Annotated in this window: 35 protein-coding genes (1 of these 35 only partly in view); 21 read left to right on the forward strand and 14 right to left on the reverse strand. The window is 57.3% G+C overall.

The genetic code is table 11. The annotated features are described in order from the left end of the window. Window positions 1-16: 16 nt before the first annotated feature. Both ACTJJA_RS06225 and ACTJJA_RS06230 read right to left on the reverse strand, forming a co-directional pair. Window positions 17-1,084 carry an oxidoreductase gene (locus tag ACTJJA_RS06225; protein ID WP_440666829.1) on the reverse strand — a complete coding sequence of 356 codons (1,068 nt, stop codon included), beginning with the start codon at window positions 1,082-1,084 and terminating at the stop codon, window positions 17-19. Between the two features lie 13 nt (window positions 1,085-1,097). Then, a complete protein-coding gene (locus tag ACTJJA_RS06230; RefSeq protein WP_440666831.1) occupies window positions 1,098-1,841 on the reverse strand; it encodes a DeoR/GlpR family DNA-binding transcription regulator in 744 nt (247 codons plus the stop codon). A 737-nt stretch (window positions 1,842-2,578) separates the two neighbouring features. Between ACTJJA_RS06230 and ACTJJA_RS06235 the strand changes: the two genes are divergently transcribed. The 4 genes from ACTJJA_RS06235 to ACTJJA_RS06250 all read left to right on the forward strand — a co-directional run bounded on the left by ACTJJA_RS06235 (window position 2,579) and on the right by ACTJJA_RS06250 (window position 25,557). Next, window positions 2,579-3,916 carry a TolC family outer membrane protein gene (locus ACTJJA_RS06235; RefSeq protein ID WP_440666833.1) on the forward strand — a complete coding sequence of 446 codons (1,338 nt, stop codon included), beginning with the start codon at window positions 2,579-2,581 and terminating at the stop codon, window positions 3,914-3,916. A gap of 121 nt (window positions 3,917-4,037) precedes the next feature. Next, a complete protein-coding gene (locus ACTJJA_RS06240; RefSeq protein WP_440666835.1) occupies window positions 4,038-22,043 on the forward strand; it encodes an Ig-like domain-containing protein in 18,006 nt (6,001 codons plus the stop codon). Window positions 22,044-22,219: 176 nt separating this feature from the next. After that, the gene (locus ACTJJA_RS06245) at window positions 22,220-24,385 is read left to right on the forward strand and encodes a type I secretion system permease/ATPase (protein WP_440666838.1); all 2,166 of its coding nucleotides are present in this window, start codon (window positions 22,220-22,222) and stop codon (window positions 24,383-24,385) included. Continuing rightward, entirely contained in the window at window positions 24,382-25,557 is a 1,176-nt protein-coding gene (locus ACTJJA_RS06250) for an HlyD family type I secretion periplasmic adaptor subunit (RefSeq protein ID WP_421512248.1), read from the forward strand. Before ACTJJA_RS06245 ends, ACTJJA_RS06250 begins: the two co-directional genes overlap by 4 nt. Window positions 25,558-25,592: 35 nt before the next feature. Here the strand turns inward: ACTJJA_RS06250 and ACTJJA_RS06255 are convergent, their stop codons facing one another. Continuing rightward, the gene (locus tag ACTJJA_RS06255; protein ID WP_440666842.1) at window positions 25,593-26,477 is read right to left on the reverse strand and encodes a MarR family transcriptional regulator; all 885 of its coding nucleotides are present in this window, start codon (window positions 26,475-26,477) and stop codon (window positions 25,593-25,595) included. Between the two features lie 288 nt (window positions 26,478-26,765). Between ACTJJA_RS06255 and ACTJJA_RS06260 the strand changes: the two genes are divergently transcribed. After that, window positions 26,766-28,229 (forward strand): EAL domain-containing protein, encoded by a 1,464-nt coding sequence (locus ACTJJA_RS06260; protein ID WP_440666843.1) that lies wholly within the window; start codon window positions 26,766-26,768, stop codon window positions 28,227-28,229. 25 nt (window positions 28,230-28,254) lie between these two features. Here ACTJJA_RS06260 and ACTJJA_RS06265 read toward each other — a convergent pair whose 3' ends face one another. Further along, window positions 28,255-28,527: a DUF883 family protein gene (locus ACTJJA_RS06265; protein ID WP_089601338.1), complete on the reverse strand. Its 273-nt coding sequence runs from the start codon at window positions 28,525-28,527 to the stop codon at window positions 28,255-28,257. A gap of 134 nt (window positions 28,528-28,661) precedes the next feature. Continuing rightward, window positions 28,662-29,138 carry an N-acetyltransferase family protein gene (locus tag ACTJJA_RS06270; RefSeq protein ID WP_440666846.1) on the reverse strand — a complete coding sequence of 159 codons (477 nt, stop codon included), beginning with the start codon at window positions 29,136-29,138 and terminating at the stop codon, window positions 28,662-28,664. A gap of 91 nt (window positions 29,139-29,229) precedes the next feature. Here ACTJJA_RS06270 and ACTJJA_RS06275 point away from each other — a divergent pair, with 91 nt between their 5' ends. Continuing rightward, window positions 29,230-30,153, forward strand: a complete 924-nt coding sequence (locus ACTJJA_RS06275) for a LysR family transcriptional regulator (RefSeq protein ID WP_440666848.1) — start codon at window positions 29,230-29,232, stop codon at window positions 30,151-30,153. A 28-nt stretch (window positions 30,154-30,181) separates the two neighbouring features. Here the strand turns inward: ACTJJA_RS06275 and ACTJJA_RS06280 are convergent, their stop codons facing one another. Both ACTJJA_RS06280 and ACTJJA_RS06285 read right to left on the reverse strand, forming a co-directional pair. Continuing rightward, complete coding sequence (locus ACTJJA_RS06280) at window positions 30,182-30,685, reverse strand: YbjP/YqhG family protein (RefSeq protein ID WP_126816472.1); 504 nt, start codon at window positions 30,683-30,685, stop codon at window positions 30,182-30,184. Beyond that, window positions 30,685-31,053: a hypothetical protein gene (locus ACTJJA_RS06285; protein ID WP_410974788.1), complete on the reverse strand. Its 369-nt coding sequence runs from the start codon at window positions 31,051-31,053 to the stop codon at window positions 30,685-30,687. Before ACTJJA_RS06285 ends, ACTJJA_RS06280 begins: the two co-directional genes overlap by 1 nt. Window positions 31,054-31,287: 234 nt before the next feature. Between ACTJJA_RS06285 and ACTJJA_RS06290 the strand changes: the two genes are divergently transcribed. The 3 genes from ACTJJA_RS06290 to ACTJJA_RS06300 all read left to right on the forward strand — a co-directional run bounded on the left by ACTJJA_RS06290 (window position 31,288) and on the right by ACTJJA_RS06300 (window position 34,689). After that, window positions 31,288-31,563, forward strand: a complete 276-nt coding sequence (locus tag ACTJJA_RS06290) for a metal/formaldehyde-sensitive transcriptional repressor (protein WP_003857256.1) — start codon at window positions 31,288-31,290, stop codon at window positions 31,561-31,563. Between the two features lie 30 nt (window positions 31,564-31,593). Next, window positions 31,594-32,712, forward strand: coding sequence for an S-(hydroxymethyl)glutathione dehydrogenase/class III alcohol dehydrogenase (locus ACTJJA_RS06295; protein ID WP_010430994.1), 1,119 nt, complete (start codon window positions 31,594-31,596; stop codon window positions 32,710-32,712). A gap of 285 nt (window positions 32,713-32,997) precedes the next feature. Then, window positions 32,998-34,689, forward strand: coding sequence for a methyl-accepting chemotaxis protein (locus ACTJJA_RS06300; protein WP_440666853.1), 1,692 nt, complete (start codon window positions 32,998-33,000; stop codon window positions 34,687-34,689). 120 nt (window positions 34,690-34,809) lie between these two features. Here ACTJJA_RS06300 and ACTJJA_RS06305 read toward each other — a convergent pair whose 3' ends face one another. Together ACTJJA_RS06305 and ACTJJA_RS06310 are read right to left on the reverse strand one after the other, a co-directional pair. Then, window positions 34,810-37,194: a glucose/quinate/shikimate family membrane-bound PQQ-dependent dehydrogenase gene (locus ACTJJA_RS06305; RefSeq protein WP_440666855.1), complete on the reverse strand. Its 2,385-nt coding sequence runs from the start codon at window positions 37,192-37,194 to the stop codon at window positions 34,810-34,812. Between the two features lie 261 nt (window positions 37,195-37,455). Continuing rightward, a complete protein-coding gene (locus tag ACTJJA_RS06310; protein ID WP_440666857.1) occupies window positions 37,456-38,379 on the reverse strand; it encodes a LysR substrate-binding domain-containing protein in 924 nt (307 codons plus the stop codon). Window positions 38,380-38,606: 227 nt separating this feature from the next. Between ACTJJA_RS06310 and hglS the strand changes: the two genes are divergently transcribed. Both hglS and ACTJJA_RS06320 read left to right on the forward strand, forming a co-directional pair. Then, the gene (hglS, locus tag ACTJJA_RS06315) at window positions 38,607-39,950 is read left to right on the forward strand and encodes a 2-oxoadipate dioxygenase/decarboxylase HglS (RefSeq protein WP_440666859.1); all 1,344 of its coding nucleotides are present in this window, start codon (window positions 38,607-38,609) and stop codon (window positions 39,948-39,950) included. 42 nt (window positions 39,951-39,992) lie between these two features. Next, complete coding sequence (locus tag ACTJJA_RS06320) at window positions 39,993-41,498, forward strand: carboxylesterase/lipase family protein (protein WP_440666861.1); 1,506 nt, start codon at window positions 39,993-39,995, stop codon at window positions 41,496-41,498. On the opposite strand, the gene ACTJJA_RS06325 is transcribed toward ACTJJA_RS06320, so the two are convergent. Next, on the reverse strand, window positions 41,485-42,327 hold the full coding sequence (locus tag ACTJJA_RS06325) for a LysR family transcriptional regulator (RefSeq protein ID WP_010431009.1): 843 nt from the start codon (window positions 42,325-42,327) through the stop codon (window positions 41,485-41,487). The genes ACTJJA_RS06320 and ACTJJA_RS06325 overlap by 14 nt on opposite strands. Window positions 42,328-42,440: 113 nt before the next feature. On the opposite strand from ACTJJA_RS06325, the gene ACTJJA_RS06330 reads away from it, so the two are divergent. The 4 genes from ACTJJA_RS06330 to rimL all read left to right on the forward strand — a co-directional run bounded on the left by ACTJJA_RS06330 (window position 42,441) and on the right by rimL (window position 46,949). Beyond that, a complete protein-coding gene (locus ACTJJA_RS06330) occupies window positions 42,441-43,610 on the forward strand; it encodes a pyridoxal phosphate-dependent aminotransferase (RefSeq protein WP_440666863.1) in 1,170 nt (389 codons plus the stop codon). 22 nt (window positions 43,611-43,632) lie between these two features. Then, complete coding sequence (locus ACTJJA_RS06335; RefSeq protein ID WP_440666865.1) at window positions 43,633-44,406, forward strand: transporter substrate-binding domain-containing protein; 774 nt, start codon at window positions 43,633-43,635, stop codon at window positions 44,404-44,406. Window positions 44,407-44,648: 242 nt separating this feature from the next. Then, entirely contained in the window at window positions 44,649-46,304 is a 1,656-nt protein-coding gene (locus ACTJJA_RS06340) for a glucan biosynthesis protein D (protein WP_440666867.1), read from the forward strand. 105 nt (window positions 46,305-46,409) lie between these two features. After that, window positions 46,410-46,949, forward strand: a complete 540-nt coding sequence (gene rimL / locus ACTJJA_RS06345) for a 50S ribosomal protein L7/L12-serine acetyltransferase (protein ID WP_440666869.1) — start codon at window positions 46,410-46,412, stop codon at window positions 46,947-46,949. On the opposite strand, the gene ydcK is transcribed toward rimL, so the two are convergent. Further along, window positions 46,944-47,924 (reverse strand): YdcK family protein, encoded by a 981-nt coding sequence (ydcK, locus tag ACTJJA_RS06350; protein ID WP_440666871.1) that lies wholly within the window; start codon window positions 47,922-47,924, stop codon window positions 46,944-46,946. The genes rimL and ydcK overlap by 6 nt on opposite strands. A 133-nt stretch (window positions 47,925-48,057) precedes the next feature. On the opposite strand from ydcK, the gene tehB reads away from it, so the two are divergent. Next, a complete protein-coding gene (gene tehB, locus ACTJJA_RS06355) occupies window positions 48,058-48,651 on the forward strand; it encodes a tellurite resistance methyltransferase TehB (protein WP_440666873.1) in 594 nt (197 codons plus the stop codon). On the opposite strand, the gene pepT is transcribed toward tehB, so the two are convergent. Beyond that, the gene (gene pepT, locus ACTJJA_RS06360; RefSeq protein ID WP_440666875.1) at window positions 48,648-49,877 is read right to left on the reverse strand and encodes a peptidase T; all 1,230 of its coding nucleotides are present in this window, start codon (window positions 49,875-49,877) and stop codon (window positions 48,648-48,650) included. The two genes, tehB and pepT, sit on opposite strands and share 4 nt — an antisense overlap. A gap of 111 nt (window positions 49,878-49,988) precedes the next feature. On the opposite strand from pepT, the gene ACTJJA_RS06365 reads away from it, so the two are divergent. Both ACTJJA_RS06365 and ACTJJA_RS06370 read left to right on the forward strand, forming a co-directional pair. Then, window positions 49,989-51,584: an ABC transporter substrate-binding protein gene (locus tag ACTJJA_RS06365; protein ID WP_440666877.1), complete on the forward strand. Its 1,596-nt coding sequence runs from the start codon at window positions 49,989-49,991 to the stop codon at window positions 51,582-51,584. A gap of 135 nt (window positions 51,585-51,719) precedes the next feature. Further along, a complete protein-coding gene (locus ACTJJA_RS06370) occupies window positions 51,720-52,394 on the forward strand; it encodes a DUF3313 domain-containing protein (RefSeq protein ID WP_010431033.1) in 675 nt (224 codons plus the stop codon). 33 nt (window positions 52,395-52,427) lie between these two features. Here ACTJJA_RS06370 and ACTJJA_RS06375 read toward each other — a convergent pair whose 3' ends face one another. Further along, on the reverse strand, window positions 52,428-53,324 hold the full coding sequence (locus ACTJJA_RS06375) for a DMT family transporter (protein ID WP_440666879.1): 897 nt from the start codon (window positions 53,322-53,324) through the stop codon (window positions 52,428-52,430). A gap of 173 nt (window positions 53,325-53,497) precedes the next feature. Here ACTJJA_RS06375 and ACTJJA_RS06380 point away from each other — a divergent pair, with 173 nt between their 5' ends. Next, complete coding sequence (locus ACTJJA_RS06380) at window positions 53,498-54,370, forward strand: AraC family transcriptional regulator (protein WP_010431040.1); 873 nt, start codon at window positions 53,498-53,500, stop codon at window positions 54,368-54,370. On the opposite strand, the gene ACTJJA_RS06385 is transcribed toward ACTJJA_RS06380, so the two are convergent. Next, on the reverse strand, window positions 54,350-55,516 hold the full coding sequence (locus ACTJJA_RS06385) for a benzoate/H(+) symporter BenE family transporter (RefSeq protein WP_440666881.1): 1,167 nt from the start codon (window positions 55,514-55,516) through the stop codon (window positions 54,350-54,352). The genes ACTJJA_RS06380 and ACTJJA_RS06385 overlap by 21 nt on opposite strands. Before the next feature lie 94 nt (window positions 55,517-55,610). On the opposite strand from ACTJJA_RS06385, the gene ACTJJA_RS06390 reads away from it, so the two are divergent. Then, window positions 55,611-56,138 carry a helix-turn-helix domain-containing protein gene (locus tag ACTJJA_RS06390; protein WP_100166686.1) on the forward strand — a complete coding sequence of 176 codons (528 nt, stop codon included), beginning with the start codon at window positions 55,611-55,613 and terminating at the stop codon, window positions 56,136-56,138. Window positions 56,139-56,218: 80 nt separating this feature from the next. Next, window positions 56,219-57,671: the 5' portion of a peptidase U32 family protein gene (locus ACTJJA_RS06395; protein WP_421512263.1), read on the forward strand. Its footprint extends 512 nt past the window's final position; only the first 1,453 of its 1,965 coding nucleotides appear in the window; its start codon is at window positions 56,219-56,221; its stop codon lies beyond the right edge, outside the window.

Consider the following 57,671-nt stretch of genomic DNA (forward strand, 5'->3'; position numbering starts at 1 on the left):
CCACCCGGCTTGTTTTTTAACGCAGCAGAGCACGCTCTTCAGCTGTTAAATCCAGCGTCTGGGTTGTCCCTGTTTCCGATGACTTCACCGCCGCTTCCAGCACCGCCATTACCGCCAGCGCTTCAACCGGATGAACCGGGTTCCCGATTGTGCCCGTCAGCGCATCACGCACGTTAATGTAATACTGACGCTGATCGCCTTTCGGCGTTTTCAGGCGCGTCGCGTCTCCGGCGGCATTAAACAGCACCATATCGTCGCTGTCTTCGCCCCAGCTTTCGCTGCCCGGAATAATCCCCGTCAGCAGCTGTGCTTCCTGCTGATCGATACGTGCCTTCACCACGCTGGCTTTATCGCCGTGAACGGTAAAGCGTGACGTACCGCCAGCCACCAGCATGCTGGCGTGCAGAATCACCTTATGTTCAGGGTAATTCAGGACCACGTGCGCCCAGTCGTTAATCTCAGCGCCGTCGCGCAGGGTGGCGATATTGCCCTGAACCGACTGTGGCAGCCCGAAAAGCTGCAGCGTCTGGTCGATCAGATGCGGTCCAAGGTCAAACCACAAGCCGCTGCCTGGAACGTTTTGCTCTCTCCAGCGCACGCGCACTTCCGGGCGGAAGCGGTCAATATGTGACTCAAACAGTTTCACCTTGCCGAGGCGGCCTTCCTCAATCACCTGCTTAATGCCGAGGAAATCGCTGTCCCAGCGGCGGTTATGGAAGACGGAGAGCAGACGCTGTTTCTCATCCGCCAGGGCAATAAGCTCGCGGGCTTCCTGCATGTCGAGAGTGAATGGCTTATCCACCACCACGTGCTTGCCAGCGTTGAGGGCAAGCGCTGCCAGCGGCGCGTGGGTGGCATTAGGGGAGGCAATCACCACCAGATCGACATCCGGGTGTTGAATGGCTTCTTCCGGGGTAGCGACCACCAGTACGTTCGGCAGATCGCGTTTCACTTTCTCTTCATCACGGGAAGAGACGACCGCCAGCGTTAACCCTTCGATGGACTGGATCAGCGGGGCGTGGAATGTTTTACCCACAAATCCGTACCCGATCAGCGCAATATTAATTGTCTTAGCTTTATTCATGACCTTCTCCACGTTATTCCGCGCAAACCGTGACGTGCAATGCGCCGGTATCCCCAAGCTCAGCCCAGGGCCTGTCTATAAACAGTTGATGAATTTCGCTTACCCCGGCGACCAGCCAGGGTTCACAGTGGTTTAATTTCATATGGTCCGCGACGATCCAGTGCTCATGGCTTGCCGCGAGCATCGCCCGCTTCACGTCCGCATCCGCTTCTTTGCTCGCGCTTAAGCCAAGCTGCGCGTGGATGGCACACGCCCCGAGAATGGCGATATCCGCGCGATAGCGGGACAGCAGGGACAGGGTGGCGCTTCCGGCGAACAGGCGCTGCTTTTGGTCCCACTGTCCGCCGAGCAGGATCAGCTCGATATCGTCCCGGTCACTGAAATGTTGGGCGATATCCAGTGAGGTGGTGATCACTTTCAGGGGGCCCTGAAGGAAAGTGGCGACGGCCATCACCGTGCTTCCGGCATCGAGAAACAGCGTGGAACCGGTCGGCACGCGCTGCGCCACCGCTTTACCGAGCCGCTGTTTTGTTTCAGGCAGTAAGGTATTTCTGCCCTGGCGATTCATGCCGGAGAGATCGAGCGCAATCGCACCGCCGTGGTTCTTTTGTGCCAGACCCTGTTTTTCCAGCTCGGTCAGGTCGCGACGGATGGTATCTGCGGAAACCTGCAGTTTCTCAGCAAGCTCGGTGATGCTGGCCTGGCCTTGCTCGATGATGAGATCGAGCACGTATTTCTGTCGGGCGGTTTTATGCATGGCGGGGTAATCCTGCAAAATGTCGCAATAAATCGCATAATACAGCAATTCTGAGCGGAGGGAAGAGAACGATCAGCCGAAAACAGGAATAAAACCTGATAGTTTAGATGCGTAACTATTGAAATTTTATTAAGCGAATATAATCAAGCCGTATGGAATGGTGACTACGATGTTATCGTTCTGTTTTATTTACCAATTTGGGTGATGTAACCAATGCATAACCATTAATTGGCGTTAAGTTCTGATTTAATAGAATTAAGTGGTATTTTAATTTATAAATTATTCTTTTTATGGTTTTTAATACCAAGGTGGCTCGACTGATTACCTAAATTGACACTTCTTTGAAAATCTTTGTGTCTGAGTCATAAGGAAATTAACGCAAAAATGTACACAAACGAAATTAGGAATTTTCTTTAAATAACAGTAGGTTTTTATGTTTCATTTGAAAGGCCACTTTTCGGATTTTGTCCAGAACCCGCATGTTTTTTCTTATTTGTAACACCACATTAACATTGAGGGTGTAGTTGCCTATAACACATTTTGTTATGCTCCCAACCAGTAAATAAATAAGTAAATTCTTATACGAAATAAGAAGAAACACTCTCATCTCCAATGGAATGGATGCGGGGGAGTTTTGCCTGAAATTCAGTGAGGAAGTTAAAGAAGATATTTGTCTAATTATCTATACCTCCTTTTGGGTAATTGCTTAAGTATCACTCAGAGTCAGGGAGATAAAAATGACGGCATTGCGAAAGAACGTTTCACTCAAATTTACACCGACAATCGTATTAATTACGCTCGCGATGAATATGGCGTACGCCAATAGTGGTCAAATGCAGATGGCCCCGGTGGCGACGATAACCTTAAAAGAAAGCATTTTATTTGCTATCGATCGCGATCCGTCTATTAGCCAGCAGGCCGCACAATTAGGTATTGGTCAGGCACAAATAGATGAGGCACGCAGCGGCTGGATGCCGCAAATATCGCTGAACGGCAGTACGGGGCATAGCCAGACCACAGACTCAAGCGGATCGCTGAAGAATTCTGCGGCCTGGGGAGTGAGCCTGACGCAGCTGTTGTACGATTTTGGCAAGACGAATAACAGCATCAGCCAGTCCTCAGCCCAGCGCGATAGCTACCGCTACCAGCTGATGAGCACGCTCTCTGACGTGGCGGAAAAGACGGCGCTCGGCTACGTGGAGGTTAAACGCTATTCCGATCTCTTACAGGCTGCCAAAGACAACGTCCAGGCGCTCAAAAACGTTGAGCAGTTGGCGAAACTGCGCGCGGATGCAGGCGTAAGTTCCACCTCCGATGAACTCCAGACCCGCACGCGCATTGCCGGTATGCAGGCGACCGTGGCGCAGTATAACGCCGCCTTAAACAGCGCCCGCGCAAGGCTCGCGGTGCTCACAGGTCTGCAGGCTGAGACCTATTCGCCTGTCCCTGCGAACCTTGCCGTTGAGCCAGATTCCCTCAACCGCATTGATTATTCGTTGATACCGACGGTGTTGGCCGCACAGAACATGGAGCGCTCGGCCCAGTATGGCGTTGAAACAGCAAAATCACAGCACTGGCCAACCCTGAGCCTGAAGGGAGGGCGTACGCGCTATGAGTCGGACAACCGTTCTTACTGGGACGACCAAATCCAGCTCAATATAGACGCACCGCTTTATCAGGGCGGCGCGGTTTCCGCACGCGTGCGTCAGGCTGAAGGGGCGCGTGCTATGGCCTCCTCTCAGGTCGACCAGGCGCGCTTTGATGTCCTGCAAAAAGCCTCCGTTGCGCAGGCTGACTGGACCGGCGCCCGGGGAAGAATGGAAGCCGGAAAACAGCAGCTGGAAAATGCCCTGCGCGCCCGCGATGTCTATAAAAATGAATATACCCTGAGCAAGCGGAGCATTAACGATTTACTCAGCGTTGAACAGGATGTCTGGGCCGCCACCTCCGCAAAAATAATGGCTGAATATGACGGCTGGAGTTCGGCGATTAACTACGCTTCTGCGGTTGATAATTTGATGTCGCTCATCGGAATAGAGAAAAACGCTGCCGCAAAATTACCCGATTTGAGTTAAAAAAAGACGCGCCTTTCTGCGCGAAATAAGTCTGACAATAATGGGTGTTTTTTCCCAGGGATAGCTACATCCGTCTGGTGGACATATCCACAGGAATCCGTACACCTGCAAGGAGAAGAATATGAGTAACGTAAAAGTTGTTGATGTCAACATTCGCAAAACGGCGGAGAAAACGAAATTAACCGGCGAAGGAAATCTGTCGGTATCCATTTCATCGCCGAGCGTGATTGAAATCCAGGGCTCTGCTCAGGACGTGGTGCGTTATGTCCGCCAGGGGAAAGACCTCCTGATTTATATGAAAGACGGCAGCGTGATCCGCTGCAATAACTATTTTGTCGAAGATCCAGAAACGCATAATCAGTCAGAGCTGGTGTTCAACGATAATCAGGAACTGACTCATATTTCTTTTGCCGATGCCGGGGAAGCGTCAGGCATGGCCGCGACGGAATTAACCGCGCAGGCCGCACCCATTAGCAGCATTGAGCCTTTCCTGGAGCAGGAAAGCGTATTAAGCGATGCGCCGTGGGGCTGGATTGCGGGCGCGGCGTTAGGCGGCGGTGCCATTGGGGCGCTGCTGGCTCACGGCGGTGACGGCGAAACAAAAACGAAAGTTATTGATAACACCAAAGAGGTTGAGAGCGCCACGCCGACCTTTTTGCTGACGGATAACGCGGGTGACAAGCAGGGCGTGCTGAGTGCAAAAGAGATCACGGACGACAACACCCCAACCTTCAGCGGTACCGGGCAGCCGGGTGCGACCATTCAGATCAAAGACAGCGGCGGCAGCACCATCGCCAGCACCATGGTCGGTAAAGACGGCACCTGGACGGTAATATTACCGACCCAGACGGACGGGGAGCACACCTGGTCGGTCGTACAGATCGACGGCAGCAAAACCACCTCTGCGGGCAGCATCACCGTAACCGTCTCAACGGCCGATGCCGCGGTGACGCTCGCCACCACGGCGGGCGATAACGTGATCAACGCCAGCGAGCAGTCCGCGGGCTTCACGCTTTCCGGGGCCAGCAAAAACCTGGCGCAGGGAACGTCGCTGACCGTCACGCTGAACGGAAAAACCTATACCGCAGAAGTGGGCGCAAACGGCGCATGGAGCGTGAAGGTGCCTGCCGCAGACGCGCAGGCGCTGGGCGACGGCACCTGGACGGTCAATGTGAGCGGCAAAGACGCGGCAGGTAATATCGTGAGCGGCAGTCAGACGATTGGCGTCGATACCGTTGCGCCTGCGCTCTCCGTGAACGCAATCGCGCAGGACAATATCATTAACGCCGCTGAACATAATCAGCCGCTGACGATTACCGGTAAAACCGATGCGGAAGCGGGCCAGATTGTGACGGTCACGCTGAACGGTAAAAATCACACGGCGACCGTGGGCAGCGACGGCTCCTGGTCCATCACGCTTCCTGCCAGTGAAGTGCAGGCGATGGCTAACGGCGGGCACACCCTGACGGTCAACGTCAGCGACAAAGCGGGTAACGGTTCTTCCACCACCGCCGATTTCACGGTTGATACCGCCGCTCCGGTTGTGACGATCAACACCGTCGCGGGTGACGACATTCTGAACACCAGCGAGCAGGGCCAGGCGCAGATCGTTTCCGGGAAGGCGAGCGGCGCGGCGGCAGGCGACGTGGTGACCGTGACCGTTGGCGGACAGACCTTCACCGGTGTGGTGCTTGCCGACGGCAGCTGGAGCGTCGGCGTGCCTGCCTCCGTCATCGGCGCGCTCGGTGAGGGCAGCCACACGATTTCTGTCTCCGTCACTGATGCCGCGGGCAACACCGGCAGCGCGACGCACGGCGTGACGCTGAGCGGCAACCCGCCGGAATTCACGATTGACGCCATCAGCCAGGATAACGTCCTGAACGCGCAGGAGGCCATGCAGCCCCTGAGCCTGAGCGGCACCAGCAACCTGCCGAACGGCAGCGCCATCACCGTGACGTTAAACAACGTTAACTACCAGGCCACGGTTGAAAACGGTATCTGGACGGTTCAGGTGCCGGTTTCTGACGTGCTGAATCTGGCGAACACCCTCTATACCGTGAGCGTCAGCGGCACCGACAGCGTGGGTAACAGCGGCTCTGCCGAGGCGAATCTGCTGGTGGACACCGTGTTGCCGCAGGTCATTATCAATACGTTTGCGGGCGACAACCTGGTCAATAACGCCGAAGCGGGCGTCGATCAAACCCTCAGCGGACGTGTTACCGGCGCGGCGGCGGGCGATACCGTCTCCGTCACCGTCGGCGGCAAGAGCTACACCGCAACGGTTGGCAGCGATCTGACCTGGAGCGTGAAAATCCCGTCAGCGGATCTTCACGCGTTCGGCGACGGCGATTTGACCTTCAGCGCCTCCGTCACCAACGCGCACGGCAATACCGGCACCGGCGAGCGTGATATCAATATCAACGCGGAGCTGCCGGGCCTGCGCGTGAACACCATTTCCGGCGATGACGTGATCAACGCCATTGAACAGCAGCAGGATCTGAGCGTCACCGGCTCCAGTACCCATCTGGCCGCGGGGACGCAGATTGTCGTTACCATTAACAACGTTGAGTACGTTACCGCGGTTAACGCCAGCGGCAACTGGCAGATCGGCGTTCCGGCGGCGGACCTGCAGGCCTGGACGGCGGGCGGCATGACGGTTAGCGTCAGCGCGGTAGATGCCTGGGGCAATACCGTTGCCGCTGAACACCCGATTGAACTCGATCTGAACGCCGTGGCGGTCACCATTGATACCGTCTCGGGCGACGACCTGCTGAACGCGGCGGAAAAAGGCGCGGACTTAACCCTCTCCGGTCAGACGCAGGGGGTGGAAGCGGGGCAGACCGTGGTGGTGAAATTCGCCGACCAGACCTTTACCGCACAGGTGCAGCAGGACGGTTCCTGGAGCCTGAGCGTTCCGGCCAGCGCCATGGAAACCCTGATCGACGGGCGTGCGCAGGTGAGCGTCAGCGTCACTAACGTCAGCGGCAACAGCGCGGACGCCGCGCGCGTGGTGACGGTGGATACGCAGCCACCGGCAATTACGCTCGATAACCTGACCGACGACAACATCATCAATGCGGCTGAAGCGCAGCAGGATTTAGCCTTAAGCGGTACCAGCACTGCGGAAGCGGGACAGACGGTCACCGTGACGCTGAACGGCAAAACGTATCAGACCACGGTTCAGGCGGACGGTACGTGGCAGCTGAGCGTGCCTGCGGCTGACGTGGGTGCCCTGACGGATGGCATCGTTACCGTGACCGCAACCGTGAGCGACGTGGCGGGCAACAGCAGCAGCGCCGATCGCGTGGGGCTGGTGGACGCCACCGTACCGCAGGTGACCATTAACGACTTTGTCACCGACACCAACACCGTTAACCAGCTCGCCCATTCACAGGCGCAGATCCTGAGCGGCTCCGTCACCGGTGCGGCAGCGGGCGATCGGGTGACCGTCACCATTAACAGCGTCGATTACACCACGGTGGTGGATGCGGCGGGGAACTGGAGTCTTGGCCTGCCCGCGTCTGTCGTGCAGGGTCTGGCGGACGGCACCTGGACAATCGACGTCTCCGTGACCGACCGATCCGGCAACACCGGAAGCAGTTCACTGGATGTGGTGGTGAATACCGTGACGCCTGTTATCGGTATCAGCACGCTGGCGGCGGACGACGTGATTAACGCGACCGAGAAGGGCGAAGATCTGCTGCTCTCCGGCACCAGTAACCAGCCGGAAGGGACCAGCATCACCGTTAACCTGAACGGCATCAATTACACCGCCACTACCGACGCCAGCGGCAACTGGAGCGTGACCGTACCGGCCTCGGCCGTAAGCGCCCTGGGAGAAGCCCATTACACCGTGACGGCGAGCGTCACGGATAACGTCGGCAACAGCGCCTCAACCTCACACGATGTGCTGGTGGACAGCTCGCTGCCGGAGGTGACGATCAACACCCTGGCGGGCGACAATATCGTTAACGCAGCGGAAGTGGCGGCAGGGCAAAACCTGACCGGTAAGGTGACGAACGCGGCGTCAGGTGACACTGTCACTATTATCCTTGGCGGCCAGACGTACACCGCTACCGTGCAGGACGATCTCACCTGGAGCCTGCCGTTAAGCGAGAGCCAGCTTACCGCGCTCGGCAACGGCGACCTCACCGTCTCCGCCAGCGTGACCAACGCGCACGGCAATACCGGCTCCTCTTCTCTCGACTTCAACATCGACGCCCAGCTCCCGGGACTGCGGATTGATACCGTCGCAGGTGACGACGTGATTAACGTGATTGAACACGCGCAGAACCTGATTGTGTCTGGTACCAGCAGCGATCTGGCGGCGGGCAGCACAGTGACCCTGACCATCAACGGCAAAGCCTATTCGGCAACGGTACTGGCGGACGGCACCTGGCAGGCGGCGGTACCGGCGGCCGATGTGTCCCAGTGGGCGGACGGTTCGCTGGAAATCAAGGCAAGCGCGCAGGATGCCTCCGGCAACCCGGTGGCTATCGGGACCGTCGTGGACGTCGATCTCGCTCCTGTCGCCATCACCATCAGCAGCGTGACCGACGATAACGTGCTCAACGCGGCGGAAAAAGGCCAGGACCTGGTGCTTTCCGGCACCACGTCCAACGTTGAAGCGGGTCAGACCGTGACCATCACCTTCGCGGGTAAAACCTATACCACGACGGTGGATGCCAACGGCGACTGGACCTACTCCGTACCGTCAGCTGATTTGAGCGGCCTGAAAGACGGTGACGCCAGCGTGCAGGTCAGCGTCACCAACGTGAACGGCAACGCGGCGTCTTCGGCGCAGGAATTCAGCGTCGATACCACCGCGCCGACGGTGACCATCAACACCATCAGCAATGACAATATGCTGAACGCGGCAGAGGCGGCGCAGGATCTGACCCTGAGCGGCACCTCTACTGCCGAAGCAGGCCAGACGGTCACCGTGACCTTCAACGGCAATCAGTACACCGCGCAGGTGCAGGCGGACGGCAGCTGGACGCTCGACGTTCCGGCGGCGGATATGGCAGGCATCACCGACGGCAGCGCGGCGGTCACGGCGACCGTGTCCGATAAGGCAGGCAACCCGGCCAGCGCGGGCTCCTCGGTGCTGGTCGACACCACCGTACCGCAGATTTCGTTCAACATCGTTGCGGGCGACGACGTCGTGAATATTGCCGAGCACGGCCAGGCGCTGATCGTCTCCGGCAAGGTGACGGGTGCGCAGGCGGGCGACGTGATTACCCTGAGCCTGAACGGCAAAGACTACACCGCCATGCTGGATGCGTCCGGCAGCTGGAGCGTGGGCGTTCCGGCGACCGACGTGGGCGCGCTGGCAAACGGCGAGCAGACGATCTCTGCGACCCTCACCGATAAAGCCGGTAACAGCACTACCGCGACGCACGCGTTTGACGTCTCCCTGACCGCGCCGGTGGTTGCCATCAATACCCTGGCGGTTGACGACGTGATCAACGCGACCGAGAAAGGCCAGGATCTGCTGGTGTCCGGCACCAGCAACCAGCCGGACGGAACCACCATAACGGTGACCCTGAACGGTATCAGCTATACGGCCACCACCGACGCCAGCGGCAGCTGGAGCGTCACCGTTCCGGCGGCAAACGTCTCTGCGCTGGGTGAAGCGAGCTATGTGGTGACGGCGAGCGTAACCGACACTGCAGGCAACAGCGCGAGCACCGGCCACAGCGTGCTGGTCGACAGCGCGCTGCCGCAGGTCACCATCAACCCTGTCGCCACGGACGATGTCATTAACGCCGCGGAAGTGGCTGCCGGGCAGACCCTGAGCGGCAAAGTGAGCGGTGCGGCGAGCGGTGACTCTGTCACTGTTTCGGTCGGCGGCAATACCTATACCGCGACGGTTCAGGACGATCTGAGCTGGTCGGTGAACGTGCCGTCCACGGTGTTAACCGCCATCGGTAACGGCGAACTGACGGTGTCAGCCAGCGTCACCAACGGCCACGGCAACACCGGAACCGGCGAGCGCGAAATCGTTATAGACGCCAACCTGCCGGGCCTGCGCGTCGATACCGTGGCGGGCGACGATGTGATCAACAGCATTGAGCATGCACAAAACCTGATTATTACCGGCTCCAGCGACGGGCTGGCGAGCGGCTCTGCGCTGACGGTCACCGTTAACGGCAAAACCTACGCGGCTACCGTGCTGGCGGACGGCACCTGGACGGCGGCCATTCCGGCGGCAGACGTCAGCGCGCTGAATGCGGGCACGATCGCCGTGACCGTAGAAGGCCAGAGCGCGGCGGGTAATCCGGTTTCCATCAGCCACGACGTGAAGGTGGATCTGGCGACCGTTGCCATCAGCATCAACGCCATCGCCACCGACGACGTGATCAACGCGGCAGAGAAAGGCGCGGACCTGGTGCTGTCCGGCTCGACCACCAACGTGGAAGAAAACCAGACCGTTACCATCACTTTCGGCGGCAAGTCGTACACCGCGACGGTCGATGCCAGCGGCAACTGGACGGCGACCGTACCGTCCGCCGATTTGGGCAGCCTGAAGGACGGCGATGCCAGCGTGCAGGTGAGCGTCACCAACGTGAACGGCAACAGCGCGTCGGCAGGCCGCGAGTACAGCGTGGACGCCACCGCGCCGACGGTATCTATTGAAATTGTCAGCGACAACAACATCATCAATGCGGCCGAAGCGCAGCAGGATCTGGTCGTTAACGGCGTGACCAACGCCGAAGCGGGCCAGACCGTCACCGTGACGCTGAACGGCGTGGATTACACCACTACCGTCCAGGCGAACGGCAGCTGGAGCGTGACCGTACCGTCCGCGGATCTGAGCGGTATTACCGACGGCAACTACACCATCAGCGCCGCCGTGTCTGATAAGGCGGGCAACCCGGCCTCTGCGGATCGCGACGTGCTGGTCGATACCACCGTCCCGCAGCTGACCATTAACACCGTTTCCGACGACGACGTGATCAACAGCGCAGAGCATGCGCAGGCTCTGATTGTTACGGGCGCCGTGACCGGCGCGGCGGCGGGCGACGTGGTCACCGTTACCCTCAACGGCAAATCCTACACCGCCACCCTGGATGCCTCCGGCAACTGGAGCGTGGGCGTGCCTGCGGCGGACGTCACCGCGCTGGCCGCCGGGGATTACACCATTACCGCGGCGCTGACCGATAAAGCGGGCAACAGCAACAGCGCCACGCACGGCGTGGAGGTGAACCTGACCGCGCCGGTGCTGACCATTGACACCGTTTCCGGTGACGATGTGATCAACAACACCGAGAAAACCCAGGATCTGACGATCTCCGGTACGGCTTCCGGCCTGGCGACAGGCGCGGTGGTGACCGTGATGCTGAACGGCAAAGCGTACAGCGCGATGGTCGACAGCGACGGGAAATGGACCACCACCGTTCCGGCGGATCAGGTCGGCGCGCTGGGTGAAGCGTTGTACACCGTTACCGCATCGGCAACGGACAGCGTCGGCAACACTACCAGCACGTCACACACCGTGAACGTGGAATCCGTTCTGCCGGGCGTGATTATCAACACCATTGCAGGTGACGATGTCATTAACGCGGCGGAGCTGGCAGCCGGGCAGACCATCAGCGGTAAGGTGGTGAATGCCGAAGCGGGCAACACCGTGACCGTAACCATTGGCGGTAACAGCTACACCGCAACGGTGCAGAGCGATCTGACCTGGTCCGTGAACGTGCCGGAATCCGTTCTGACCGCGCTGGGCAACGGCGATTTAACCGTGTCAGCCAGCGTCACCAACGGCGTGGGCAATAGCGGAACGGGCGAGCGCGAAATCGTGATAGACGCCAACCTGCCGGGCCTGCGCGTGGATACCGTGGCGGGTGACGACGTGATCAACAGCATCGAACACGGACAGAACCTGATTATCACCGGCTCCAGCGACGGGCTGGCGGCGGGCGCGGCGCTGACCGTGACCGTAAACGGCAAAACCTATCCGGCGACCGTGCTGGCGGACGGCACCTGGAGCGCCGCGATCCCGGCGGCGGACGTGGGTGCGCTGGCCGCAGGCACGGTTACCGTGACCGTTGCGGGCCAGAGCAGCGCCGGTAACCCGGTTTCCATCAGCCACGATGTGACGGTGGATCTGGCGAGCGTTGCCATCAGCATCGACGCCGTTGCCAGCGATGACGTGATTAACGCCGCCGAGAAGGGCGCGGATCTGGTGCTCTCCGGCACCACTTCGAACGTGGAAGAAAATCAGACCGTCACCATCACCTTCGGCGGCAAGAATTACACCGCCACGGTCGATGCCGACGGCAAATGGGCCGCCACGGTGCCAGCGGCCGATCTGGCGGGCCTGAAAGACGGCGATGCCAGCGTGCAGGTGAGCGTCACCAACGTCAACGGTAACAGCGCGTCCGCGGGCCGCGAGTACAGCGTGGATGCGACCGCACCGTCCGTGACCATCAATACCCTGGCGAACGACGACATTCTGAATGCCGCCGAAGCACAGTCCGATCTGACCGTGTCCGGTACCAGCACCGCCGAAGCGGGCCAGACGGTGACCGTATCGCTGAACGGTAAAGACTACACAACGACCGTTGGCGCAGACGGCAACTGGACGCTGAACGTTCCGGCGGCGGATCTGGCTGGATTAACCGACGGCAGCGTGACCGTCACCGCATCGGTTAGCGATAAAGCGGATAACCCGGCGTCCGTGGACCACAACCTGGCGGTAGATCTCACCGCGCCTGCGGTGACCATCAACACCGTGGCGGGCGACGATGTGATTAACATCGCAGAACACGGCCAGGCGCAGATCATCAGCGGCAACGCCACCGGTGCGGCAGCGGGCGATAAGGTCACCGTCACCATCGGCGGCCAGACTTACACCACCGTGCTGGACGCGGCGGGCAACTGGAGCGTGGGCGTACCTGCGAGCGTGATTTCGGGCCTCAGCGACGGCACCGTGACCGTCACGGCGTCAGTCACCGACGCGGCGGGCAACACCGGCACCGGCACGCATAACGTGACCGTCGATACCGGTCTGCCATCGGTCAACTTCAACGCCATCAGCGATGACAACGTCCTGAACGCCGTTGAAAAGGGTCAGGATCTGAGCGTCAGCGGCACCAGCGCCAACCTCGCGGAAGGCACCGTGGTGACCGTGACCCTGAACGGTAAAAACTACACGGCCACCACGGCGGCAGACGGCACCTGGAGCCTGACGGTTCCGGCAGCGGATCTGGCCGGTCTCGGTCAGGCTAATTACACCCTGAACGCGACCGCCACCAACGGCGTGGGCAACACCGTGAGCAACACCGCGAACCTGCTGGTCGACACCGCGCTGCCTAACGTCACCATCAATACCGTGGCGGGCGACAACGTCATCAACGCGGCGGAAGTGGCGGCAGGCCAGACCCTGAGCGGCACCGTGGCGAATGCCGAAGCGGGCAATACCGTTACCGTCACCATAGGCGGCAACAGCTACACCGCAACGGTGCAGAGCGATCTGACCTGGTCCGTGAACGTGCCGTCTGACGTGCTGACCGCGCTGGGCAACGGCAGCCTGAGCGTGACGGCGACCGTCACCAACGGCCACGGCAATACCGGTACCGGAGAGCGCGATATTACTATCGACGCTAACCTGCCGGGACTGCGCGTGGATACCGTGGCGGGCGACAATGTCGTCAACAGCATCGAGCACGCGCAGAACCTGATTGTCACCGGCTCCAGCGACGGGCTGGCACCGGGCACGACGCTGACCGTCACCGTCAACGGTAAAGACTATGCGGCGACGGTGCTGGCGGACGGCACCTGGAGCGCGGCGATCCCGTCCATCGACGTGAGCGCGTGGCCGGAAGGCACCGTCAAAATCAGCGTTACCGGCGACAGTTCAGCGGGTAACCCGATTACCATCAGCCACGATGTGACGGTGGATCTGGCGACCGTTGCCATCAGCGTCGATGCGCTTGCCACCGACGACGTGATTAACGCGGCGGAGAAGGGCGCGGATCTGGTGCTGTCCGGTGCGACCACCAACGTGGAAGCCGGGCAGACCGTGACCATCAGCCTGAACGGCAAAATCTACACCACCACCGTGGACGACAGCGGCAACTGGACCTATACCGTGCCGTCAGCGGATCTGGCTGGCCTGAAGGACGGCGATGCCAGCGTGCAGGTGAGCGTCACCAACGTGAACGGCAACAGCGCCTCGGCGGGCCGCGAGTACAGCGTGGATGCGACCGCGCCGTCCGTGACCATCAACACCCTGGCGGCCGACGACATTCTGAACGCCACTGAAGCGCAGTCCGATCTGACCGTGTCCGGCACCACCACTGCAGAAGCGGGGCAGACGGTGACCGTGACGCTGAACGGCAAAGATTACACCACAACCGCAGGCGCGGACGGCAGCTGGACGCTGAGCGTTCCGGCGGCGGATCTGGCGGCACTCGGCGACGGCAGCGTCACCGTCACAGCGAGCGTCAGCGACAAGGCGGGCAACCCGGCATCGGCCGATCGCAACCTGACGGTGGACGTGACCGTTCCTGCGGTAACCATCAACACCGTAGCGGGCGACGATGTGATTAACATCACCGAGCACGCTCAGGCGCACATCATCAGCGGCAACGCTACCGGCGCGGCAGCGGGCGATAAGGTCACCGTCACCATTGGCGGCCAGACTTACACCACCGTGCTGGACGCGGCGGGTAACTGGAGCGTGGGCGTACCGGCCAGCGTCATATCTGCTCTGCAGGACGGCACCGTGACCGTCACGGCGTCAGTCACCGACGCGGCGGGCAATACCGGCACCGGCACGCATAACGTGACCGTCGATACCGGTCTGCCGTCCGTGGCGTTCAACGCCATCAGCGGCGATAACGTGCTGAACGCGGTGGAGAAAGGTCAGGATCTGAGCGTCAGCGGCACCAGCGCCAACCTGGCGGAAGGCACCGTGGTGACCGTGACCCTTAACGGTAAAAACTACGCGGCCACCACGGCGGCGGACGGCACCTGGAGCCTGACCGTTCCGGCAGCGGATCTCGCGGGACTTGGCGAAGCCAACTACACCCTGAACGCCGCCGCGACCAACGGCGTGGGCAATAGCGTCAGCAATACGGCGACCCTGCTGGTCGACACCGCGCTGCCGACCGTCACCATCAATGCCGTGGCAGGTGATAACGTCATCAACGCGGCGGAAGTGGCCGCAGGCCAGACCATCAGCGGCAACGTGGCGAATGCGGAAGCGGGCAATACCGTCACCGTCACCATTGGTGGTAACACTTACACCACAACGGTGCAGAGCGATTTCACCTGGTCCGTTAGCGTGCCGGAAACGGTCCTCACCGCGCTGGGCAACGGCGAGTTGACCGTGTCGGCGACCGTCACCAACGGCCACGGCAACACCGGCGCGGGCGAGCGCGAAATCGTTATAGACGCCAGCCTGCCGGGTCTGCGCATTGATACCGTGGCGGGCGACGATGTGATTAACAGCATCGAGCATGGGCAGAACCTGATTGTCACCGGCTCCAGCGACGGGCTGGCGACAGGCACCACGCTTACCGTGACCGTCAATGGCAAAACCTATGCGGCCTCCGTGCTGGCAGACGGCACCTGGAGCGCGGCGATCCCGGCGGCAGACGTGGGTGCGCTGACCGCAGGCACGGTTACCGTGACCGTTGCGGGCCAGAGCGCGGCGGGCAACCCGGTGACCATCAGCCACGATGTCACCGTCGATCTGTCTGCCGTTGCCGTCAGCATCGATGCGATTGCCACCGACGACGTGATTAACGCGGCGGAGAAAGGCGCGGATCTGGTGCTGTCCGGCAGCACCTCGAACGTGGAGGAAAACCAGACCGTCACCATCACCTTTGGCGGCAAGACGTACACCGCGAAAGTGGACGCTGACGGTAACTGGACGGCCACCGTGCCTTCCGCCGATCTCGCGGGCCTGAAAGACGGCGATGCCAGCGTGCAGGTGAGCGTCACCAACGCGCACGGCAACAGCGCCTCGGCGGGCCGCGAGTACAGCGTGGATGCGACCGCGCCAATCGTGAGCATTGATACGGTCGCTGGCGATAACGTGATTAACGGCAGCGAAGCGGCTGCGGGCGTGGCCATTTCCGGCACCACCACGGCGGAAGTCGGGCAGACCGTCACCGTGACGCTGGGCGGGAAGAGCTATACCGCGCAGGTGCAGCAGGGTGGCCTCTGGAGCGTGAACGTACCGGGCACCGACCTGTCCGCACTGGCGGATAACGGCTACACCGTGCAGGTCAGCGTGAGCGACGCCGCGGGTAACCCGGGCAGCGCGGGCAAAGCGATTACGCTTGATACCACGCCGCCGACCGTCAGCTTTAACGCTGTCGCGGGCGATGACGTCATTAACAGCGTGGAGCACGGGCAGGCGCAGATCGTCAGCGGCACCGCAACCGGCGCGAGCGTCGGCGATAAGCTGGTCATCACCATCGGTTCGAACCAGTACACCACTACCGTTGACGCCAGCGGCAGCTGGAGCGTGGGTGTTCCGGCCAGCGTGATTTCCGCGCTGAACGACGGCACCGTGACCCTCAGCGCGACCATTACCGACAGCGCGGGCAACAGCAGCACCCAGACCCACGATGTGGTGGTGAATACGGCCTCCGTGGCGCTGACGGTGAACACCGTTAGCGGTGACGATGTCATCAACGCGGCGGAAGCCGGTTCGTCACTGGTAATTAACGGCTCCAGCGCCCAGTTCGCCAGCGGCACGCAGGTTACCGTGACGCTGAACGGCAAGAGCTATACGGCCACCATCCAGAGCGACGGCAGCTGGACGACCACCGTTCCGGCCGCAGACGTGGGCGCCCTGGCCGATGGCGCGAGCTATCAGGTGTCCGTGTCTGCCCAGGACAGCGCGGGCAACAGCGCGTCGGCGACGCACGGCATCAGCGTGGATACCACCTCGCCGGTGGTAAGCATTGCCACGCTGTCCGGCGACGACGTTCTTAACGCGGCGGAGGCGCAGCAGCCGCTCACGGTACACGGCTCTTCCAGCGCGGTAGCGGGCCAGACGGTGACCGTGACGCTGGGCGGCAAAACCTACACGGCCACCGTGGCAAACGACGGTACCTGGACGCTGGACGTTCCGGCGGCCGATCTTGCCAGCCTGAGCGAAGGTGCGCTGACGATCACCGCGTCGGTGAACGACAAAGCGGGTAATAACGGTCAAACCACGCACACCTTAACGGTCGATACCGTCGCGCCAACCGTCACCATCAGCACCGTGGCCGATGACGATATCGTCAACAACGCGGAGCAGCTGGCGGGCCAGACCATCAGCGGCACGACCACGGCGGAACAGGGCCAGACGGTGACCGTCTCCTTCAACGGGCACAGCTATCAGGCGACCGTCGGAGCGGACGGATCCTGGTCGGTCTTCGTGCCGGGCCGTGATTTCCTCGGCCTGAGCGACGGGCAGTACGCGATCACCGCCACGGTGAACGACAAGGCGGGCAACCCGGGCAGCGCAACGCACGACGTGACGCTGAACGGCGATGTCCCAACCATCACCATTAACACCTTTGCGCAGGACGATATCGTCAACGCCGCCGAGCACGGTACGCCGCTGGCTGTCAGCGGCATCACCGACGCCCCGGCGGGCCAGACGGTGACCATTACGCTGAACGGTAAAACCTATACGGCTACCGTCCAGAATGACGGCACCTGGAGCTACACCCTGGGCAGCGCGGACGTGACCACGCTGGCGGACGGCGGTTCGTACGTGATTAACGCGCAGGTGAGCAACACCATCGGCAACAGCGCCAGCGAGAACCACACCGTCACCGTGGATCTCACCGCGCCGTCGATGGGAATTACGATTGATTCCCTGCAAAACGACACCGGCCTGAGCGCGAGCGATTTCATCACCAACGACAGCAACGTTGTGGTCAACGGCTCCCTGACCGCGCAGCTCGGCAATAACGAGAAGGCGCAGATCAGCCTCGACGGCGGCGGCACCTGGATTGACCTGACCGTGACCGGCACCACCTGGCGTTACACCGATGGCCGCACCCTGACAGACGGTACCTACCAGTACCAGGTGCGCGTGATCGATAACGCCGGGAACGTGGGGGCAACGGACAGCCAGGACGTGGTGATTGACCTGACGAAGCCTGCGGCGACGACGATTACGGTCGATTCCATCACCCAGGATACCGGCCTGTCCGGCAGTGATTTTATCACCAGCGACAACCAGATCAGCCTGAAAGGGACGCTCGGCGCGGCGCTGGGCAGCGGCGACCACGCGCAGATCAGCCTTGACGGTGGCGTGACCTGGATCGACGTCAGCGTCAGCGGCCTGAGCTGGACGTATGTTGATGGCCGCACGCTGGCCGACGGGGATTACAACTACCAGCTGCGCGTGATTGACGACGCGGGCAATATCAGCGCCACCGCCAGCCAGGTGGTGACCATTGATACGGTTGCACCTGACGCCAGCAAAACGATCGCCATCGACAGCATCAGTGACGATACCGGCCTGAGCAGCAGCGACTTTATCACCAACGATACGTCCCTGACGCTGCACGGCTCGCTCGGCGCAACGCTGGCCGACGGGGAATACGCACAGATCAGCATCGACGGCGGCGTGACCTGGCAGAACGTCATCGTCACCGGCAACAGCTGGTACTACGTGGACGGCCGCACGCTGGGTAACCAGACCTATGACTACTACGTTCGCGTGGTGGATGCCGCCGGTAACGTAGGCGCCAGCGCCCATCAGCAGGTGACCGTCGATACGGTCGCCCCGGATGCGGCGATTACGGTGACCGTGGATAACATCACCGTGGATACTGGCTTCGACAATAACGACTTCCTGACCAGTTCGACTTCGTACACGCTGCACGGAACGCTCGGCGCAGAACTCGGCGCGGGTGAATTCGTACAGGTGAGCATGGACGGCGGCAGCACCTGGGTTTACGCCACCGTAAGCGGTACGCAGTGGAGCTACAGCGACACGCGTACCCTGACCGACGGCAGCCATAACTATCAGGTGCGGGTCGTTGACCAGGCGGGGAACGTCGGGGCCACCACCGCGCAGGCGGTGACGGTGGATACCCAGTCGCCGCAGTACGGCGTCACCATCGACAGCATCAGCGACGATACCGGCCAGTCCGGCAGTGATTTCATCACCATGGACACCACGCTGACCATCAACGGTTCGCTGGGCAGCGCGCTGGCAAGCGACGAGCGCGTACAGATCAGCCTGGACGGCGGAAACACCTGGCTTGATACCACGGTCACCAACCAGCGCTGGAGCTACACCGATACCCGCGATCTGCCTGACGGAGACTACACCTACCAGGTGCGGATTATCGACCAGGCGGGCAACGTCGGCTCCACCGCCTCTCAGGTGGTGACGGTGGATACTACGCCGCCAGCCACGGTGGGCACGGTAGTGAGCTACACCGACGGCGAAGGCGAGCGTCAGGGTACCTTTGGCAGTGCGGTGGCAACGGACGATAACTCGCCGCTGATCAACGGCACGCTTAACCGCGCACCGGACGACGGTGAAATTGTGCAGCTCTATCGTGACGGCGTCCTGCTCGGACAGGTGACCATGAACGGCAGCGCAAGCTGGTCCTTCCAGGACAACGGCCTGAGCGACGGCAATCACACCTACATTGTGCGCGTCACCGATAAGGCCGGTAACTACACGGAATCCGACGGCTTTGTGCTGAACGTTGATACCAGCATCCCGACCACCACGGCGGCGATTACCGCGCAGACCACGTCGGACACCACGCCGATTGTCAGCGGTACCGTCTCCGCTGACCTGGTGAACGGTGAATACCTGGTGGTAACGGTGAACGGTAAAACCTACACCTCCCAGACCGGCGGCGCGGTGGTGGTTGACCCGGATCACAACACCTGGTATCTGCAGATCCCGGACGGCGATGCGCTGGGCGTGTCGAGCTACAGCGTGACGGCGCAGGTGAAGAGCAGCGCAGGGAACGGCAACACCACCGGTACGGCGACAGGCAGCCTGGTGATTGATACCACCTCGGTGAATACCGACTGGGCGACCACGGCAGGGAACAGCAACAACTCCACCATGACCCTCGGCATGAACAGCAGCGGTCTGTGGAATATCATTGCTAACGGCCAGTCTTACTCCAGCAGCGATAGCTCGGCCTATGCCGGAAATACGCTGACCAACACCCGCGGCTACTACGTGGTGAGCCAGACCGCCGCCGACTTTGACCGTAACGGCACGCAGGATATCTTCGCGACGGAGACCACCTACGCCGGGTCAACGCAGGTGATGTGGACCTACGATGGCAGCACCTATAACGCCAGCCAGCTGGCGATGGGGACCACCATCTGGTACGGCGGCGTGATGGCGTACGATAAAACCGGCGATGGCTATCTGGATCTGGCGTACGGTGATGCCGGCATGGACTCACTGACCTATCTGGTGAACAACAACGGCGTTCTGTCGCCGGACGGCACCGGTGGCGAAGGCGGTTTCTACGGTCAGTTCGATTCCGGGCGCGAAATCTCCGGCGTCGATCTGAACAACGACGGTACGGTAGACATTGTCCAGCACACCAACCGCAGCGGCGCGTACTCGTTAACCGTGATCAACAACAACGGCAACGGCACGCTCTCTATCGGCCAGAACCTGACGAACGTGTTTGTGGCCAATGCCTCGAATACCACCACGGCGGCATCCATGACGTGGGCGGACTTCAACGGCGATGGCTACATGGATCTGTACCTGGGCAGCAGCTACAACAACAACGGCGGGGTGATTTACTACAACGACGGTGCCGGGAATCTCTCTGCCACCAAGAGCGCGGTGGAAGCCTCTAACGCCACGGCAGGGTATCTGTCGGTGGCGGTTGACTGGAACGGTGACGGGCAGATGGACATCATCAAGCTCAGCACCTACGGCGGCTCGCAGACGGCGACCCTGTTCACCAACAACGGTTATGGCTCTACCTGGACCTCAAGCCAGCTGGCTTCGGGCCTGGCGAACGTCACCGGCGTGGCGGCAGTGGACTACAACTGGGATGGCGCGCAGGATCTGCTGGTATCGCAGCAGAACGGCAAGGTGGTGCTGGTGCAAAACAGCAAAACCATTGCTGACGGCACCGCGATGCACCTGCACATTGTCGACAGCGAGGGTATCAACGCCTACTACGGCAACACGGTCAATCTGTACAACGCCGCGGGCGTACTGGTGGCGTCGCAGATCATCAACGCCCAGTCCGGTATTGGCTCGAACGATACCTCTGCGCTGGTGAGCTTCTACGGGCTGGATCCGAATGAAACCTATTCGGCCGAGATCCTGAAGATTACCAACGGCGTGTCGGATAACGTCACCTGGAGCGGTCTGGAAGCGGGCAACGGCAAAGAGGGCTACGTTCTGACGGCCGAAGCGGCCACCGGCGGCCACAGCGGGACCCTTACCGGGACCGGGTATAACGACACCTTTATCGCAGAGGACGGCACCTATACCTATAACGGCTCCGGCGGCTGGAATACCCATTCCGACTACGACACCTGGAGCAACACCGGTGGGATGGACGTGGTGGATTACCGCAATGCGACCTCCGGCGTGACCGTTGACCTGCGCCTCTCTACCGCGCAGGACACCGGGTTCGGAACGTCACGACTGCTCAATATTGAGGGGATCAACGGCTCGGACTTCGACGACGTCATTACCGGCAACAGCGGTGATAACCAGTTCGAAGGCCGCGGCGGGAACGACACCTTCAACATTGGCAGCGGCGGTCACGATACGTTGCTCTACAAGCTGATCAACGCGACGGATGCGACGGGCGGGAACGGTCACGACGTGGTGAACGGCTTTACGGTCGGCACCTGGGAAGGGACGGCGGATACGGACCGTATTGACCTGCGCGATCTGCTCTCCGACAGCGGCTATACCGGCACCGGCTCGGCGAGCTATGTGAACGGCGTGGCGACGCTGGACAGCAGCGCGGGCAACATCGCCGACTACATCCGCGTGGTGCAGAACGGCAGCAACACCGAGATCCAGGTGGACCTGGACGGTACGGGCGGCCAGTTCTCGCCAACCGCCCTGGTGACGCTGAACGGCGTGCAGACGGATCTGGCGACGCTGCTGGCGAACCATCAGCTGTTAATTGCGTAAAACAACGCCGCGGGGAGCGATCCTCGCGGCTTTTTGCGTTTCTTTACATGAATAGCGATAACCCTATATTTCACAAGATTATTTTGCGGGCTCGTTTAGAAAGTGTTCGATTTTTAATCATTCCGTAAAGGTATCATTTCAGTGCGAAATTATCGCCCTGAACAGGACGTAGCATTATGAAGACACATCCACAGTACGAACCCTGGCTGCAGGGCATGCTCACCATCGCGAAGCACTATCGGCTGGACTTTTCGGCGGAGCACGTTCGGGTCACGATTAACCATGAAAGCCAGTCTCCCCGCCAGCTGGTGCTGGAGGAGATGGCGCGCCAGCTTGGGCTGGGGATGCGTGTGGTGGCGGCTGAAGCGGTATCCCTCGACCCGTGGCGTCTGCCGCTGCTGGCGGAGTTCACCGGCGGACAAATCGCGGTCATTAACCGCATGGACAGCGAAGGCAACGTCAGCCTGCAGTTCAGCGGGGACGCGGGGCTGGAGACGACGCTGACGCGTGACGAACTCGGAGCGCGGTTAAAGGGGCTGATGGTGTTGCGCCCGCTCGAATCCACGCCGGATGCCCGCGTGGACGACTACATCAAACCCTATGAGAAAAACTGGTTCTGGCAGCTGGCGCTGAAAGACTGGCGACGCTACAGCGACATCATGCTGGTGGCGCTGGTGGCCAACGTGCTGGCGCTTTCCGGCATGGTCTTCTCCATGCAAGTGTACGACAGGGTGGTTCCGTCGCAGTCGGAAGCCACGCTGTGGGTGCTGTTTGGCGGCGTGATGATTGCCATTCTGTTCGAATTCATCATGCGCATGCTGCGCGTGCATATTTCTGACGTGGTGGGGAAACGCGCCGACCTGCGTATCTCTGAACGCGTGTTTGCCCACGCGCTGCGGATTAAAAACGGTGCACGCTCGAAATCGACCGGATCGTTTATCGCGCAGATCCGCGAGCTGGAGTCGGTGCGCGAGCTCATCACCTCGACCACCATTGCGGCCATTTCCGATCTGCCGTTCTTCCTGCTGTTCGTCTTCATTCTGTGGATGATTGGCGGCCCGCTGGTGCTGGTGGTCCTGCTCGCCGTGCCGCTGCTGCTTATTCCCGGCCTGCTGGTGCAGCGCCCGCTGGGGAAACTCTCCAGCGAAGGGATGCGCGAATCCGCCATTCGTAACGCCACGCTGGTGGAAGCGGTGCAGGGCCTTGAAGACATCAAGCTGATGCGCGCCGAACAGCGTTTCCAGAACCAGTGGAATAACACCAACGACGTCGCCGCCAGCGTCGGCATGAAACAGCGCTGGCTGACGGGTTTGCTGCTCACGTGGACGCAGGAGGTACAGTCAATCGTCTATGCGGTGGTACTGCTGGTCGGCTGTTACCTGGTCATCAGCGGCGACATGACCACCGGTGCGCTGGTAGGGACCTCGATTCTGGCGTCGCGCACTATCGCGCCGCTGTCGCAGATCTCAGGCGTGCTCTCGCGCTGGCAGTCGGCAAAGGTGGCGCGCAAGGGGCTGGACGACCTAATGCAGCGCCCGATTGACGATCCGCAGCACGGCAAGAAGGTGCACAAAGCCCACCTGCGCGGCGACTATAGCCTTGAGGACGTCGGATTTTATTACGACGAGGAAGAGAAACTCACCGTGCTCAACATCAGCAAGCTGCAGATCCGCGCCGGGGAGCGCGTGGCGGTGCTTGGGCGTAATGGCTCCGGTAAAAGCACGCTGTTACAGCTTCTGGCGGGCATGCAGGAGCCGCAGCAGGGGAGCATCCTGCTCGACGATATCGCCCTGAATCATCTGGACCCGGCCGATGTGCGTCGCGACATGCAGCTGCTTAGCCAGCAGGCCCGGCTGTTCTTTGGCTCCGTGCGGGACAACATTCTGATGGGCAACCCGCTCGCCACCGACGACGAGATTCATCAGGCGCTGGTCAACAGCGGCGCGCTGGAGTTTGTGCGTAAGCAGAAAATGGGGCTGAACACCATCATCAACGAGGGCGGAACGGGCCTGTCGGGCGGGCAGCGTCAGGCGCTATTGCTGGCGCGCGCGCTGATCGTCTCACCCAATATCCTGCTGCTGGACGAACCGACCGCCTGGCTGGACGAAATGAGCGAAAAGCAGTTTATACAGCATCTCCACAAATGGCTGGGTAAACGCCGGACGCTGGTGGTAGCGACGCATCGCCTGCCGATTCTGGATTTGGTCGACCGCATCATCGTGCTGGAAAACGGCAAGGTGGTGATGGACGGCCCGCGCGATGCGATCCTGCACCAGCACGGTATGGCACCGCAGAAAGCCGCACAGCGTACCGTCACCATGAAAACGGAGGGCGTGGCATGAATGATTTCTCTCGCTTTAACAGCCGTCTGAAAGAGCCGCGCCTGCCGCGCTCGTCACTGGTGGCATGGTCGCTGTTCGCCCTGCTGGCGGTCTTTATCGTCTGGGCGAGCCTGTTCAAGCTGGATGAGGTGACGACCGGCAGCGGTAAGGTGATCCCGTCCTCCCACGAGCAGGTGATCCAGTCCCTGGAAGGGGGGATTATCCACAGCCTGATGGTGCGCGAGGGCGATATTGTTGAACGCGGCCAACAGCTCGCGCAGCTTGACCGGACAAAAACCGAGTCCAGCGTGCTGGAGAGTGAGTCTCGCCTGAATGCGGCGCTGGCAACGGCGGCACGCCTGAAGGCCGAGGTGAACGATACGGAACTTGCGTTCCCGGAAGAGCTGGATGACGACGTTGAGCTGGTTAAACAGGAAACGGCGCTCTACCAGTCCCGTCGTGAAAGCCTCGAAAAAGGGCTGGCCGGTTTACGTCAGGGCGCCGAGCTGGTGCAGCGCGAGCTGTCGTTGACCCGTCCGCTGGTGACCCAGGGGGCGGCCAGCAAGGTTGAGGTATTACGTCTTGAGCGTCAAAAAAATGAGCTTGAGAATAAAATCACCGAGATGAAAAACCAGTATTACGTTCGCGCCCGTGAAGAACTGGCGAAAGCCAATGCGGAGATTGAAGCCCAGCGTTCGGTGATGAAAGGGCGTGAGGACTCCCTGACCCGGCTGACCTTCAATGCACCGGTTCGCGGGATCGTGAAGGATATTGACGTCACAACCGTGGGAGGCGTTATCCCGCCGAACGGCAAGCTGATGAGCCTGGTCCCGCTGGACGATCAGATGGTGGTTGAAGCGAAAATCTCGCCGCGCGACGTCGCCTTTATTCATCCCGGCCAGAAAGCGCTGGTGAAAATTACGGCCTATGACTATTCCATTTACGGCGGACTGGAAGGGGAAGTGACCATGATTTCCCCGGACACCCTGCAGGATGAGGTGAAAAGGGATGTCTACTACTACCGCGTCTATATTCGTACCGACAGTAACCATCTGACCAATAAGCAAGGTCAGGAATTTCCGGTCTTTCCGGGCATGATTGCTACCGTTGATATTAAAACCGGCAGCAAAACCATTCTGGATTATCTGTTGAAGCCGCTGAACAAGGCGAAAGAGGCGCTGCGGGAAAGATAAGATAGTGGCGTTCGGGATCCCGAACGCCATGTGAATTATACCGTTGACGTCACGTTGTTGAGGTGGCGTCGCTCTTTCGGAACCACGTTGATGTAATGCGTGACATACGCGAAATACAAACCGGCATAATTTTCCACAAGTTCGAGAAAGGCCGGGTAAATGGACATCCTTCCATCACCCCGATCTTTAAGGTAGCCCGCCTCTTGCGCGGTTTTGATAATTCGGTTGACGTGAATGCGTGAAACAAAAAATTCCTTAGCGAGCGTGCTGGCAGAATAATCAATAATTGCGCCATGTGCTGATTTATTTTTTACCGCCTGTAGATAAAGATATAGCATAATCATTCGGCCTCCGTCTTTATCGATAAATAACCCCACTTCCGGTAAAACCTTCCTGAACGTTAATCCCCGAAAAAGGTATTCCGCCGCGCGGCGGAAAAAGTTATTTCTTAAAATGTCACTATCCAACAAATTGACGTCAATATTAAACGCAGGATACAGAATACTGACGGGTATAAATGCGCCGGACATATAGCGTTTAAGTTCATTTAATCCTTTTTCGGTTGGGGTAATTCTTGTTTTTCGCCTGTCTTCCGTACAGCGCCAGGTCCTGATGCGCCCGGTGGTTCGAAGTATCGTAATGATCGCAATGACGCTGTTGGGGCTGGCTATTTTATAGCGTGAACATAACTCTTTGATCTCTGAAACGGATTCGGCTTGATTTCCAAAAATAAAACAACACATGGAGAGAATAATGTTAAACCGTGATTCCTGCAGCATTGTTTTGTAGAACAAAGGTTGTTTTTTATAGATGGTGTCATTAATTGCGTAGTGCTCTAATATTGCCTCACCGAATCGCGGGTTGTTCTTTATAACATCCCTTCGATGTAGCAAGGCCCTGGATGAGATGTGATTATCCATAGCGTTTTTCTCGTGTTTAATGAACCGATAGATGAAGTGTTAAGCCTTCTTTTTCGGAATATTCATTATACCTGAGAAACTGTCGTTTGCGGTCGTTATTTGAAAAGAAAGATATATTTTCAGTCATGATAAGGGGCAGGTGATTAACGCAAAGATGTTCCGGTCAATGGCGTCGATAACGATATCTTAACCACTCGGCGTGCTGTAAAATCATTATTCAAGCCAGGTGAATTAAGTTTTTTGCATTTATAAAAATGAGATTGGCGCTTTCGTGCCCAGGAGCAGGTTATGACTCAAAAAACGTCTCTCAGAAATACTGCTTGCGATGAGCAAAAATTTGTCATCTCAACCTGCTGTTTCACATTTCAGGGATATTGTCTGCTGCTCAAACAGTATGGGATAAACGCCTCACTTATACACTTTGAAGAAGATGAGGTGCACCAACGAGATCTTGAAGATGTCGTTAAAAATCAGCACGCTAGCGTTTCAGTATTTCTTGGGAAGGGCGTTGTGGAACTTCTTGCCAGCCTGAAGCGGCTGGCATCAGTGCTGAACGCGCTGCCCGTTATTCGACGCGTAACCCTGTATGGTGACATCCCCGATGGTTGGCTCTATTGTACGCTGAGAAGCCTTTTAAATAATAGCCAGCAATTGTCAGTGATTCGTATATCCAGCGTTGCTGATTTGGCATCCAGCCTTAATATTCGCGGCGAAAAGCTTAAGGAACGTTCGCGCTTATTACGCAGCCAATATATGGCATCCGCCAACCAGGTAAAAATAAAAGGCTTAACAAAAAGAGAGATTGATGTTTTATTACGCTTCTACCGAGGGATGTCCGTAAAAGAGCAGTGTGAAAGCACGGGGTTGTCTAATAAAACTATTTATACTCACCGTAAGGAAGGGATGAATAAATTACATGTGATTAGACAATGGCTAAACGATCCGCACAATTTTAGAGCGGAAAGCCGTGACGTCATGCCCAATAGAAATGAAGGATTCACCGATAAAGAAGTCGATATTTATAACGCACTGTTGAAAAGAGAAATATTTCCAGCGTATCAGATCATTACCGATCGTGATAAAAAAGGGGTAGGCTTTGAGATACTTATTCGCTGGAATAAAAACGGTAAAATTGTTAAGCCCGCCAGCTTCCTTAATGATATCTCACATCATGAAATATGGTTAAAGATTACGGCGTTGGTCATCCACGCCGCCGTTTGCGGAATTAATAAATATAATGGGAAGTTTTATTTTTCCGTGAATATTCCCCCACGTCTGGCCTCCGGGAATGCCTTACCGGATATGGCCAGGAAGGCCACCGGCATGCTGCTCAAACCGCAGTGGGCGGAAAAGCTGGTGTTTGAGTTCGCGGAAAGCATTGATGTGATGAAGGACAGCAGGATCCCTGAAACCATGCGTCTCCTGCGGAACACGGGGTGTAGATTATTTTTGGACGACTGCTTCTCCAACCATCACACCCTGTTCCCCGTCAGGCAGGTGCATTTTGATGGGCTGAAGCTTGACCGGGATATCGTCGAACATTTTGTGGCAAATGATAATGACTACCATCTCATTAAAGCGATACAAATTTATAGCGACATGACCGGAACGGATTGCATCGCAGAGGGCGTTGACAGTGAAGAGAAGTTTGAAAAATTAGTTGAGCTGGGGGTGAAAAGCTTCCAGGGTTATTATCTGTCGCGGGCTGTAAAAGAGGAAGAATTAGACAGGATGGTAAGAATGTTTAGCTAGAAAATAAAGCCCCGGAGGGCCTTTATTATTTTCGTCCCAGTAGCAGGCCGAGAACAATACCCACTGCACCGGCGGCAATGAGCCCGGTAAGCGGATTATTCTTAACCGCTTCCGTTACGTCAGAAACGGCATCGCTGGCCTGGGCGGCATATTTTCTCGCCGCACCTTTGACCTGATGCTTTGGTGAATCAACGAATTCACCAAACTGCTGCTGCGCTGAACCTGCCAGTTCATCAAGCTTATTTTTGGCCTTGTCTTCTGCAAACTGGGTGTTTTTATCAGTACCGAGATCGGACATTTTTACCTCCTTTTGTTGATAATTAAAGGATAGCCGCTCTTTAAGGATGTGAGAGACGAAAGGTTAATTTCGGCACCTGACAGGGCTGTTTTCGGATATATCTCTGTGCGGGGGACTCACACAGAGAGACGCTGTTATTCGGCAAAACTCAGCAGCGCTTCGCCATCAAGACGATAGCGAACCCATTCGGACTGCGGCAGCGCGCCTATGCTCAGGTAAAAATCAATGGCGGGCTGGTTCCAGTCAAGCACGCTCCATTCAAGGCGGCCGCACTGCCGTTTTACCGCGAGCTGCGCGATATGTTTCAGCAGCGCTCTTCCCGCGCCTTTTCCACGATAATCCGGGGAAACGTACAGGTCTTCCATGTAAATACCGTTGCGTCCTAGCCAGGTAGAATAGCTGGTGAAGAACACGGCATAGCCGGCGATCTTACCTTCATATTCCGCGATCAACGCTTCGGTTTGACTGCCGGTGCCAAAGAGCGTTTCCCGGATCTCCTCTGGCGTGGTCACGACTTCTTCCGGCGCTTTTTCATACACCGCGAGCTCGTAGATCATGTCGTAAATTGCCGCCGCATCTTCGGGACGGGCCTGACGAATGGTTATGCTCATTGTTTTTCCTGTTTTTGTAGCCTGTATTTCGATTGATGGCGTTAAGCATACGGAGTATTGTCCGAAGAATTAAGTGCAATGAAATCAACAAATGATGAATATTATGCATCCGGCACTGAGACGCCTTGATTTAAACCTGCTGCCCGTTTTCGACGCGATTTACCGCCACCGTTCCGTTCGGCTGGCCGCTGATGAGCTGGCGATGAGTACTTCGGCGCTGAGCCATGCGCTGTCGCGTTTACGCATTACCCTTAATGACCCGCTTTTTTTTCGGGAAGGGCATCGCATGTCCCCCAGCGTGTATGCCACTCAGCTTGCGCCTTCTATTGCTTCCGCATTGTCGTTCCTGAATCATGAGCTGACCCCGCAGCCAGAGTTTGACCCGGCCAACAGTACCGAAAGCTTACAAATTGGGATTACGGACTTTACCGCGCTGTGCATTTTCCCCGTGCTGATGCACAAACTGCAGCTTGCTGCCCCGGGTTTGCGTTTCGAATTACGCTATCTGCCGCACAGCCCGGCGCTGACGGAACTGCTGGCAGGTGAAGTGGATCTCGCGCTGGGGTTCAGCACTCAGGATGATACCCGGCACCCGGAACTGGAAGAGATCGACTGGTTTGAAGATGAGTATGTGGTCATCAGCAACGCACGCCGGACGCGTCTGACGCTGGAGGATTATCTCGCAGCACGACACCTGGTGGTGACGCCATGGAATGAGAAGCAAGGCGTTCTGGACGTGCGGCTCGAACAACTGGGCTATACCCGACAAATTGCGATCAAAACGCCGTCGATGCTCAGCGCGCCCTTTATCGTTGCGGAAAGCGACCTGCTGATGGCGATCCCCCGTTTTGCCGCTGAGAAGCTGGCTGCGGCAGCTGACCTGAGGATTTTTCCTTTACCGTTTTCGATACGCACGTTTGAAGTGAAAATTTATTCGCATAAACGCAGCGGCCAGCGGGGCGCGACTCGATGGCTTAAGGAGGAGTTGCAAATGCTGGCGCAGACTGGCCGCTAAACGCCAGAATCCTGACCGAACTTACTAATTATGGAGAGGTAATACCGGCCGCATATCGTTGTGCGGCAGCAATCGCCCTGTCGTCAAAAATATACTGTTCGAAATGATGGCTTACGTCAGTTACGCGATAAATTTTCCATTTACCGTCTTCTGTGCGCAGATACACTTTTAGCTGCAGTTTCCGCTCATTACCCACACCCAGCTGAACGTTAACAACTTTTCCGGACGCATAGTTAATCGCATTGCTTACGCTTAGGTCAGGGATCCACTCCGCCGCATAGTCCTGCGTATAGGTAAAATAGTCGGAACCGATAATTTCCTGCTCATAGAGAGAGGATATTTTCTGCAGTCGGGAGAGCGTGTCTTGCGCAATATAGTCACGCATTTTTAGTGAATCGAGATCATCTTCTTTGCTGTCTGTGACGAAAGCCATGAGGTAGAACGTATAAAAATCATGTGTACGTTTTTCAGGCGTAACCATCTGTGTTGCACACCCCGTCAGAAACAGGCACATCAAAAGAACGTTACGCATTAGTTTTTCCTGTAAATCTTGTAAGTAGGTCGTGCGGAGCGATATCCCGGACCACCCCACATATCTCTTTGTCTGAAATCAGAGTACCAGGTTGTGCCGTCATAAATTGCCATATGGCCCGCAGGATTACCGCCATCATAAGGTTGAATAACAACCACGTCGCCTTCCTGTAATATTTCACCTTGCCCTAAAACTCGGAAACCTGCTCGTTCAAGGTTACTGCCATAGTCTTTTGCGTTAGGTGCATTGCCAATATCCACGCCACCTGCACGTATTGCCTTACGCGTAAATTCTCCACAACGTCTTTGCGATGAAGTGCCGGCATTCTGGCGTGCGTGTAGAGCTGCTGCGTGTTTGTTCCATGCCATTTGTTAACTCCTGTTGTATAGGAAAAAGTCACTAAACAACGTGAGGTTGAATCCGGTTAGGCAATTAATGTTATTGAAAAATCAAATATTTCAGTTAGTTATATCTTTTGGGGTTTTCATTTGCTTGGCTGATGATATGCAGTAGATACGCTGTTGTTGCGGCGGAAATAGAAGGTTTACATCACCAGGAAAGTAAAATACCATACCCCCCTATAGTATCTTAACGGAGGGCGTATGCCACATTCACCCGAAGATAAAAAACGCATTCTTACGCGCGTCCGTCGCATTCGGGGCCAGGTTGATGCCCTTGAACGTGCGCTGGAATCGGGCGATCCCTGCCTTGCCATATTGCAGCAAATCGCCGCCGTGCGTGGCGCTGCCAATGGCCTGATGGGCGAAATGGTCGAAATTCACCTCAAAGATGAGCTGGTGACGGGGGAGACAACCCCGGATCAGCGGGCAGTTCGGATGGCGGAAGTCGGCCATTTGCTGCGCTCTTATCTAAAATAAACCCACAGACATCACATAAGGGAAGTCATTATGAAATCACGCGCAGCCGTCGCATTTGGTCCAGGCCAGCCGTTAAAAATCGTTGAAATCGACGTTGCACCGCCAAAGAAAGGCGAAGTGCTGATCAAAATCACCCATACCGGCGTGTGCCATACCGATGCGTTTACGCTGTCCGGTGACGATCCTGAAGGCGTTTTCCCGGCGGTGCTCGGCCACGAAGGTGGCGGTATCGTGGTTGAAGTAGGTGAGGGCGTGACCAGCCTGAAGCCGGGCGATCATGTTATTCCTCTCTACACCGCAGAATGCGGCGAGTGTAAGTTCTGTAAATCCGGCAAAACCAACCTCTGTCAGGCCGTTCGCGCCACCCAGGGCAAAGGCCTGATGCCGGACGGTACTACGCGTTTCTCCTACAACGGCGAGCCGATTTATCACTACATGGGCACCAGCACGTTTAGCGAGTACACCGTCTGTGCGGAAATTTCACTGGCGAAGGTCAACCCTCAGGCGCCGCTGGATAAAGTCTGCCTGCTGGGCTGCGGCGTGACCACCGGTATCGGTGCGGTACACAACACGGCGAAAGTGAAAGAAGGCGATACCGTTGCGGTGTTCGGTCTCGGTGGGATTGGTCTGGCGGTGATCCAGGGCGCGGTGCAGGCGAAAGCAGGCCGTATCATTGCTGTCGACACCAACCCGGAGAAATTCAAACTGGCGGGTGAAATGGGCGCGACCGATTTCGTGAACCCGAAAGATCACGAAAAGCCGGTGCAGGACGTGATTGTTGAGCTCACCGACGGCGGCGTTGATTTTAGCTTCGAGTGTATCGGCAACGTGAACGTCATGCGTTCCGCGCTGGAGTGCTGCCACAAGGGCTGGGGCGAGAGCATCATCATCGGCGTGGCGGGTGCGGGTCAGGAGATCAAAACGCGTCCATTCCAGCTGGTGACCGGTCGCGTATGGCGCGGTTCGGCGTTTGGCGGCGTGAAAGGGCGTACCCAGCTGCCGGGAATGGTTGAAGATGCAATGGTCGGCAAAATTCAGCTGGATCCGTTCATTACGCACCGTTTGCCGCTGGAGCAGATCAACGAAGCTTTCGATCTGATGCATGAAGGTAAATCCATTCGTACCGTCATTCATTTCGGCGACAAGTAACTCTTCTGCCAGCGGTTTTTCGCCGCTGGCGTTTCTTTAATAATCTTCTCTAAAGTGTGACCAGTGCGGCGTTTTTAGCCGTAATCTAAATCCCTGCCGTGCCGATGACTATCTATACCCGTCATACTTCAAGTTGCCTGTGCGTTGGCCGCACTCGTTCACCCCAGTCACTTACTTATGTAAGCTCCCGGGGATTCACTCCCTTGCCGCCTTCATGCAACTCGAATTATTTAGGGTATAACACGCATATTTTTACGCATCTTACCTATAAGAGAGTCGACGGTCATGGACAACACAACTTCGATGCAGGCGCAGCGCAAGCTGGGCTTCTTGCATCACATCAGGCTGGTTCCGCTGTTTTCCTCCATTCTCGGTGGCATTATTCTTCTGTTTGCCTTGAGCGCAGGTCTGGCTGGGTATTTCCTGTTGCAGGCTGATACCGATCAGCAGGATGTCACATCAGAAATTCAGGTGCGTATGGGGCTTTCGAACAGCTCCAACCATTTACGTACCGCGCGAATCAATATGATCCATGCCGGTGCGGCCAGCCGTATCGCGGAAATGGAGGCGATGAAGCAAAACATCAGCGAGGCGGAAACACGCATCAAGCAATCGCAGTCAAGCTTTACCGCCTATATGAATCGCGCCGTGCGCACCTCAGCGGACGAAGCGCTGGATGCTGAGCTGAAAGCACGCTATGACGCCTATATTGCGGGGCTGCAGCCGATGGTGAAATTTGCCAAAAACGGCATGTTTGAGGCGATCATCAATCATGAAAACGAAACCGCGCGTCCGCTGGATGACGCCTACAACGCCGTCCTGCTGAAGGCCATCAAAATCCGTACCGATCGTGCCAGCGCGCTAACCGCTCAGGCCCACACCCGTACACAGCTAGGGCTGATGTTTATGGTCGGCGCGTTTGCGCTGGCGCTGGTGTTAACGGCCATGACCTTTGTGGTGCTGCGCCGGACGGTGATTAACCCGCTTCAGCGTGCAGCCACTCGCATTGAGAATATCGCGAAAGGTGATTTAACCATGCCGGACGATCCGACAAGCCGGAGCGAAATCGGTCGCCTGACGCGGGATCTGCAAACCATGCAGCATTCGCTGGTGACCACCGTAGGCACCGTGCGCCAGGGGGCAGAAGAGATTTATCGCGGCACCAGCGAGATCTCTGCGGGGAATACCGACCTCTCTTCTCGTACCGAACAGCAGGCAGCCGCGATTGAGCAGACCGCCGCCAGCATGGAGCAGTTGACTGCAACGGTGAAACAGAACGCCGATAACGCCCATCATGCCAGCAAACTGGCGGAAGATGCCTCCGGCAAAGCCAGCCGCGGCGGCCAGATGGTGTCCGGCGTGGTGAAAACGATGGGCAATATCTCGACCAGTTCGAAGAAAATTTCAGAAATTACCGCCGTGATTAACAGCATTGCCTTCCAGACCAATATTCTGGCGCTGAACGCCGCCGTCGAAGCGGCGCGTGCAGGCGAACAGGGACGAGGCTTTGCGGTGGTGGCGAGTGAAGTGCGTACGCTGGCAAGCCGCAGCGCCAACGCCGCAAAAGAGATTGAAAGCCTGATCAACGAGTCGGTGACCCTGATTGACCAGGGGTCGGGTGAAGTGGTCGCGGCGGGGAACACCATGAATGAAATCGTCGAGGCGGTGAAGCGCGTCACCGATATCATGCTGGAAATTGCTGCCGCGTCCGACGAGCAGAGCCGTGGCATTGTCCAGGTGAGCCAGGCCATTTCTGAGATGGATAAAGTCACCCAGCAAAACGCCTCGCTGGTGGAAGAAGCCTCAGCGGCCGCGGCATCGCTGGAAGAACAGGGTGCGCGTCTGACAGAAGCAGTAGGGGCATTTCGGCTGAACGGGGCAACGGCGGGGCGTGCGGTAGCGTCTGCGCCAGTGGCGAAGGGTGTACCATTGCGCCCAGTGGCTACGGTTTCCGGGGATAACTGGGAGACGTTCTGAGTTGCGGGTTTGTCGGGTGGCGCTGCGCTTACCCGACCTACAAAAAACGTGTCAGTAGGCCCGCGTAAGCGCAGCGCCACCGGGCAAAAAAAGGGACCTTTCGGTCCCTTTTTTCATCTGTTACTTCTTATCGGGTAACGCATACGCGATCACGTAATCACCGCGATCCGGCGACTGACGTGCTCCGCCTGCATTAATGATGATGTACTGTTTACCGGTTTTCGGTGAAACGTAGGTCATCGGCCCGGACTGGCTGCCTACCGGCAGACGGTCTTTCCAGATCTCTTTCCCGGTGGCGGTATCAAACGCGCGCAGGTAGAAATCCTGAGTACCGGCGAAGAACAGCAGGCCAGACTGCGTGGAGAGCGATGCGCCAAGGGTTGGCATGCCGATTGGGATTGGCATATGCATACGAATGCCCAGCGGACCGGTATCTTCCACGGTGCCGACAGGAACCTGCCACACCAGCTTGCCGGATTTCAGATCGACCGCTGACATGGTGCCAAACGGCGGTTTCTGGCACGGAATGCCCAGCGGTGACAGGAAGCGCTCACGCATCGCGCCGAACGGCGTGCCGTCCATGGGGACAATCCCCATCTCAATGCCGCTGGCATTTTTCGCAACATTCGCGCGAGGAACCATATAGTTCGCCAGACCCAGACGCATATCGTTGACGAACATCAGGCCATTGTTCGGGTCAACCGACACGCTGCCCCAGTTCATCCCGCCGAGAGAGCCAGGGAACTGCAGGGAACGGTCCAGACCCGGCGGGGTGAAGACGCCCTGATGACGCATCTCTTTAAACTGAATACGGCACAGCAGCAGGTCAACAGGCGTCGCCCCCCACATGTCGGATTCGGTCAGCGTCTGGTTGCCAATCATCGGCATACCTACGGAATACGGCTGGGTTGGGGAGTAGCGTTCACCTTCAACGTTACCCGCCGGAACGGGACGTTCTTCAACCTTCGCCACCGGCTTACCGGTTTCGCGGTTAAGCATGAAGATCATGCCCTGCTTGCTGGTCTGCACCAGCACCGGCGTGGTGCCGCCTTTACCGTCAGGGAGATCGTACAGCAGCGGCTGGGAAGGCAGGTCAAAGTCCCACAGATCGTGGTGGGTGGTCTGGAAATGCCAGCGCACCTGACCGGTCGTTGCGTCGACGGCCACGATGGAGGAGCTGTATTTGTCGTCCAGCGCGGTACGTTCACCCGCCCAGAAGTCCGGGGTGGCGTTGCCGGTTGGCAGATAAATCAGATTGAGTTTTGCATCGTAAGACATGGCTGACCAGACGTTCGGCGTGCCGCGCGTGTAGGTCTGGCCTTCCGGCGGCAGGCCGGTGAGGTTCGGATTACCCGGATCCCACGCCCAGGCCAGCTTGCCGGTGTGAACATCGTATGCGCGCACTACGCCCGGCGGTTCGCCGGTGGAGAAGTTATCCGCGACGCGACCGCCGACGACAACGACATTCCCGGCCACCAGCGGCGTGGAGGTCTGCTGATAATACCCGGGCTTGATCTCACCCATGCCGACGCTCAGATCCACGGTGCCGTGGTCGCCGAAGTCTTCGCAGACCTTGCCGTTATCCGCATTGATGGCAATCAGGCGGGCATCGGTAGTCGGCAGGAACAGACGGCGAGGGCATGCCGCAGGCTGTGTTTCCGTCTGTGAGGCTGTCACGCTTGAGCTATCTTCAAAATAGCCCAGACCGCGGCAGCGCTGCCAGTTAGGGGCCGTAGCTTTAGAATCGTAACGCCATTTTTCTTTACCGGAATCTACGTCCAGCGCCAGCACTTTGCTGTACGGCGTACAGACATACAGCGTGTCGCCAATCTGTAACGGGGTATTCTGATCTTCCGCACCCGAGCCGTTGCTCTGCGGGATATCCCCGGTGTGTGCAACCCAGGCGACTTTAAGATGGCTGACGTTTTGCTTGTTAATCTGGTCCAGCGCGGCAAAGCGATCGCCGTGGGTCGTGTTCCCCCAGTGCGCCCAGTTTTTCTGCTGCTCGCCTTCGGCGACAGGTTTTACCGGCACTGATTCATTCGCGGCAACCAGCGTCTGCGGCTTAAACATCCAGCCCAGGCTGACCAGCATGACCACGGCCAGCACGGCGGCAATGCCAAAAGCGGGCGCTTTGTTAACCGGCTCACGCGTATTCGCGGCGCGCAGGAAGGGCCACACAATGGCGCACAGGAACGCCAGCACGGCGAAGGTGAAGAGGCGGGAAAAGAGCGGCCAAAAATCCCAGCCTGCATCGTTTACCGCCCAGAATAACGAGGCGATAAACGCGATACCATACAGCACCATGCCGCTGGTGCGGTTGGTGAATATCAGGATGGCAGCAATTACCATCACCGCACCCATGATCAGGAAGTACAGGCTTCCACCTACTGTAGCGAGCTTCAAGCCCAGCCCGCCGACTGCCAGACCGATGAGCATCATCAGTCCGACAAGGAGCCACTGCAGGATACGAGGTAACCCGCGTGGCGCGCTGCCAAATGCCATGTCTATCTCCTTAAACACGCCCGCCCGTCTGGTGTGCTGTGCGCATCTGTACCAATTGGGTCATGCAGGACGGGCGTTATGATGTTTTTACCGTTTGAATAGCGTGAAATTCACTCGTATAAATTCGTGTGCGAACCATTTGGTGAATTCGCGGCTATGATAAAACTGTTAAATTGTTTTACGCAATTGTTAATGAATGATTTCGCATTATTTGCCCAAGAGAAGGTAAACCCGCCTTTACGGCGGGTCAGGGCAGGGACATCAGGCTGGCATGGACTTGCGGATCGCGCTTAACAGCGCTTGTGCGCCTGAGGAGAGCGGGGCATCAACACGGGTCAGGATCCCAATAGGTTCCCCGGCTCCCGGCGAGGTCACCGGGAGTGCGGTCAGGGTGCCACGGCGCAAATCGTCTTTGACAGCACCTGAAGGGACGAACCAGACGTAGTCATAGTCCACGGTAAGCTGGCGCGAAAGAGAGGCTGACAGGGTTTCAATGCAGCCCGACGGGAGCGTGCACCCCTGCATTTCGAGTAGCGTTTCGGCACTCTGACGCGGAACCGTACCTTTTGGTGACACAACAACCGGCCACTCCATGACGCGGCTCAGGGTCACGGTGTCCTGCAACAGCGGGTGATCGGGACGGACAACCAGCTTGAGTGATTCCAGGAACAAGAGTTCGTAATTGAGGCCGCTCATCAGTTCCGGATCGGACATTCTGCCAATACCCAGATCCAGCTCGCCCGCTTTCAGTCCGGCAAGCAGCATCGTGTTATTCATGGTGGCAACCTGAATCGTGGCGTGCTTTTGCTGCTTGTGAAACTGACCAATCACCGCAGGCAAAATGCCCAGCGCCGCGGTAGGAAGCGCGCCCACGCGCACGATATCGCTGGCAGGTTCCTCTTTCCGGTTCAACGCCTGGCCTGCGGTGTTGAGAGCATCCAGCACTTTTACCGCGTGCGTCAGAAATTGCTCACCCACGAGCGTGAGCTGTGCGCCCAGACGACCGCGATCGAAGAGCCGCGTTCCGGTAAGCTGTTCCAGCTCGTTCAGGGTTTTTGAAAGTGCAGGTTGACTCAGGTTAAGGGTTTCAGCCGCTCGCCCCAGCGTTCCCTGTTGAGCGACGGCCACAAATGTATGCAAATGGCGCAAGCGTATGCGCTGACTGAACAGACCATTTTTTTCCATAGGCGATGTTAAAAACAGAGCGATGCGGGTGACAAGTTAAGTTGTTTGATTTTGATAACTTGATAGCAAAATATTTTTAACATTTGATCTGTTTGAGTTACAACCTGTTTTTGGTCATGCACAGGCTTTGACCACTCGTCTGCCTGGATCACAATTCGTAAATTCTTCCCGCCGGAAGGAACGGGCTTCTCTACACTCCAGGTAATATTCACTGGAGGCATGACATCATGGCGAACACCATCACGGCTGATGATATTCGGGAACACTTTTCGCAGGCTATGTCGGCGATGTACCAGCAGGAAGTTCCGCAGTACGGCACCTTGCTGGAACTGGTGGCGGACGTTAACCTGGCGGTTCTTGAAAATAATCCACTCTTACATGAACAGCTGGCGAACGCGGATGAACTCGCGCGCCTGAATGTCGAACGTCACGGCGCAATTCGCGTCGGCACCGCGCGGGAACTGTCCACCTTGCGCCGCATGTTCGCCATTATGGGAATGTATCCGGTCAGCTATTACGATCTCTCACAGGCGGCGGTGCCTGTCCATTCCACGGCATTCCGCCCGGTGGACGATGCGGCGCTGTGTCGTAATCCGTTTCGTATTTTTACCTCGCTGCTGCGCCTGGAGCTGATTGAAAATGTCGGGCTGCGCGAGCGTGCCGCCGGGATCCTCGCCCAGCGGAACATTTTCACGCCGCGTTGCCTGGAACTGATCGCGCTGCATGAGTCAGAAGGCGCATTCACTGAAACGCAGGCGCGCGAGTTTGTTCAGGAAGCGCTGGAAACATTCCGCTGGCATAGCCACGCAACGGTCGACCAGGATACCTATCTGGCGCTGAGCAAAGAACATAAGCTGATTGCCGACGTGGTGTGCTTCCCCGGTTGCCACATTAACCATCTGACCCCGCGTACGCTGGATATCGACCGGGTGCAGGAGCTGATGCCGAAGTACGGCATTGAGCCAAAAATCCTGATTGAAGGGCCGCCGCGCCGTGAGGTGCCGATCCTGCTGCGTCAGACCAGCTTTAAGGCTCTGGAAGAACCGGTTCTTTTCGCCGGGGAACATAAGGGAACGCATACCGCACGCTTCGGTGAAATTGAACAGCGTGGCGTTGCGCTGACGCCGAAAGGTCGGGAGCTGTACGACAGTCTGTTAAGCCAGGCCGGTACCGGTAAAGATAACCTTACGCACCAGCTGCATCTGCGCGAGGTGTTTAGCGCATTTCCGGACAGTGAAATGTTCCTGCGCCGTCAGGAGCTGGCCTATTTCCGCTATCGCCTGACGCCAGCGGGTGAAGCGCATCGCCACGCGTTTCGACCGGGGGACGATCCGCAGCCGCTGATCGAACGCGGCTGGGTGGTTGCTCAACCTATAACGTATGAAGATTTTCTGCCGGTTAGCGCGGCGGGTATTTTCCAGTCCAACCTCGGAAATGAAACCCAGGCGCGCAGTCAGGGAAATGCCAGCCGCGAGGCCTTTGAAGCGGCGCTGGGCTGTACGGTATATGACGAATTCACCCTCTATCAGGAGGCAGAAGCGCGCAGCAAACAGCGTTGCGGTTTGCTCTGAAATCGTTACTCTGCAGGGGTGTGATGGAAAAAGAAGGTGGTTATGCAAAATCCCTCCGCCCCTGTGGTTGAAACGCGCCAGGGCGCACTGACTGGTTTTACAGACAACAATATTCATGTGTGGTGTGGGATCCCCTACGCTGCACCGCCCGTGGGCGACTGGCGCTGGCGCTCTCCGCGTCCGCCGGAAAGCTGGCAGGGCGAACGGCAGGCAACGACGTTTTCGCCCTCAAGCTGGCAAAGCATTGAGTACTGCAAAGAGCTCGGCGGCGGCGATCCCGGCCAGTTCTCGGAAGATTGTCTCTATCTTAACGTCTGGTCTCCCGTCGATCGCGCCGGGCTGCTTCCGGTCATGGTCTGGCTGCACGGCGGCGGGTTCACGATTGGCGCGGGTAGCCTGCCGCCATACAACGGTAAAGCGCTGGCATCGCGCGGCGTGGTGGTTGTGACGGTCAACTACCGTCTGGGTCATCTCGGCTTTTTCGCGCATCCGGCGCTGGAAGGTGAAGAAAGCCGCGTGGTGCATAACTTTGCGTTACTTGACCAGATCGCCGCGCTGGAGTGGGTGCGGGATAACATTGCCGCATTTGGCGGGGATCCGAACTGCGTGACGCTGTTTGGTGAATCTGCGGGCGCGCGCAGCGTGTTGTCGCTGATGGCATCGCCGCTGGCGGAAGGATTGTTCCATAAAGCGATCGTGCAAAGCGGGTACACCTTACCGGATACGCCGCGCGAGAAAGCCCTGCAAAAAGGGGAAGCGATAGCCGCCCATTTTGGGCTGGAGAACGCCACCGCCGAGCAGCTGCGCGCGCTGTCGCCTGAGGCCTTCTGGCCGCTCACGTCGCCGCTGAACGTTGCGCCTGCGCCCGTCGTTGGGGATTGCGTCTTGCCGGAAGCGATGCTGGATGTGTTCTTTGCCGCGCGACAGCATCCCGTTCCGCTAATGATAGGTTCGAACAGCGATGAAGCCAGCGTGATGGCGGTGTTTGGCGTGGATCTTGCCGGGCAAATTCAGAAGCTTCGCCAGGAACGACGCTTTGGCCTGGGGCTAATTAAGCTGCTCTATCCGGGCGTGAAGGGGGATGAAGAGCTGGGCAGACAGGTGTGCCGTGATATGGCCTTTACCACGATGGGCTATGTGGCGATGCAGGCTCAGCAGCGTGTGGGCGGACTGTGCTGGCGCTACTGGTTTGATTATGTCGCGGAAGCGGAACATGGCACCTATATCAACGGTGCCTGGCACGGCAATGAAGTGCCTTACGTGTTCGATACCCTGGGTCAGGTGGAACCTTCTCGTCAGTACGTGAACGAACGCGATCTGCAGTTTGCTGCCCAGGTCGCGGATTACTGGGTGAGCTTCGCGCGTGAGGCCGGGGCGCAGGACAGCTTATCCGGACCGGTGCACTGGCCCGCCTGTCGCAAAGGGCGCGACGTATTGTTGCGTATTGGAGTGAATAAACATGCAGGTTTCAGGCTTGAAAACCGCTTTATGCGCGCCCGCATGAGTCTCTTCAAACGGGTGATGAAGCACCACGTCAGCCTCGATTAAGCAAACAGGCGCGAAACGCCGCCAGACCATTTTCCTCGCCTGGCGTTTCGCGCAGCACCAGCCGGTAGCTCGCGCCGGTTTTTATGCTTGTCTCATAAGGCCGCAACAGCCTTCCTGCGCGAACATCTTCCGCCACCAGCGTTTCGTCAGCAATGGCGACGCCGAGTCCCTGAATGGCAGCAGTAATGGCGAGATCCATGGTGTCGAAGTGTTGATTTTTGTGCATAACAAACGCCGGGCTTTCCTGTTTCGCCAGCCACAATGACCAGTCGGTTTTATCTCTTGTCGGATGAAGAAAAGTCAAGGCGCCCAGCGTTGCGCCGGCCCGGAGTGGGCTAAGCACCGGCGTCAGCGCCTCTTCAAACAGCAAATCGCCCGCGCTCATGTGGGTGCCGAAAACAATGGCGGCATCGTAAGACTCGGTTTTGAAATTGACGTTGTGATCGGTCGTGGTGGTCAACGCAATTTGCAGATCCGGCTGTTCGCGCTCCACGTCCAAAAGCCGGGGAATTAGCCAGCGCATGGCGCAGGTCGGCGCTTTCAGGCGAATAACGGTCTGGTGCGCCCGCGCCCGATCCGCAACGTTCAGTAACTGCGTAAAGGCCGATTGCATTTCAGGAAGCAGGGCGCTGCCCTGGGGAGAGAGCCGCAGCCCGCGCGCATGGCGTTCGAACAGGGGAAAGCCAAACCACGCTTCGAGTGAGGCAATTTTGCGGCTCACGGCACCCTGCGTCAGGCAAAGCTCCTGCGCCGCATGGGTAAGGTTCAGATGACGCGCGGTGATTAAAAAGGCGTCGATGGCATTAAGCGGGAATGAACGGCGCGACATACTACACCTCAGCTATGCGTTTTTCTCATGGCTATTATGACAACAATTCGATTGTCCCGACAGCGGAGTTATTGTTTGAATAGTTATGCAACAACTATGAGAAGGGACAGAGGATGACTTTACAGACACCGGTGCAAACCCGTTCAAAATTGCCTGACGTGGGGACCACGATTTTTACCGTTATCGGGCAGCTTTCTGCACAGCATAACGCCATCAACCTTTCTCAGGGCGCGCCCAATTTTTCCTGCGACCCAAAGCTTATCGCCGGTGTCACCCGCGCCATGGAGGCGGGGCATAACCAGTACGCGGCAATGACGGGCCTGACCTCCCTGAAAGAACGCATTGCGGAAAAGATTGCCACGCTTTACGGCACCCGGTATGACCCCGGTAGCGAAGTGCTGGTGACCGCCAGTGCCAGTGAAGGGCTCTACTCGGCCATTAGCGGGCTGGTCCATCCTGGCGATGAGGTGATTTACTTCGAACCGTCATTTGACAGCTATGCGCCGATAGTGCGGTTGCAGGGGGCGACACCCGTTGCCATTAAGCTGACCGTTCCGGATTTTGCCGTTAACTGGGACGAGGTTCGCGCCGCGATTACGCCGCGCACGCGGATGATCATCATCAACACGCCGCATAATCCGAGTGGTCAGGTCTTCTCAGCGAACGATCTGCAACAGCTGGTGGCGTTGACCCGTAATACAGACATCATTATTTTGTCTGACGAAGTATACGAGCACGTCGTTTTTGACGGCGAGCCGCACCACGGCATGGCGACGCATCCGCAGCTGGCGGAGCGCAGCGTGATTATCTCATCGTTCGGAAAAACCTATCACGTCACCGGCTGGCGAGTGGGTTACTGTGTTGCCCCGGCGGTGCTGATGGACGAGATTTGTAAAGTCCATCAATTTTTAATGTTTTCTGCCGATACGCCAATGCAGCACGCGTTTGCTGAACACATGGTCGATCCGCAAACCTGGCTGTCGCTCTCTGCGTTCTATCAACGCAAGCGCGACCTGCTGCAAAGTTTGCTGGCGGAATCACCGTTCCGACTGTTGCCAAGTGCCGGATCGTTCTTCCTGCTGGCGGATTACAGCCATTTCAGCGACGAGCGCGACAGCGAGATGGTCAAACGGCTGATCGTCGAGTGTGGCGTGGCCACCATTCCGCTGTCGGCGTTTTACGCGGACGGCACGGATAATAAATTGATTCGACTCTCTTTTGCGAAAGATGAGGCGACGTTACGGGCAGGTGCCCAAGCCCTGTGTCGGGTTAAACCACGCTGAGATAGGCTCTGAGGAGTTGTAGATGAAATTACGCGCGTTAATAGTCGGCATGGGATTGCTGTGTACGTTTTCTTCCTTCGCTGCCACCGAGTTACGTTACGGCCTTGAGGCGGAATATCCGCCGTTTGAAAGCCGCAATGCGTCTGGTGAACTGGAAGGGTTCGACGTTGAGCTGGGCAACGCTATCTGCAAAGCGGCAGCGCTGAAGTGCAGTTGGGTTGAAACCTCATTTGATGCGTTGATCCCGGGCCTGGTGGCGAAAAAATTCGATGCCATTAACTCGGCGATGAACATCACCGACCAGCGCCGCAAAAGCATTGATTTTACCCAGCCGATTTACCGCATTCCGTCGCAGCTGGTCGGCAAAGCCGGTACGGCGGTAGACACGACGGCTGAAGGGCTGAAGGGGAAAACCATCGGCGTGCTGCAGGGGTCCATTCAGGAAACCTATGCCAAAGAGCACTGGGAAAAACACGGTGTCACCGTGGTGTCTTATAAAGATCAGAATATGGCGTGGGGCGATCTGCTGAATGGCCGTATCGACGCCTCGCTGGTGATGTCCGCGGCCGGGCAGGCAGGTTTCCTCAGCAAGCCGCAGGGTAAAGGGTTTGGTTTTATCGGCAAACCGGTGTCTGACGACACTATCCTCGGCAGTGGGATCGGTTTTGGGCTGCGTAAAGGTGACGAGGCCACCAAAAAGCAGCTTGATGCCGCGATTGATAAAGTACGTGCCGACGGCACGATCGCTAAACTCGCTGATAAGTACTTCCCGGGTATCGATGTCAGCGTAAAATAACCGCCTCATTGGCCCCGGTGAGTGATGTCGCACCGGGGCATTTTTATACACATTTTCCAGGCTTTCTTTACACCACTTTCGGGCCGTTCTGGTCGACAGAAAATATTTCTCACTTTGTTCATATAATCACCGGCCAACAATTGGATTCTTAACCATTTTTGTTTAGGCTGTGCGTTCTTTCTTGCCGTCATTTCGCCGCGCGCGAAACACATTCACACGACCATAAGGACGTTTTTCCAGGCATGAATCGCAGACGTTTTCTAAAAGGCTCGCTTGCAATGGCTGCCCTGAGCGGCACATCTGGCCTTGCTTCCCTGTTTTCCAAAGCGGCCTACGCGGCTGACTCTGACATTGCAGACGGCCAGAGCCGTCGTTTTGACTTCTCCGTACTGCAATCCATGGCGCATGACCTGGCGAAAACCCCGTGGGGTGGCGCGCCGCGTCCGCTGCCGGAGACGCTGGCAACCATGACGCCGCAGGCGTATAACGCCATCCGCTACGACGAAAAACAGTCTCTGTGGAATAACATCGAAGGCCGTCAGCTGGACGTGCAGTTCTTCCATATGGGGATGGGCTTCCGCCGCCGCGTGCGTATGTTCTCGCTGGATCAGACAACCTCTCAGGCGCGTGAAATCCACTTCCGCCCTGAACTGTTCAGCTACGGCGACACGGGTGTTGATACGAAACAGCTTGAAGGCCAGAGCGATCTCGGTTTTGCGGGCTTCCGTGCCTTTAAAGCCCCCGAGCTGGCGCGTCGCGATATCGTCTCGTTCCTCGGGGCGAGCTACTTCCGCGCTGTAGATGACACCTATCAGTACGGCCTTTCCGCACGCGGTCTGGCGGTGGATACCTTCACCGACACGCCGGAAGAGTTCCCGGATTTCACCTCCTTCTGGTTTGAAACCGTTAAGCCGGGCGATACCACTTTTACCGTCTACACGCTGCTGGATAGCCCAAGCATAACCGGGGCGTATAAGTTTGTGATCCACTGCGAGAAGAGCCAGGTGATTATGGAGGTGGAAAACCATCTCTATGCGCGTAAAGACATCAAGCAGTTGGGCATCGCGCCGATGACCAGCATGTTCAGCTGCGGCAATAACGAACGCCGCATGTGCGACACCATTCACCCGCAAATCCATGACTCCGACCGCCTGGCGATGTGGCGCGGCAACGGGGAGTGGATCTGTCGTCCGCTGAATAACCCGCAGAAGCTGCAGTTCAATGCCTACATGGATAAGAACCCGAAGGGCTTTGGCCTGCTGCAGCTTGACCGCGATTTCTCTCACTATCAGGATGTGATGGGCTGGTATAACAAACGTCCAAGCCTGTGGGTGGAGCCGCGAAACAACTGGGGTAAAGGCGCAGTAGGGCTGATGGAGATCCCAACGACGGGCGAAACGCTGGATAACGTGGTCTGCTTCTGGCAGCCAGAGAAGCCGGTGGAAGCGGGGGACGAGCTGGACTTCAAATACCGCCTTTACTGGAGCGCCATGCCGCCGGTGCGTTCTCCGCTGGCGAACGTCTTCGCCACCCGTACCGGTATGGGGGGCTTCCCGGAAGGCTGGGCCCCGGGCGAAAATTACCCGAAAGTATGGGCGCGTCGCTTTGCCATTGATTTCGTCGGTGGCGACCTGAAGGCCGCTGCGCCAAAAGGTATCGAGCCGGTGATCACGCTTTCCAGCGGTGAAGCGAAGCAGGTTGAGATCCTCTACGTTGAGCCATTTGACGGGTATCGTATTCTGTTTGACTGGTATCCAACCTCGGATTCAACCGAGCCGGTGGATATGCGCCTGTTCCTGCGCTGTCAGGGCGATGCCATCAGTGAAACCTGGCTGTATCAGTATTTCCCGCCAGCGCCGGATAAGCGTAACTACGTTGACGACCGGATAATGCGTTAACGTTTGTGGGGTTGTGCCGGGTGGCGGCTTCGCCTTACCCGGCCTACTCAGGACGCATTTGTAGGCCGGGTAAGCGTTAGCGCCACCCGGCAATTGAGAGGCTCCATGTCTTCAGAAATCATCCCCGTTTCACAGCAAATCGAACTTCGTTCCGTCGAAGAGCGTTACACCACCGACCTGCACAACCTCGTCATCAAAAACAAAATCTTCCTGCAAACCGCCTTTGACTGGGCGCAGCACGTGGGCAGCGAAGAGGATACCCGCCGCAACGTGCAGAGTAACCAGATGCTGCACCAGCGCGGCTACGCCAAAATGTTTTTAATTTTTCATGACGATACGCTGGCGGGTGTGCTGTCGTTCAACGCCATTGAACCCGCGAACAAAACGGGCTATATCGGCTACTGGCTGGATGAAGCGCATCAGGGAAAGGGCATCCTCTCCCGGTCGCTGCAGGCGTTTATGCGCCATTATGTTGAACTCGGGACCGTTCGCCGCTTTGTGATTAAGTGCCGTGTGGATAACCACAGCAGCAACGCTGTTGCGCTGCGCAACGGGTTTATGCTCGAAGGGTGCCTGCGGGAGGCCGAATACCTGAACGGCCATTATGATGATGTAAATACCTACGCGAGACTGTTCCCGCTATAACGCCCCCAGCAGCGGCGTGCGGGTAATGCGCGTATCGCCGTTGATCGCCTTTTCCCCACGCAGGTGAATGTTCTCGCCCATAAAGGCTTCAATCACCGCATCGTCGGTAATCTCCACCCGATGTTCGATAAACACGTCGCCAGTGATGCGCGCGCGTCCCTGAATAACGACTTTATCGTCAATCAGAATCGGTCCACCGCGCAGCCACGCCTCTCCACCGATCAGCACGTGATGCTTGATGACGCAGTTACCTTCGATAACGGCGTTTTCTGCAACCTGCGAGCTGTAGCGCACGGTGGGGATAGCGTCGTCATCAAAGCCCGCGATAAGACGCGCGTTGCCGTACACTTTGGCGCAGTCACAGACCCAGACGTTGTTGAGATCGTTACCCTCCAGGATGGCCCTGTCGAAGACTTCGGCTCGATGCTCGATAAAGGCATAGCTGACCAGCGCGTCGCCGTAGATTTGCGCCTGGTGCACAATGCGCGACTCGCTCACCGTGGCCCGGTCATAAATTTTGAGGATCTGTTCGTGGTCGGGCGTTAAGCCTTTCGCGGCAATCACCATGCTGTTGTGGATCACGCGGGCATCACCGTAAATATGGCATTCGCCGCGTACGGTAGATTGCTGAATGGTGACGTTGTCACTTATCTTTGCCTCATGGCTCACCTGTGCATTGTCCAGCCAGCTGTTACCGCCGACGCGGGCATGGTGACTCACGACGCAAGGCTGGGTAAGACGGGCGTTATCCGATATTATCGCGCCCGCAAATACCACGCTGTTCTCGTCGTAGATCCAGCAGTCACCGTCCTGCGCGAGGGCACTCTCGTCGTCAATCCAGCCGCCTTTCGTGCCGGCCGTCACGTCGTTAAAATCCGCAGTGGCGATAATCTGCCGCAGCGTGGCCGAGTGGGTTGTCTCGCTGTTTTTCCACTGCCAGAGGCGTGTCTCGTCGCTAAGGCGGTATTTGTTCATTTTTATGTCTCTGATAAGCGTCTTAACTAAACGTAGCAAATTTTTCGAATTTCGAACGGTTGGCAACCAGAGGGTAACGCCTTAAAATGGCATTCAAAATGCACATTCAACTTATGAAGGTTCAGGAAGAATAATGACTGTCGATGAGAATTACTTCACAGAGAAATATGGCTTAACCCGTACCCATTCAGAGGTGCTGTACAGCGCGGAGATCGTTAAACCGGGTAAAACGCTGGATCTGGGCTGCGGTAATGGCCGTAATAGCCTTTACCTGGCCGCCAACGGCTTTGAGGTGACCGCGTGGGACAAGAACCCGATGAGCATCGAGAATATCGAGCGCATCAAAGCAGCAGAAGGGATGACCACGCTGCAGACTGCGATCAAAGATCTTAACAACCTGAGCTTTGACGGTGAGTATGATTTTATCCTCTCCACCGTAGTGCTGATGTTCCTGGAAGCGAAAACCATCCCTGGTCTTATCGCCAACATGCAGCGCTGTACGAAGCCGGGCGGCTACAACCTGATCGTTGCCGCCATGGATACGGCAGATTACCCGTGCACCGTTGGCTTCCCGTTTGCGTTTAAAGCCGGTGAGTTGAGCAACTACTATGAAGGCTGGGAGTTGCTCAAATACAACGAAGAAGTGGGCGAACTGCACCGCACCGACGAAAACGGCAACCGCATCAAGCTGCGCTTTGCCACTCTGCTGGCACGCAAGCCCGCTTAACGGGCGGCCAGCAGGCAGATCTGCAGGGCAGTGTTGTACGACGCCTCGAACGACGACAGCGGTAAAAACTCGAACGTCGAGTGGAAGTTATGCGCGCCGGTGAAGAAGTTCGGGGTGAGCAGCCCTTTAGCAGAGAGCGCTGCGCCGTCGGTACCGCCGCGCATCGGCGTGGGTTTTGGCGTGATGCCCAGTGACTCCATCGCCTCAAACATCAGATCGATGGCGCGTCGGTCTTCGCCAATCGCATTGCTGATATTGCTGTAGGTGTCTTCAATGCGATAGTCCACTCTGGCCGTTGGATGTTGGGCGGCAATCCGTGCGGCTACGTCGGCAATCTGCTGCTTGCGGGCGGCAAAGTTGTCCTTGTCGAAGTCCCGGATATTGGCTTTAAGAACGGCCTCGTTCTGACCGGCCTGAATGCCGTTAAACCAGATATAGCCTTCACGCCCTTCGGTGCACTCCGGCGTTTGCTGCCGGTCAAAATGGTTGATGTAGTCAGTCGCCATCAGCAGAGGGTTCACCAGCACGCCTTTGGCGGACATCGGGTGCGCCGTTACGCCGGTAAAGCGGATCTCAGCGGCTGCCGCATTAAAGTTCTCGTAAACAATTTCACCCAGCTCGCAGCAGTCTATGGTCCAGGCAAAATCGACGTCGAAGCGTTTCAGATCCAGCGCTTTGGCACCGTTCAGGCCGATCTCTTCATCAGGCACAAATGCCACGACGATATCCCCGTGCTGATGTTCCTCCGTCAGGTTTTCCAGCACCGTCATCACCACCGTCACCGCCGATTTATTATCTGCGCCTAAAACGCTGGTTCCGTCGCTGAAAATAATCTCTTCACCAGGATACGCCAGAATTTCCGGGTGCTCTTTTACACGTAACCAGATGTCTTTCTCTTTATTCAGACAGAGATCTTCACCATGAAAGGTCAATATTTGCGGATGAATATCCGGTGATAAACCCACGTCTACGGTATCAATGTGCGTAATAAAGCCGATGCGCGGCGCGCCGGGCACGTTGCCTTTTTTTACCGCCGTTACCGTGGCGAATTCATCAATCACAATATCGTCTAAGCCCAGCTGTGCCAGCTCCTGCGCCAGCTCTCTCGCCATATCATGCTGCCCTGGCGTGGAGGGAAGGGTTTTCACTTTTGGGTCGCTCTGGCTGGTGATGGCAAGATAGCGAAAAAAGCGCTGGGTTAATTGTCTGGAGAGTTCTGAGCCCATAGTGATTCCTTCTGTATTTATTTTTCAGGTGTTTGCCACATCACTTTAATGTTATTTATGGAATGGCAAAAGAATTAATTAGCCGTCGAATTAAAAAGACAGGAATAAATGATGAAAAGCAAACTCACAATGTTAACGCTCGCGTTTGCTGCGCTGACGGTCAGTTCCACCGTGGCGGCGAAAACGCTGGTGTATTGTTCCGAAGGATCGCCGGAAAACTTTAACCCTCAGTTATACACCTCTGGAACCAGCGTGGATGCCAGCGCCGTGCCGGTCTATAACCGGCTGGTCGATTTTAAGCCGGGCACAACGGAGCTGGTGCCGAGCCTGGCGGAGCGCTGGGAGGTGAGCGAGGACGGCAAGGTCTACACCTTCTATCTGCGAAAAGGGGTGAAATTCCAGAGCAACAAAGCGTTCAAGCCGACGCGGGATTTTAACGCCGACGACGTCATTTTCTCGTTTATGCGTCAGAAGGATGTCAATCATCCGTACCATAACGTCTCCAACGGCAGCTATTCCAACTTCGAAAGCCTGGAGTTTGGCAGCCTGATTACCGCGATAGACAAGGTGGATGACCATACCGTGCGCTTCACGCTGGCTCACCCGGAAGCCCCGTTTGTGGCCGATCTGGCGTGGTATTTTGCCTCGATTCTTTCGGCGGAATATGCCGATGCGATGCTTAAAGCCGGTACGCCGGAGAAGGTCGACATGGATCCTGTCGGGACCGGGCCGTTCAGGCTGGCGCAGTATCAGAAAGATTCCCGCATTTTATTCACGGCGTTCCCGGAATACTGGCAGGGTAAATCGAAGCTGGACCGCCTGGTCTTCACCATCACGCCGGATGCGTCCGTGCGTTTTGCGAAAATCGAGAAAAATGAGTGTCAGGTGATGCCATTCCCGAACCCGGCCGATCTGCCGCGCATGAAGGCGAATAAAGACATCACGCTGATGAGCAAGGCGGGGCTGAATACCGGTTTTCTGGCATTCAATACGCAAAAGCCGCCGCTGGATAATGTGAAAGTCCGTCAGGCACTGGCGATGGCGATCAATAAACCCGCCATTATTGACGCGGTATTCCACGGTACGGGCACTGTGGCGAAAAACCTGCTGCCGCCGGGCGTCTGGAGCGCAGACAGCGAGCTTAAGGATTACGATTACGATCCCGAAAAGGCGAAAGCGCTGCTGAAAGAGGCCGGTTTTGCTAACGGTGTCAGCATCGACTTGTGGGCGATGCCGGTGCAGCGTCCCTACAATCCGAATGCGAAACGCATGGCGGAGATGATTCAGGCCGACTGGGCGAAGGTTGGCGTGCAGGCCAAAATTGTCACCTATGAGTGGGGGGAATACCTCAAGCGTGTGAAAGGGGGCGAACATCAGGCTGCGCTGATGGGCTGGACAACAGCCACGGGCGACCCTGATAACTTCTTTGGCCCCCTCTTTACCTGTACGTCCGCCAACGGCGGTTCGAATTCGGCCAAATGGTGCTACAAACCCTTTGATAAGATTATTGCCGAAGCAAAATCGATAACCGATCAGAATAAACGCATTGCCTTGTACAAAGAGGCGCAGCAGATGATGCATGACCAGATGCCAGCCGTCATGATTGCACACTCGACCATATTTGAACCGGTGCGCAAGGAAGTGACTGGCTACGAAATAGACCCGTTTGGTAAGCATCTGTTCTGGCAGGTAGATATTAAGCCGTAATTTTGTCCTGCCCGGATCGCGTTCGGGCAGTCTTTTCGCAATCTGTGCTGTCTGCATCATTTTTTGCCACAACAAATCCCCCCATCTTTTGCTATAACTTCAAGTGCATACTTGCAGATAACATGGAATACCATCATGCGTACTCACACTTTTTTTAAAGTTGCAGTGCTTTCTGGTCTGTTGGCGTTGGCTGGCTGTGCATCGAAAGTTGCCGCTCCCGAACAATATTCAGGCTTTTTAAAAGATTATTCAGGCTTGCAGCAAACGACGTCCGCGACGGGGAAACCAACGCTGCGTTGGGTTGATCCTTCGTATAACGAAGCCAATTACGACAGTATTCTCTGGACGCCGATAACCTATTATCCGGCACCAAAACCGACGACTCAGATTGGTCAAAAAACGCTTGATGAGCTTCTGGCCTATACCAATACCAAAATGAAAACGGCAATTGGTCAGCGTAAACCTGTTGTGTCGACGCCGGGCAAACACAGCCTGATCTTCCGCGGCGCTATCACCGGCGTGAGTTCGCAAAAAGAAGGACTGCAGTTCTATGAAGTGGTGCCTGTCGCGCTGGTCGTAGCGGGTACGCAGATGGCAACCGGTCACCGCACCATGGATACACACCTGTTCTTTGAAGGTGAATTGATTGATGCGGCAACCAACAAAACCGTCATGAAAGTGGTGCGTAAAGGCGAAGGGAAAGAGTTGGCTAACGAAAATACGCCAATGGGCTTCGCAACGCTGAAGCAAGTCGTGGATGACATGGCGACAGATGCCACCATGTTTGATGTGCATAAAACAGCGAAATAATGAATCAGGGCCTGCAGCGATGCAGGCCTTTTTTTATGCCGTTCTCAGTCGTCTGTACCAGGTTTCTGGCTTCGTAAACATCACCATATTCCCGCCCAAAATCAGCAATAGCCCGACAATCCCATTCACGTGCCACACGTATCCTTCGTAAATCGTCGAAATAGAGAGCGCAACCAGCGGGAACAGCAGGGTGCTGTAGGCGGCTTTACCCGGACCGATGCGTCCGACCAGCGTAAAGTAGGCACCAAAGGCAATCACCGAGCCAAACAGGGCCAGATAGAGTAGCGCACCGATGTAGCTTACCGTCCATTCCGGCATAAAATTGTCCCCTCTGACGAGCGCAATACCGCCCATCACCAGCGTACCGTAGAGCATCGCCCAGGCATTGGTGGTCATGGTCTCCAGACCGTTACGCTGGTGGCGCATGCTGATCATATTACCCAGTGAGAATCCGTAGGTGCCCAGCGCCGACAGGCCAATGCCCGTCAGTAAAGAGGCGCTCGAGCCGCTTGCCAGCAGGTCGTCCCAGAAGAGGGTGATGATCCCGACCAGGCCCAGCGCGGCGGCCGTCCAGAAACGAGCGGGCGGGCGCTGTCCAAAGAAAATAAAGCTGTTAATGGCGTTATACAGCACCGCCATGGAGAAAATCACCGACTCCAGGCCGGTATTGATGTGCTCGGCGGCGGCGTAAAAACACCAGAAATTGAAGCAGAAAACGCAGCATCCCTGCAGCAGGCAAAAGAGGTGATCCCGCAGGGCCATCTTGCGCAAACGGCGAAGGGCAAGTAAGACGATCATTATCGTGGCGGTGGCCACGGCAAAGCGCCAGAAAATCGACACCGGGGCCGCGACCGGTCCCTGCTGCAGAAAAATTGCAATCCAGGTCGTTCCCCATATCACGACCACCAGTCCATAGAGCAATGCGTTCATTGTTTCTCTCTTCTCATACCGCGAAAAGCACAGTCTGCCCCGTCTGGGGCTGGGCTGCTTTCATCCTCTTGCGCAGGACTTGCAAATTCTTGCGCTTTTTTGTTGCGCGAAGGCTGGCATCGCGCGACAACACTTCTTAGACTGAGGGTCTGATCAACCATCCGTTCACGGCTATGTCTCACGCTTACGATACCTTTGAAACGCTACGCCAACAGAATGCAGTGCTCCGGGAAACGGTCGCGCTTAATTCCGGTATTCAACTGGCGGCGTGGTACAACAAGCACGATACGATCACCGTAAAAAGCAATCACCACACCCTCAGCCTGTACGTGGCCGATGGTTACGAAAGCTACCAAAAAACGCCGGGCGGCTGGAAGAATGGCGGCGGTCCGGACCGTTTCTGCCTGATGCCGAAAGAGAGCGAATCGACGTGGGATATCCGCGATGACCTGTCGTTTGTTCATCTGTACTGTACCGATGAACATCTACGCGATGTTGGCGAAAAAATCTGGGATAAACGCCCGCTGTCGCTGACGCTGGATGAGAAAATCTTCGGCAGCGATCCGAAAATCACCGCGCTTTATCGCCAGTTTTTGCTTGGCTGCGACTGGCAGCAAAAAGCGAATCAGCTCGCCCTCAGCACCGCCTCTACGCTTTTACTGACGCATCTGCTCCAGAATTACGCCAGCGTGCAGTGGAAGCTGCCGGTCGTCACCGGCGGGCTGTCGCCGTTTGTGCTGCGAAACGTGCTGGCGTTTATCGAAGAGCATCTCTCCCAGCCGCTGACGCTGGCCGATCTGGCCGATCAGGCTGCGCTGAGCGAGTATCACTTTGCCAGAATGTTTCGTCAGTCGATGGGGCTGGCTCCGCATCAGTACGTTATGCAGCGCCGTATGGAGAGAGCCAAAGCGCTGGTGCAGCATACCAACACGCCGCTTACGGATATCGCACTCGCCTGCGGGTTTAACTCCGCCAGCCACTTCAGCAACCGTTTTCGCAGCATCATGGGGATAACCCCGTCGCAGCTACGCGCGGCGACGGCGTGAAAACACGGCGTAACAGAGGCCACCCAGCACCAGCCCCCAGAAAGCAGAGCCAATCCCCAGGATTGTTGCCCCGCTGGCGGTCATCAGAAAGGTGACGATCGCCGCGTCGCGTTCCGCCTCATGATTCAATGCCTGATACAAACTCCCGCTGATGGTGCCGAGCAGCGCCAGACCGGCAAGCGTCTGGATCCAACTGAGCGGTAATGCGGCCATTAATCCCGCGATCGATCCGCCAAAAACGCCCGCCAGGAGATAAAACGCGCCCGCAGCCGCGGCGGCAAGCCAGCGTTTACCCGCATCCGGATGGGCATCATGGCTCTGGCAAATGGCTGCGGTAATGGCGGCGATACAGATGGAGAACACGCCGAAGGGAGATAACAGCAGCGCCAGCCCGCCTGTCACGATAATCAGCGGCGAGACCGCCAGCGGATAGCCCGATGCTTTCATCGTGGCGAACCCCGGCGCGTTTTGCGAGGCCATGGTGACCAGGAAGAAGGGCACGCCGATGCTCAGCAAACTGGTGAAGGTAAACGCCGGTGCGATAAATTGCGGCATCACGACAGAAAGGGCGATATCGCGTGTGACAACGTCACCTCCCGCCCATGCTACTGCGCTCCCCACCAGCAGTGTGGCGACAATGGCGTACCGGGGCGCAAAGGCTTTGGCCATCAGCCAGGCCGCCAGCATGCTCCCGCACAACAGAAAATGCCCGTCGAGATTGCTGAACGCCTGCAGGCCAAACCGCAGCAGCACGCCTGCCAGCATCGCGGCGGCAAGAGAATGCGGAATGAGCTTCATCAGGCGCGCAAATAGCCCGGTCACGCCGCACAGTAAAATGAGCGCGTTGGCAAAGATAAAAATGCCGATGGTTTCGGCAAGCGTCACGCCGTTGAGGCTGGTGGCTAACAGCGCCGCGCCGGGCGTTGACCAGGCGGTGAGTACCGGGGCTTTGTACCACCACGATAACGCAAGGGTGCTGACGCCCATCCCAATGCCCAGCGCGGTCATCCAGCCCGCAATCTGATGCGCATTTGCGCCCGCCGCCGCTGCGGCCTGCCAGATGATGGCTGCCGAGCTGGCATAACCCACCAGAACGGCAACAAAACCGGCAAGGACGGCAGGAAAGAGATGAGTTGAAGGGCGCATAAAATACTCCGTTGTGCGTTATAGCGTCCGGCATAAGGTAACACTGTGCGTTATAGCGTACAAGTGGTATGCTATGTCGGTATCTGGAGGGACCATGGAAATTACACAACATCTTGCTCATACCCTGAAAACCGAGCGCCAGGCGCGCGGCTGGAGCCTGTCGAAGCTGGCAGAAGAGACGGGCGTGTCAAAGGCCATGCTGGGCCAAATTGAGCGCAATGAATCCAGCCCGACGGTGTCGACGCTGTGGAAAATCGCCACCGGGCTGAACGTACCCTTTTCTGCCTTCATCGCACCAGAGGCGGACGGGCAGGCCGTGTTTGATCCCCAGCAGCAGGCGATGGTTGTGAAACCGTTATTCCCGTGGGATGAGACGCTGAGGTTTGACCATTTTTCGATTACCCTCGCGCCCGGCGCGCTGAGCGAATCCACGCCGCATGAAGCGGGCGTCATTGAACATGTGGTGGTGATCAGCGGTGAACTGGAGATGAACATTGACGGCGAGTGGCGCACGATCCATGCTGACGCCGGGGTGCGTTTTGCCGGGGATAAACCGCACGCCTACCGCAACAGCAGCGCCCGGACGGTGCATTTTCACTCCCTTATTCATTATCCCCGCTGAGGCTACGCAAAACTGTTTCGCTGACGCATACTTCTGACTACAATAGCCGCCATTTTGACCATAACGGATAACGACGAAGTATGCGCCTGCAATCCCATCATCTTGAACTTTTAAGCCCGGCCCGTGACGCCGCCATTGCCCGTGAAGCGATCCTTCATGGTGCCGATGCCGTCTACATCGGTGGCCCTGGCTTCGGTGCCCGCCATAACGCCAGCAACAGCCTGAGCGATATTGCCGAGCTGGTGCCGTTCGCCCACCGTTTTGGGGCGAAAGTGTTCGTGACCCTGAACACGATCCTTCATGATGATGAACTGGAGCCTGCGCAGCGTCTGATTACCGATCTCTACCAAACCGGCGTGGATGCCCTGATTGTTCAGGACATGGGCGTTCTTGAGCTGGATATTCCGCCCATTGAACTCCATGCGAGCACCCAGTGCGACATCCGCACGGTAGAAAAAGCCAAATTCCTCTCTGACGTTGGTTTCTCGCAGATCGTGCTGGCGCGCGAGCTGAACCTGAACCAAATCCGCGATATTCACCAGGCCACGGACGCGACCATCGAGTTCTTTATTCACGGTGCGCTGTGCGTCGCGTATTCCGGCCAGTGCAATATTTCACACGCGCAGACCGGCCGCAGCGCCAACCGCGGCGATTGCTCGCAGGCCTGCCGTTTGCCGTACACCCTGAAAGACGATCAGGGGCGCGTGGTGGCCTTCGAAAAACACCTGCTGTCCATGAAGGATAACGATCAGACCGCTAACCTTGGCGCGCTGATTGACGCGGGCGTGCGCTCCTTCAAGATTGAAGGGCGCTATAAAGACATGAGCTACGTGAAGAATATCACCGCGCACTATCGCCAGATGCTGGACGCCATCATCGACGATCGCGGCGACCTGGCGCGGGCTTCGGCCGGGCGTACAGAGCATTTCTTTATTCCGTCGACGGATAAAACCTTCCATCGCGGTAGCACCGACTACTTTGTTAATGCCCGTAAAGGGGATATCGGCGCGTTCGACTCACCGAAGTTTATCGGTTTACCGGTTGGCGAAGTGCTGAAAGTGGCGAAAGATCACCTGGACGTAGAAGTGACGGAGCCGCTGGCGAACGGCGACGGCCTGAACGTGATGATCAAGCGTGACGTCGTGGGCTTCCGCGCCAATACCGTGGAAAAAACCGGCGAGAATCGCTATCGCGTCTGGCCAAACGAGATGCCAGCGGATCTCTACAAAGCGCGCCCGAACGCGGCACTGAACCGTAACCTTGACCATAACTGGCAGCAGGCGCTGCTGAAAACCTCCAGCGAGCGTCGCATTGCGGTAGATATTGAGCTTGGCGGCTGGGAAGAACAGCTGATCCTGACCATGACCTGCGAAGACGGCATCAGCGTGACGCATACGCTCGATGGACTGTTCGAGGTGGCAAACAACGCGGAAAAAGCGCTGAACAGCCTGAAGGACGGCGTGGCGAAACTGGGGCAGACGATGTATTACGCCCGTAATATCGACGTGAATCTCCCGGACGCGCTGTTTGTCC

Origin of the sequence: Enterobacter sp. 22452 (assembly GCF_052045065.1) — a bacterium.
Taxonomy (GTDB): domain Bacteria; phylum Pseudomonadota; class Gammaproteobacteria; order Enterobacterales; family Enterobacteriaceae; genus Enterobacter; species Enterobacter mori.

Coding starts and splice junctions, on each gene's coding strand:
- pepT (WP_440666875.1), bottom strand. CDS start 49,877: ATGGGCTCAGAACTCTCCAGACAATTAACCCAGCGCTTTTTTCGCTAT.
- ACTJJA_RS06380 (WP_010431040.1), top strand. CDS start 53,498: ATGTCTCACGCTTACGATACCTTTGAAACGCTACGCCAACAGAATGCA.
- ACTJJA_RS06305 (WP_440666855.1), bottom strand. CDS start 37,194: ATGGCATTTGGCAGCGCGCCACGCGGGTTACCTCGTATCCTGCAGTGG.
- ACTJJA_RS06375 (WP_440666879.1), bottom strand. CDS start 53,324: ATGAACGCATTGCTCTATGGACTGGTGGTCGTGATATGGGGAACGACC.
- ACTJJA_RS06335 (WP_440666865.1), top strand. CDS start 43,633: ATGAAATTACGCGCGTTAATAGTCGGCATGGGATTGCTGTGTACGTTT.
- ACTJJA_RS06385 (WP_440666881.1), bottom strand. CDS start 55,516: ATGCGCCCTTCAACTCATCTCTTTCCTGCCGTCCTTGCCGGTTTTGTT.
- ACTJJA_RS06365 (WP_440666877.1), top strand. CDS start 49,989: ATGAAAAGCAAACTCACAATGTTAACGCTCGCGTTTGCTGCGCTGACG.
- rimL (WP_440666869.1), top strand. CDS start 46,410: ATGTCTTCAGAAATCATCCCCGTTTCACAGCAAATCGAACTTCGTTCC.
- ACTJJA_RS06295 (WP_010430994.1), top strand. CDS start 31,594: ATGAAATCACGCGCAGCCGTCGCATTTGGTCCAGGCCAGCCGTTAAAA.
- hglS (WP_440666859.1), top strand. CDS start 38,607: ATGGCGAACACCATCACGGCTGATGATATTCGGGAACACTTTTCGCAG.
- ACTJJA_RS06330 (WP_440666863.1), top strand. CDS start 42,441: ATGACTTTACAGACACCGGTGCAAACCCGTTCAAAATTGCCTGACGTG.
- ACTJJA_RS06280 (WP_126816472.1), bottom strand. CDS start 30,685: ATGCGTAACGTTCTTTTGATGTGCCTGTTTCTGACGGGGTGTGCAACA.
- ACTJJA_RS06325 (WP_010431009.1), bottom strand. CDS start 42,327: ATGTCGCGCCGTTCATTCCCGCTTAATGCCATCGACGCCTTTTTAATC.
- ACTJJA_RS06250 (WP_421512248.1), top strand. CDS start 24,382: ATGAATGATTTCTCTCGCTTTAACAGCCGTCTGAAAGAGCCGCGCCTG.
- ACTJJA_RS06225 (WP_440666829.1), bottom strand. CDS start 1,084: ATGAATAAAGCTAAGACAATTAATATTGCGCTGATCGGGTACGGATTT.
- ACTJJA_RS06275 (WP_440666848.1), top strand. CDS start 29,230: ATGATGAATATTATGCATCCGGCACTGAGACGCCTTGATTTAAACCTG.
- ACTJJA_RS06265 (WP_089601338.1), bottom strand. CDS start 28,527: ATGTCCGATCTCGGTACTGATAAAAACACCCAGTTTGCAGAAGACAAG.
- ACTJJA_RS06285 (WP_410974788.1), bottom strand. CDS start 31,053: ATGGCATGGAACAAACACGCAGCAGCTCTACACGCACGCCAGAATGCC.
- ACTJJA_RS06235 (WP_440666833.1), top strand. CDS start 2,579: ATGACGGCATTGCGAAAGAACGTTTCACTCAAATTTACACCGACAATC.
- tehB (WP_440666873.1), top strand. CDS start 48,058: ATGACTGTCGATGAGAATTACTTCACAGAGAAATATGGCTTAACCCGT.
- ACTJJA_RS06255 (WP_440666842.1), bottom strand. CDS start 26,477: ATGGATAATCACATCTCATCCAGGGCCTTGCTACATCGAAGGGATGTT.
- ACTJJA_RS06240 (WP_440666835.1), top strand. CDS start 4,038: ATGAGTAACGTAAAAGTTGTTGATGTCAACATTCGCAAAACGGCGGAG.
- ACTJJA_RS06310 (WP_440666857.1), bottom strand. CDS start 38,379: ATGGAAAAAAATGGTCTGTTCAGTCAGCGCATACGCTTGCGCCATTTG.
- ACTJJA_RS06230 (WP_440666831.1), bottom strand. CDS start 1,841: ATGCATAAAACCGCCCGACAGAAATACGTGCTCGATCTCATCATCGAG.
- ACTJJA_RS06390 (WP_100166686.1), top strand. CDS start 55,611: ATGGAAATTACACAACATCTTGCTCATACCCTGAAAACCGAGCGCCAG.
- ACTJJA_RS06260 (WP_440666843.1), top strand. CDS start 26,766: ATGACTCAAAAAACGTCTCTCAGAAATACTGCTTGCGATGAGCAAAAA.
- ACTJJA_RS06320 (WP_440666861.1), top strand. CDS start 39,993: ATGCAAAATCCCTCCGCCCCTGTGGTTGAAACGCGCCAGGGCGCACTG.
- ACTJJA_RS06370 (WP_010431033.1), top strand. CDS start 51,720: ATGCGTACTCACACTTTTTTTAAAGTTGCAGTGCTTTCTGGTCTGTTG.
- ACTJJA_RS06340 (WP_440666867.1), top strand. CDS start 44,649: ATGAATCGCAGACGTTTTCTAAAAGGCTCGCTTGCAATGGCTGCCCTG.
- ydcK (WP_440666871.1), bottom strand. CDS start 47,924: ATGAACAAATACCGCCTTAGCGACGAGACACGCCTCTGGCAGTGGAAA.
- ACTJJA_RS06300 (WP_440666853.1), top strand. CDS start 32,998: ATGGACAACACAACTTCGATGCAGGCGCAGCGCAAGCTGGGCTTCTTG.
- ACTJJA_RS06270 (WP_440666846.1), bottom strand. CDS start 29,138: ATGAGCATAACCATTCGTCAGGCCCGTCCCGAAGATGCGGCGGCAATT.
- ACTJJA_RS06245 (WP_440666838.1), top strand. CDS start 22,220: ATGAAGACACATCCACAGTACGAACCCTGGCTGCAGGGCATGCTCACC.
- ACTJJA_RS06290 (WP_003857256.1), top strand. CDS start 31,288: ATGCCACATTCACCCGAAGATAAAAAACGCATTCTTACGCGCGTCCGT.